The sequence below is a fragment of the Umezawaea beigongshangensis genome (genome assembly GCF_016464305.1).
Taxonomy (GTDB): domain Bacteria; phylum Actinomycetota; class Actinomycetes; order Mycobacteriales; family Pseudonocardiaceae; genus Umezawaea_A; species Umezawaea_A beigongshangensis.
Genome location: NZ_JAEIOJ010000005.1, coordinates 272964 through 330634, shown reverse-complemented (window position 1 = coordinate 330634; position 57671 = coordinate 272964). Strand labels below are relative to the sequence as shown.

At 73.2% G+C, this 57671-nt stretch carries 48 protein-coding genes and 1 tRNA gene (1 of these 49 only partly in view); 20 read left to right on the top strand and 29 right to left on the bottom strand.

What is annotated here, in order from left to right:
* On the bottom strand, nucleotides 1-5713 hold the start of the coding sequence (locus IMZ35_RS16050) for a hypothetical protein (RefSeq protein ID WP_199441870.1). The gene continues 8885 nt to the left of window position 1, outside the view; 5713 of the gene's 14598 nt are visible here — the first part of the coding sequence; its start codon is at nucleotides 5711-5713; its stop codon lies beyond the left edge, outside the window.
* Here IMZ35_RS16050 and IMZ35_RS16045 point away from each other — a divergent pair.
* Complete coding sequence (locus IMZ35_RS16045) at nucleotides 5619-8087, top strand: hypothetical protein (RefSeq protein WP_199441869.1); 2469 nt, start codon at nucleotides 5619-5621, stop codon at nucleotides 8085-8087. The two genes, IMZ35_RS16050 and IMZ35_RS16045, sit on opposite strands and share 95 nt — an antisense overlap.
* A gap of 347 nt (nucleotides 8088-8434) precedes the next feature.
* Here IMZ35_RS16045 and IMZ35_RS16040 read toward each other — a convergent pair whose 3' ends face one another.
* From IMZ35_RS16040 to IMZ35_RS16025, 4 genes are all read right to left on the bottom strand, one after another.
* Nucleotides 8435-9241: an exodeoxyribonuclease III gene (locus tag IMZ35_RS16040; RefSeq protein ID WP_199441868.1), complete on the bottom strand. Its 807-nt coding sequence runs from the start codon at nucleotides 9239-9241 to the stop codon at nucleotides 8435-8437.
* A 9-nt stretch (nucleotides 9242-9250) separates the two neighbouring features.
* Nucleotides 9251-9511: a hypothetical protein gene (locus tag IMZ35_RS16035; RefSeq protein ID WP_199441867.1), complete on the bottom strand. Its 261-nt coding sequence runs from the start codon at nucleotides 9509-9511 to the stop codon at nucleotides 9251-9253.
* A gap of 27 nt (nucleotides 9512-9538) precedes the next feature.
* A complete protein-coding gene (locus IMZ35_RS16030) occupies nucleotides 9539-9874 on the bottom strand; it encodes a hypothetical protein (protein WP_199441866.1) in 336 nt (111 codons plus the stop codon).
* Nucleotides 9875-10016: 142 nt separating this feature from the next.
* The gene (locus IMZ35_RS16025; protein ID WP_199441865.1) at nucleotides 10017-11237 is read right to left on the bottom strand and encodes an NADP-dependent isocitrate dehydrogenase; all 1221 of its coding nucleotides are present in this window, start codon (nucleotides 11235-11237) and stop codon (nucleotides 10017-10019) included.
* A 218-nt stretch (nucleotides 11238-11455) separates the two neighbouring features.
* Between IMZ35_RS16025 and IMZ35_RS16020 the strand changes: the two genes are divergently transcribed.
* Nucleotides 11456-12262 (top strand): metal-dependent hydrolase, encoded by an 807-nt coding sequence (locus tag IMZ35_RS16020; protein ID WP_199441864.1) that lies wholly within the window; start codon nucleotides 11456-11458, stop codon nucleotides 12260-12262.
* On the opposite strand, the gene IMZ35_RS16015 is transcribed toward IMZ35_RS16020, so the two are convergent.
* On the bottom strand, nucleotides 12259-12519 hold the full coding sequence (locus IMZ35_RS16015) for a metallothionein (protein ID WP_199441863.1): 261 nt from the start codon (nucleotides 12517-12519) through the stop codon (nucleotides 12259-12261). The two genes, IMZ35_RS16020 and IMZ35_RS16015, sit on opposite strands and share 4 nt — an antisense overlap.
* Nucleotides 12520-12650: 131 nt before the next feature.
* Nucleotides 12651-12723 (bottom strand) — tRNA-Trp (locus IMZ35_RS16010).
* A 95-nt stretch (nucleotides 12724-12818) separates the two neighbouring features.
* Here IMZ35_RS16010 and IMZ35_RS16005 point away from each other — a divergent pair.
* The 5 genes from IMZ35_RS16005 (at nucleotide 12819) to IMZ35_RS15985 (ending at nucleotide 17429) form a co-directional block, all read left to right on the top strand.
* Nucleotides 12819-13934: a J domain-containing protein gene (locus IMZ35_RS16005; protein ID WP_199441862.1), complete on the top strand. Its 1116-nt coding sequence runs from the start codon at nucleotides 12819-12821 to the stop codon at nucleotides 13932-13934.
* 104 nt (nucleotides 13935-14038) lie between these two features.
* On the top strand, nucleotides 14039-14650 hold the full coding sequence (locus tag IMZ35_RS16000) for a hypothetical protein (protein WP_199441861.1): 612 nt from the start codon (nucleotides 14039-14041) through the stop codon (nucleotides 14648-14650).
* A 541-nt stretch (nucleotides 14651-15191) separates the two neighbouring features.
* A complete protein-coding gene (locus tag IMZ35_RS15995) occupies nucleotides 15192-16553 on the top strand; it encodes a serine/threonine-protein kinase (protein WP_199441860.1) in 1362 nt (453 codons plus the stop codon).
* Between the two features lie 199 nt (nucleotides 16554-16752).
* Nucleotides 16753-17151: a bacteriophage spanin2 family protein gene (locus IMZ35_RS15990; protein ID WP_199441859.1), complete on the top strand. Its 399-nt coding sequence runs from the start codon at nucleotides 16753-16755 to the stop codon at nucleotides 17149-17151.
* Nucleotides 17152-17234: 83 nt separating this feature from the next.
* The gene (locus IMZ35_RS15985; RefSeq protein WP_199441858.1) at nucleotides 17235-17429 is read left to right on the top strand and encodes a DUF1918 domain-containing protein; all 195 of its coding nucleotides are present in this window, start codon (nucleotides 17235-17237) and stop codon (nucleotides 17427-17429) included.
* 56 nt (nucleotides 17430-17485) lie between these two features.
* On the opposite strand, the gene IMZ35_RS15980 is transcribed toward IMZ35_RS15985, so the two are convergent.
* Nucleotides 17486-18325, bottom strand: a complete 840-nt coding sequence (locus tag IMZ35_RS15980) for an inositol monophosphatase family protein (RefSeq protein ID WP_199441857.1) — start codon at nucleotides 18323-18325, stop codon at nucleotides 17486-17488.
* 98 nt (nucleotides 18326-18423) lie between these two features.
* Nucleotides 18424-19413, bottom strand: coding sequence for a malate dehydrogenase (locus IMZ35_RS15975; RefSeq protein ID WP_199441856.1), 990 nt, complete (start codon nucleotides 19411-19413; stop codon nucleotides 18424-18426).
* A gap of 203 nt (nucleotides 19414-19616) precedes the next feature.
* Between IMZ35_RS15975 and IMZ35_RS15970 the strand changes: the two genes are divergently transcribed.
* The gene (locus tag IMZ35_RS15970) at nucleotides 19617-20213 is read left to right on the top strand and encodes a pentapeptide repeat-containing protein (protein WP_199441855.1); all 597 of its coding nucleotides are present in this window, start codon (nucleotides 19617-19619) and stop codon (nucleotides 20211-20213) included.
* A 10-nt stretch (nucleotides 20214-20223) separates the two neighbouring features.
* Here the strand turns inward: IMZ35_RS15970 and IMZ35_RS15965 are convergent, their stop codons facing one another.
* From IMZ35_RS15965 to IMZ35_RS15950, 4 genes are all read right to left on the bottom strand, one after another.
* A complete protein-coding gene (locus IMZ35_RS15965; protein WP_199441854.1) occupies nucleotides 20224-22254 on the bottom strand; it encodes an AAA family ATPase in 2031 nt (676 codons plus the stop codon).
* Nucleotides 22255-22382: 128 nt separating this feature from the next.
* A complete protein-coding gene (locus tag IMZ35_RS31775) occupies nucleotides 22383-25622 on the bottom strand; it encodes a glycohydrolase toxin TNT-related protein (RefSeq protein ID WP_438816875.1) in 3240 nt (1079 codons plus the stop codon).
* A gap of 218 nt (nucleotides 25623-25840) precedes the next feature.
* Nucleotides 25841-27337: a TNT domain-containing protein gene (locus IMZ35_RS15955; RefSeq protein ID WP_199441852.1), complete on the bottom strand. Its 1497-nt coding sequence runs from the start codon at nucleotides 27335-27337 to the stop codon at nucleotides 25841-25843.
* Nucleotides 27334-27804, bottom strand: coding sequence for a hypothetical protein (locus IMZ35_RS15950; protein ID WP_199441851.1), 471 nt, complete (start codon nucleotides 27802-27804; stop codon nucleotides 27334-27336). Before IMZ35_RS15950 ends, IMZ35_RS15955 begins: the two co-directional genes overlap by 4 nt.
* Nucleotides 27805-27916: 112 nt before the next feature.
* Here IMZ35_RS15950 and IMZ35_RS15945 point away from each other — a divergent pair, with 112 nt between their 5' ends.
* Genes IMZ35_RS15945 through IMZ35_RS15930 form a run of 4 tightly spaced genes read left to right on the top strand, consistent with a single transcriptional unit; the run spans nucleotide 27917 to nucleotide 31281 of the window.
* Nucleotides 27917-29128 carry an MFS transporter gene (locus tag IMZ35_RS15945; RefSeq protein WP_307868205.1) on the top strand — a complete coding sequence of 404 codons (1212 nt, stop codon included), beginning with the start codon at nucleotides 27917-27919 and terminating at the stop codon, nucleotides 29126-29128.
* Complete coding sequence (locus IMZ35_RS15940; RefSeq protein WP_307868202.1) at nucleotides 29125-30093, top strand: DMT family transporter; 969 nt, start codon at nucleotides 29125-29127, stop codon at nucleotides 30091-30093. The genes IMZ35_RS15945 and IMZ35_RS15940 overlap by 4 nt, the downstream gene beginning before the upstream one ends.
* Before the next feature lie 13 nt (nucleotides 30094-30106).
* Nucleotides 30107-30964: a bifunctional methylenetetrahydrofolate dehydrogenase/methenyltetrahydrofolate cyclohydrolase gene (locus tag IMZ35_RS15935; protein WP_199441849.1), complete on the top strand. Its 858-nt coding sequence runs from the start codon at nucleotides 30107-30109 to the stop codon at nucleotides 30962-30964.
* Nucleotides 30965-30987: 23 nt separating this feature from the next.
* Nucleotides 30988-31281: a DUF3017 domain-containing protein gene (locus IMZ35_RS15930; protein ID WP_199441848.1), complete on the top strand. Its 294-nt coding sequence runs from the start codon at nucleotides 30988-30990 to the stop codon at nucleotides 31279-31281.
* A 58-nt stretch (nucleotides 31282-31339) separates the two neighbouring features.
* Here IMZ35_RS15930 and IMZ35_RS15925 read toward each other — a convergent pair whose 3' ends face one another.
* Entirely contained in the window at nucleotides 31340-31897 is a 558-nt protein-coding gene (locus tag IMZ35_RS15925) for a TetR/AcrR family transcriptional regulator (RefSeq protein ID WP_199441847.1), read from the bottom strand.
* Nucleotides 31898-31984: 87 nt separating this feature from the next.
* Between IMZ35_RS15925 and IMZ35_RS15920 the strand changes: the two genes are divergently transcribed.
* Entirely contained in the window at nucleotides 31985-32389 is a 405-nt protein-coding gene (locus tag IMZ35_RS15920) for a VOC family protein (protein ID WP_199441846.1), read from the top strand.
* 18 nt (nucleotides 32390-32407) lie between these two features.
* On the opposite strand, the gene IMZ35_RS15915 is transcribed toward IMZ35_RS15920, so the two are convergent.
* Nucleotides 32408-33232, bottom strand: a complete 825-nt coding sequence (locus IMZ35_RS15915) for an SDR family NAD(P)-dependent oxidoreductase (RefSeq protein WP_199441845.1) — start codon at nucleotides 33230-33232, stop codon at nucleotides 32408-32410.
* Between the two features lie 118 nt (nucleotides 33233-33350).
* Here IMZ35_RS15915 and IMZ35_RS15910 point away from each other — a divergent pair, with 118 nt between their 5' ends.
* From IMZ35_RS15910 to IMZ35_RS15900, 3 genes are all read left to right on the top strand, one after another.
* Entirely contained in the window at nucleotides 33351-33965 is a 615-nt protein-coding gene (locus tag IMZ35_RS15910; RefSeq protein WP_199441844.1) for a TetR/AcrR family transcriptional regulator, read from the top strand.
* Nucleotides 33966-34063: 98 nt separating this feature from the next.
* Nucleotides 34064-34900, top strand: coding sequence for an alpha/beta fold hydrolase (locus IMZ35_RS15905; RefSeq protein ID WP_199441843.1), 837 nt, complete (start codon nucleotides 34064-34066; stop codon nucleotides 34898-34900).
* On the top strand, nucleotides 34893-35456 hold the full coding sequence (locus tag IMZ35_RS15900) for a TetR/AcrR family transcriptional regulator (RefSeq protein WP_199441842.1): 564 nt from the start codon (nucleotides 34893-34895) through the stop codon (nucleotides 35454-35456). The genes IMZ35_RS15905 and IMZ35_RS15900 overlap by 8 nt, the downstream gene beginning before the upstream one ends.
* A gap of 15 nt (nucleotides 35457-35471) precedes the next feature.
* Here the strand turns inward: IMZ35_RS15900 and IMZ35_RS15895 are convergent, their stop codons facing one another.
* Genes IMZ35_RS15895 through imuA' form a run of 4 tightly spaced genes read right to left on the bottom strand, consistent with a single transcriptional unit; the run spans nucleotide 35472 to nucleotide 41096 of the window.
* Nucleotides 35472-38783, bottom strand: a complete 3312-nt coding sequence (locus tag IMZ35_RS15895) for an error-prone DNA polymerase (protein ID WP_199441841.1) — start codon at nucleotides 38781-38783, stop codon at nucleotides 35472-35474.
* Nucleotides 38783-38944: a hypothetical protein gene (locus tag IMZ35_RS15890; protein ID WP_199441840.1), complete on the bottom strand. Its 162-nt coding sequence runs from the start codon at nucleotides 38942-38944 to the stop codon at nucleotides 38783-38785. Before IMZ35_RS15890 ends, IMZ35_RS15895 begins: the two co-directional genes overlap by 1 nt.
* Complete coding sequence (locus IMZ35_RS15885) at nucleotides 38944-40530, bottom strand: DNA polymerase Y family protein (RefSeq protein ID WP_199441839.1); 1587 nt, start codon at nucleotides 40528-40530, stop codon at nucleotides 38944-38946. Before IMZ35_RS15885 ends, IMZ35_RS15890 begins: the two co-directional genes overlap by 1 nt.
* Nucleotides 40530-41096 carry a DnaE2-dependent mutagenesis accessory factor ImuA' gene (gene imuA' / locus IMZ35_RS15880; protein WP_307868196.1) on the bottom strand — a complete coding sequence of 189 codons (567 nt, stop codon included), beginning with the start codon at nucleotides 41094-41096 and terminating at the stop codon, nucleotides 40530-40532. Before imuA' ends, IMZ35_RS15885 begins: the two co-directional genes overlap by 1 nt.
* Before the next feature lie 330 nt (nucleotides 41097-41426).
* Between imuA' and IMZ35_RS15875 the strand changes: the two genes are divergently transcribed.
* Nucleotides 41427-42182 (top strand): hypothetical protein, encoded by a 756-nt coding sequence (locus tag IMZ35_RS15875; RefSeq protein WP_199441837.1) that lies wholly within the window; start codon nucleotides 41427-41429, stop codon nucleotides 42180-42182.
* A gap of 47 nt (nucleotides 42183-42229) precedes the next feature.
* On the opposite strand, the gene purH is transcribed toward IMZ35_RS15875, so the two are convergent.
* From purH to IMZ35_RS15835, 8 genes are all read right to left on the bottom strand, one after another.
* Nucleotides 42230-43813, bottom strand: a complete 1584-nt coding sequence (purH, locus tag IMZ35_RS15870; protein WP_199441836.1) for a bifunctional phosphoribosylaminoimidazolecarboxamide formyltransferase/IMP cyclohydrolase — start codon at nucleotides 43811-43813, stop codon at nucleotides 42230-42232.
* Nucleotides 43810-44397 (bottom strand): phosphoribosylglycinamide formyltransferase, encoded by a 588-nt coding sequence (gene purN, locus IMZ35_RS15865; RefSeq protein WP_307868193.1) that lies wholly within the window; start codon nucleotides 44395-44397, stop codon nucleotides 43810-43812. Before purN ends, purH begins: the two co-directional genes overlap by 4 nt.
* 116 nt (nucleotides 44398-44513) lie before the next feature.
* Nucleotides 44514-46169: a cell division protein PerM gene (locus tag IMZ35_RS15860; protein WP_199441835.1), complete on the bottom strand. Its 1656-nt coding sequence runs from the start codon at nucleotides 46167-46169 to the stop codon at nucleotides 44514-44516.
* 148 nt (nucleotides 46170-46317) lie between these two features.
* Nucleotides 46318-46998, bottom strand: a complete 681-nt coding sequence (locus IMZ35_RS15855) for a DUF5336 domain-containing protein (RefSeq protein ID WP_199441834.1) — start codon at nucleotides 46996-46998, stop codon at nucleotides 46318-46320.
* Nucleotides 46999-47175: 177 nt separating this feature from the next.
* A complete protein-coding gene (gene sucD / locus IMZ35_RS15850; protein ID WP_199441833.1) occupies nucleotides 47176-48066 on the bottom strand; it encodes a succinate--CoA ligase subunit alpha in 891 nt (296 codons plus the stop codon).
* 3 nt (nucleotides 48067-48069) lie between these two features.
* Nucleotides 48070-49239: an ADP-forming succinate--CoA ligase subunit beta gene (sucC, locus tag IMZ35_RS15845; RefSeq protein WP_199441915.1), complete on the bottom strand. Its 1170-nt coding sequence runs from the start codon at nucleotides 49237-49239 to the stop codon at nucleotides 48070-48072.
* A 253-nt stretch (nucleotides 49240-49492) separates the two neighbouring features.
* Nucleotides 49493-49903 carry a coenzyme B12-dependent isobutyryl CoA mutase small subunit gene (gene icmB / locus IMZ35_RS15840; RefSeq protein WP_199441832.1) on the bottom strand — a complete coding sequence of 137 codons (411 nt, stop codon included), beginning with the start codon at nucleotides 49901-49903 and terminating at the stop codon, nucleotides 49493-49495.
* 59 nt (nucleotides 49904-49962) lie between these two features.
* The gene (locus IMZ35_RS15835; protein ID WP_199441831.1) at nucleotides 49963-51720 is read right to left on the bottom strand and encodes a hypothetical protein; all 1758 of its coding nucleotides are present in this window, start codon (nucleotides 51718-51720) and stop codon (nucleotides 49963-49965) included.
* 85 nt (nucleotides 51721-51805) lie between these two features.
* Here IMZ35_RS15835 and IMZ35_RS15830 point away from each other — a divergent pair, with 85 nt between their 5' ends.
* Together IMZ35_RS15830 and IMZ35_RS30695 are read left to right on the top strand one after the other, a co-directional pair.
* Nucleotides 51806-52834: an esterase/lipase family protein gene (locus IMZ35_RS15830; protein WP_199441914.1), complete on the top strand. Its 1029-nt coding sequence runs from the start codon at nucleotides 51806-51808 to the stop codon at nucleotides 52832-52834.
* A gap of 223 nt (nucleotides 52835-53057) precedes the next feature.
* Nucleotides 53058-53804: a M23 family metallopeptidase gene (locus tag IMZ35_RS30695; protein WP_307868191.1), complete on the top strand. Its 747-nt coding sequence runs from the start codon at nucleotides 53058-53060 to the stop codon at nucleotides 53802-53804.
* Nucleotides 53805-54392: 588 nt separating this feature from the next.
* Here the strand turns inward: IMZ35_RS30695 and pcrA are convergent.
* On the bottom strand, nucleotides 54393-56762 hold the full coding sequence (gene pcrA, locus IMZ35_RS15820) for a DNA helicase PcrA (RefSeq protein ID WP_199441829.1): 2370 nt from the start codon (nucleotides 56760-56762) through the stop codon (nucleotides 54393-54395).
* Between the two features lie 263 nt (nucleotides 56763-57025).
* Here pcrA and IMZ35_RS15815 point away from each other — a divergent pair, with 263 nt between their 5' ends.
* Entirely contained in the window at nucleotides 57026-57286 is a 261-nt protein-coding gene (locus IMZ35_RS15815; RefSeq protein ID WP_199441828.1) for a chorismate mutase, read from the top strand.
* 25 nt (nucleotides 57287-57311) lie between these two features.
* Here the strand turns inward: IMZ35_RS15815 and IMZ35_RS15810 are convergent.
* Nucleotides 57312-57671, bottom strand: a 360-nt coding sequence (locus IMZ35_RS15810; RefSeq protein WP_199441827.1) for a helix-turn-helix domain-containing protein, incomplete at its 5' end; no start/stop codon positions are given.

Below are 57671 nucleotides of genomic sequence, written 5' to 3'. Positions count from 1 at the left end.
CCGCCCGAGACGCGTCGGTGGTCCCGGTCGCGGGCTCGGGCGGCGTGCTCGGCCCGGCCTGCCGCCGGGCGTTGTACTCGTCCACCCGCCCGTCGAGCGCGGCCTTCTCCCGCAGCCACTCCGCCTTCGCCACGTCCGCGTCGGCCCGCAGCCGTGCCGCCTCGGCCGTGCGCGCCTCCAGCTCCGCCGTCAACGCCCGGTGCTGCTCCCGCGCACGAGAGTGCTCGCGCGACGCGTCGCTCAACACCCGGTCCGCACCGTCCTGACGACGTTCGGCAGCCCGGAGCGCGTCCTCCGCGCGCGTCGCGGCGGCCTCCGCCTCCCGTGCCCCGCGCGTGGCCTCCTCGACCCGCGTGGCGGCGTCCCTCGCCTCGTCGGCCGCCATCCGGGCCTCTTCGCGCGCCTTCGGCAGTGCCGCCGCGGCCTCGTCACGAGCCGTCTCCGCCTCGGTCAGCTCACGCTCGATCCGCTTCAGCGTCCCGTCCAACGACGTGGTGTCCGTCGCACCACCCCCCACCGCCTCAGCACGCGCCTTCCGCACCTCCTTCCGGTCCTCGGTCAGACCCTCGACGAGCTTCCCCCGATCCGCCGCGGTCCTCGCCAGAGCGTCGGCCTCCTTGGCCGTCGTCTCCGCCCGCGCGTCGGCGAGTTCCGCCGCCCTCTCCAGTCGCGTCCGCTCCGCGACCAGCTGCTCGGCGTGCTCGCGCGCCTCCCGCGCCGGTCCGCGTGCCTGCTCCACACCGGAGTCGGCGGTCTCCGCGCGTTGCCCGGCCCGGTCCAGCGCGAACCGCCGCTCGCGCACCTCGGCCTCGGCCCGGTCGGCCCGCTCGTGGACGTCGCGCCACGTGTCGTCGACCTTCCGCTGCGCCGCGTCCAGGTCCTCCTCCGCCGTGCGCCACGCCGCGGCGGCGTCCTTCACCCTCTCCTGCGCCGCCAGCAGGTCCTGGTCCAGTGGCGCTCCGAGCAGCGTCTCCACCTCGGGCGCGGTCATCCTGACCTGCGTGGACGCGGGCACGGCCACGTCGACCACGGCGGTGCGGCCCTTGCCGAGGTCGGCGACGACCCGGTACTCGACGCCGAACCCGGCCAGTCCCGACTGCCCCCTGGGCTTCAGGGTGCTGACCTTGGAGTCGGTCGCACCGGTGGACGTGGCCGCGCTGTCCTCCCCGGCGCGGCGGACCTCGACACCGCCGGTGGAGAAGTTCGCGTCGGGCTGCTTGTGCGCGAGGCCACCGGAGGCGAGCCCGACACCCACGTCGCCGGTCTCGGTCTGCTTCGCCTCGGTGGACGTGCCGGACACGGAGCTCTCCGGCCGCTCCAGCTCGACGCCGTCGCTGATCCCGGCGAGTTCGGGGTCGACGAGCCGCGCGTAGACCTTCACGTCGGCGTGCTGGGACATCAGCAGCGCGGCCTCGTGCAGCTCGGGGAGGTCCAGCGGACCGTTCAGCATCGCGGGCAGCTTCGCTTCGAGCATCTCGGTGCCCAGACCGGACCACAGGGCGTTGCCCGCGCCGGTGTTCGGGTCGGTGAGGCCCTTCTTGGCGCCCGCCTCCTTCAGCGCGGTGACCGCGGCGTCGCGGACCGCGCCCGCGCCGTGCAGGCCCTCGACCGACGCGTTGTACGGCAGGGTGCCGTGACCGGCCGCCTGCCACGCCCGGACGCTCTCCGGGGTGCCCTCCGACCTGTCCCGCACCCGCGGCACCGGGGCTGCTGCTGGCGCGGGGGGTGCGGTGGTGTCGCCGGCGATCTTCTGGTTGTCGGCGAGGGTGCGCAGCAGCATGGTCTTCGGCGGCTCGCCGGGCTTGGCGGTGGAGGCGGTGGCGAGCACCTGGTCCCCCCTGCGCACGACGAGCTCGAACTCCACGGGCACGTCGAAGCGCGCCGCGGGACCGTTGGCCTTGCGCACGCGCCCCGACTGGTCGGCCGTGGAGTGCGAGTCGGTGATCGAGTTCGCCTGCCCGACGTTCGCGCTGACCAGCGCGCCCGCCGTGCCGGTGAGGTTCGGGTCGGACGTGGCGGGCACGACGGCCGTGCCGGGCGCGCGCACGCCCAGGCTCCACGACGACCCCTTGCCCCGGCTCTCCGACTCCTTGTCGACACCGGTGACGACGTGCTCGATCTCGACGCCGTCGTTGACGACGTCCTTGAACGTCGGCGTGCCGACCTTCGCGTGCAGGGTGACCTGGTAGGTGTCCGCGCCGAAGACACCGGGGTCGTGCAGCAGCAGCGGCACACCGCCGTCGAGGGCGCTGTCCAGCAGGCCCTTGCGGCTCTCCGGCGCGGTGAGGTCGAGCAACCTTCGCAGGTTGTTCATCGAGTCGTCGAGCACGGAGTCCGGCATGAGCTTCGTGCCGCGGTCGCCCAGCTGGGCGCGCAGGTCGGCGACGAGGCCCGCCGTGTCGGGCAGGTCCTCCACCAGGCCGAGGCCCAGCGAACCGGGGCCGTCCGGGCGCAGCGACGACGGCGGTGCGACGCTCACGCCCCCAGGGGTGGGCCGGTCGGGGAGCTGCGGCAGCAGCCCCATCTCGCGGGCCTGGTCCTCGTTGACCCGGACGAACACACCACCGGGCAGCGTCACCACCGCCCCCGCCCGCTTCGGCGACGAGTCGTGCAGCAGGTTCGTCTCCCGGCTCTCCGCCACGATCGACGCGTCGGCCGTCATCTGCACCAGGAACGTCCGGCCCTTCGGCGCGGTCTTGAAGTTGCGGTCGACGGAGGCGGCGATCTCGTCCTCGCGGACGGACGACTCCTGCCACGGCGTCCACTTCCCGGCGACGGCGGCGCCACCCGCCCCCGCGGCCGCGACCGAGGGCCGGACCGGGACGTTCAGGTTGGCGTTGATCTCGACGGCCTGCGCGTCGGTCGTGCTCGCCGACGACTTCGACCCGCCCGACGTGGCGTTCTCCACGACGCCGTCCTCCGCCACCGCGATGATCGTCGCGTCGCGCAGGGACAGGGACATGCCGATCTCGCCCACCCGGTCGGCCACGCGGCGGTCGTAGACCATGCCCCCCTCCTGGAGGCCCTGGTCCACGAGCTTGCGCAGGTTCGCGCGCAGCGCCTCCGGCTCGAACATCGCGTCGACGCGCCGCCGAGCGTCGCTGCCGGGCAACCCCAGGACCGAGTCGTTCCCCGCGGCCTCCTCCAGCTTCGCCACGGCCTCGTCGCGCAACGCCGTGGCGTTCACGACGGCCTCCACACCCAGCCACTTCGGCTTCGGCCCCACCTGCGCCGACTCGCGCGTCAGCAGGTCCTTGATCGTCGGCGTCTCGCCCGGCGGGAGGTCCCGCCGCGTCGGCTCCTTCGGCGCGAACTCCGACATGTCCTTCGTGGAGGTGACGCCGTCGGAGGTGTAGAGGTTCATCGAGCCGCTGATCGTCCTGCCGGGGTGACCGTCCGGCAGGTCCGGCGACGATGCGAACAGCGTCTGCACCCTCGGCGCGCGACGGACCGGCGAGTCCGGCGTGAGCCGCCGGACCCACGGGCGCGGACGGGTGTAGCGGGTGATCACCACCTCGAACTCGACGTCGTGGGCGAACACCTGACTGTCGGCGCTGCTGGCGTTCAGGGTCGTGCTGGCCGTGGTGGGGCCGGCGGAGTTCTTCGTCGTCTTCGTCGCGGAGAACTGCACGCCGACGTTCGGCGACGGCGCGAGCGTCGTCTTCGCCAGCGGCTTCGGGATGACCACGCGACCCTCGACGCCGATCCGGCCCGTCTTCTGCGTCGTCGTGGAACTGGTCAGCGACGGACTGCTCGACCCGCCGCTGCGCACGTTGCGCTTGTCGGCCCGGCCGAGGTGCGTGCCCGGTCCGGTCTTCGCCCGCACGGTGACGTTGACGAACTCGTCGGTGAACGCGCCCCGCTGCTTGAGCTGCACCTGCACACCCGGCCCCAGCAGGGTGTCCATCTTCCCCTTCAACGCCGACGGCGACAACGCCGCCGACAACGCACGCTGATTCGCCAGCCGCTCCGCCATCTCGGCCGAGTCCTTGCCGCTCTTGCGAGCAGGAGCGTCGGCGTCCGACCACTTCGGCAGCAGACCCTCCAGGCCCTCGGCGCTGCTCAGCGCGGTCTCGACCTGTCCCTGCACCTTCGCCGCGGCCTCGAACTCACCGACCTTCGCGTCACCAGCGGCCAACGACGCGGCCAGGTACGGCGGCTCATAACGCCTCGCCTCCGGCTGGAACAGGTCCGGCGTCCCCTCCGGAACACCCAGCCCCTGCTGCTTCGCCTCCGGCAGACCCACCCGCACGTAGGAGACGGCGTCGTAGGTCAGCGGCGTGCCGGTGGGAGTCGTGAACGTCAGCCGCGTCGTCGTCTTGTAGAGCCCGGCCTCGCCCTTGACCTGGACGCCCCGCCGCGAGGACGTGGTCGAACCGGCCTGCGACTGCTCCGTCTTGCGAGCCGAGTACCCACCGGTCAGCGCCGCGTACCCGCCCGTCGGTGCGCCGTCGGTACCGCTGAACGAACCGACCGCACCACCGCCGAACCCGGCGTTCAGGTCGAACCCGCTCTTCGTGGCCGCCGACTGGCCGGTGCTCGACGTGGCGGTGTCGTGCAACCGCAGCTCGGGGCCGCCCGGCACGCCCACCAGCTGCGCGTCGACCAGCTCCGCCGTCACCTGCACCGCGTTGCGGACGCTGCCGTGCGGACTGATCAGGTCGGGCGACAGGACCACGCCGCCGTCGATCAGCCGACCGAGCTCGTTGCGCAGGGTCGCGGGGTTGAGGAAGTTCTGCAGGTCGGTGCGGCCGGGAGCGCCGAGCTTCGTGGCCGAGTCGGGAAAGCGGGCCGCGATCTCCCGGAACGCCGTCTCGGCGTCGAAGTCGACCAGCGCCTCCGGCACCGGGTGCTCCAGCTTGCGCCCCCACGACGCGTCCCCCGGACGCACCACCGGCTGACCGTCGACCGGCGTCGCGTCGGCGAGGTCGTCGGGCACGTGCAGCGTCGCGCCGCCGTCCACGACCGCGCCGGTCGCCGACCGGCCGTCCTGGTCGGTGAGCGTGATCTGGAAGCGGATCGGCACGTCGACGTCGGTGGAGTTGCCGCTCGACCGGATCTGCCGCTGGTCGGTCACCGCCGTGGAACTGGAGTTCGAGACGGCCGGGGCCGCGAGCTGGACGCGGCCGTTCACGAACCCCATCGGGCCGACACCGGCGGTGGCGAGCGCACCCAGCCCGACGTCGTTCGCCTTGGTGATCGCGGTGTTGCTGCCCGCCGCGGTGCCGCTCTGCACGGTCCCGTCGATCCTGGTGCCCACGGGGGGCGCCTTCGGATCGGTGGTGGGCGTCTCCACGACCGCCTGCACGCGCGCCTCGAACCACTTGCCGCCCACCTTGACCGGGAACTTCCGCCCCTGGTCGAGGAACGATTCGACGTCACGGCCGATCGCGGACTCGATCCGGTCCAGTCCGACCGGTGTCGCTCCCCTGACCGTCGGCAGCAGGTTCCCGACGGCGGCGGCGACCTCGGGTCCGCCCCGCACGTCCGTCGCGACGATCGTGCCGAACGCCTTGTTCCGCTGGAAGAAGTCCGGCAGCGCGGGACGGCTCGGCAGCACGGGGCCGGGCGGCGGTGGCGGTCCGGTGCGCCGGGGCGGCGGCACGTCGGAGTCCGGCGTGGCCGCGGAGCTGGTGTTGGGGTTCGGCGCGGAGTTCGGGCCGGTCGGCGTCGCGGCGGTGTTCGGTGCCGGGCTGGTGCCCGTGCTCTGCACCGGGTTGACGCTGCTGGACGGCGCCGGACTGGTGCTCGACTTCGGACCGCCGGTCGGCGTCGGATCGGCGTTCGTCTTCGAACCGGCGGTCGGCACCGTGCTCGTACTGCTGGACGGTGCCGGACTGGTGCTCGACTTCGGACCGCCGGACGAGGGGGCCGGGTTGGTGTTCGCCTTCGAGCTGCTGGTCCGTGCCGGATCGGCGCTCGTGCTGACGCTGCCGGACGCAGGAGGCGTCGTGGTCGTGCGCGGCGGGAGCGCCTGCAGCGGAACGGACTCGCCACGGCCGACCGGCGCCTTTCCGATGATCCGACGCCACACCCTGGCCGGTGCCGACATGGCCGACGACCTGCTCGACTTCTCAGGAGTCTCCTTGGCCGCCGCGTCCGAGGGGGCCTTCCCCGTGCTCGTCCGCGTGGTCCTCACCTCGGGGCCGGGACTCGTCGAGCGCGTGCTGGGCGTGGGCCTGCCCCCACCGGTCGGGGAGGACTTCACGTCCGAACTGCTGCTCCCCCCGCGCGAGTGCCCCCCGATCGAGGTCTTCACCTCGGACTTGGGACCACCGGGGCGCTTGTCCGCGACGGGCGTCGTGCTCGACCTGTCGGTGCTGCTCCGGTTGGTGGAGACGGGCGACGGGCCCCTGCTGTCAGGAGTCGCCCCGACCACGCCCTTGCTGGTCGGCACGGCCGACGCCTTGGGCCCGCCGGTGGTGCTGCTGGGGCTCGCAGGCGTGGGCGGGGTACCCCTGCCGTCCGGCACCGACGACACCTTCGACCCACCAGCCGTGGCGTTCGGACTCGCGGGAGGGGGCGTCGTGCCCTTGCTGCTCGACGGCGACGGCGATGCCTTCGGCCCACCCTGCGCCGCGTTCAGGCTCGCGGGCGGAGGCGGGGTGCCCTTGCTGCCGGACGGCGACGGCGACGCCTTCGATCCACCCTGCATGGTGCTGGGGGTCGCGGGCGGCGGTGTCGTGCCCTTGCTGCCGGACGGCGGCGACGACGCCTTCGGACCACCCGGCGTCGTGTTGGGGCTCGCGGGCGGGGGCGTCGTGCCCCTGCTGCTCGACGGCGGCGGCGACGCCTTCGGTCCGCCGGTCGTGGTGCTGGGTCCGGCGTTGGCGGGCAGTGGCCCGGCCTTGGTCGAAGGCGGGGTGGCCTTCGGTCCGCTGCCCTGCGTGGTGCTGGGGCTGGCGGGCGGGGGTGTCGTGCCCCTGCTGCTCGACGGGGGCGGGGTGGTCTTGGGTCCGCCGGTCGTGGTGCTGGGGCTGGCGGGCGGGGGCGTGCTGCCCCTGCTGCTGGACGGGGGCGGCGATGCCTTCGGCCCGCCGGGCGTGGTGCTGGGGCTCGCGGGCGGAGGTGTCGTGCCCCTGCTGCCGGACGGCGGCGGCGACGCCTTCGGCCCACCCTGCGTCGCGTTGGGGCTCGCGGGCGGAGGTGTGCTGCCCCTGCTGCCGGACGGGGGCGGGGTGGTCTTCGGTCCGCCCGGCGTGGTGTTGGGGCTCGCAGGCGGGGGTGTGCTGCCCCTGCTGCTCGACGGCAGCGGCGACGCCTTCGGCCCGCCGGGCGTGGTGTTCGGACTCGCGGGCGGGGGCGTGCTGCCCTTGTTGCTGGACGGCGGCGGCGACGTCTTCGGCCCGCCCGGCGTGGTGCTGGGGCTCGCGGGCGGAGGTGTCGTGCCCCTGCTGCCGGACGGGGGCGGCGATGCCTTCGGCCCGCCCGGCGTGGTGCTGGGGCTCGCGGGCGGGGGCGTGCTGCCCTTACTGCTGGACGGCGGCGACGACGCCTTCGGCCCACCCGGCGTGGTGCTGGGGCTCGCGGGCGGGGGCGTGCTGCCCTTACTGCTGGACGGCGGCGACGACGCCTTCGGCCCACCCGGCGTGGTGTTCGGGCTCGCGGGCGGGGGCGTGCTGCCCTTGCTGCCGGACGGGGGTGGGGTGGTCTTGGGTCCGCCGGTCGTGGTGTTGGGGCTCGCGGGCGGGGGCGTGGTGCCTCTGCCGTCCGGTGCGGGACTGCTCTTCGGACCGCCGGTGTTGTTGCCGCCGCCGGTGTTCGGCGCGGGACGCGGACCGGGATTGGTGTTGATCTTCGGGCCGTCGTCCGCCTTGCCCCTGATGTTGCTGCGCGCGCCGTCGTCCTTCGCCCGCTGGGCGTTGTCCACCGCCTTGTTGATGCTGACCAGGTTCTTGTCGTACTTCGCCCGGTCGAACGTCTCCACGGTGTTCGCCTCGGTGCTGCGGATCTTCCCGCCCATCGCACCCGCACCCAGCGGACCGAAACCACCCAGATCGGTCGGAGTCTTCGCCCGCTGCGACAAGGCGGCGAACCGCGCCTCCAGATCACCCGCCTTGAGGGAGCGCACCCGTGCGGCGTCGTAGCTGTACCCCTGCGGAGAGTCACCCAAGCCGTACGGATCACCACCGCCACCGCTGTTCCCCGACGAACCGGGAGACGGCGACGGCGAGCCGTGCGACTTGGGGGGCACCTATCTGCGTCCCGTCGCCGGGAGGACCGGTGAGTCACGTCGTGCGCAACGCATCTGGGCCTGCTCCCGTTCGAGAAGACGCTCGGTCCTCAGAACGGTGGCAGCGCGGGGTTGAACAGCAGCGAAGTCGAGGTGTACGGAAGCCGAACGGCGCCGATCTGTCAGCTCAAATCAAGATCGTTCACACTCTTTCGGCGCAATCCGTTCACACAGAAGGACCCATTGCACGACAACGGGTCATCACGGCGTCGGGTAGTCGTACACGACAGTGAGCGGTGCGTGATCGGACCAGCGCTCGGCATAGGTGGCCGCGCGCTCCACCACGGCGCTCGTCGCGCGCCCCGCCAGACCGGGCGTGGCGGTCTGGAGATCGATGCGCCATCCGGAGTCGTTGTCGAACGCCTTGCCGCGGTAGGACCACCACGTGTAGGGCCCGTCGACGCCGGGGTGCAGCCGCCGCGCGACGTCGACGTAACCGGCCTCGTCGTAGACGCGGCTCAGCCAGGCGCGCTCCTCGGGCAGGAAACCCGCCGACTTCTGGTTCGTCTTCCAGTTCTTGAGGTCGGCCTGCGTGTGGGCGATGTTCCAGTCGCCGCACACCAGCACCTCGCGGTCGTCCGCGGCGGCCTTGGCCCTCAGTTCGACCAGGTGCGGCAGGAACGCGGCCGTGAAGCGCTCCTTCTCGTCCTGCCTGGGCGTGCCGACGTCACCGCTGGGCAGGTAGAGGCTGGCCACGACCAGACCGGGCAGCTCCACCTCGACGTAGCGTCCGCTGAGGTCGAACTCCGGCGCGCCGAAGCCGACGCGCACGGCCTCGGGGGCGGTGCGGGTGAGAACGGCGACGCCGCTGCGCCCCTTGATCTCGCAGGGGGCGTGCACGACGTGCCAGCCCTCCGGCTCACGCACCTCGGCGGTGAGCTGATCGGGTTCGGCGCGCACCTCCTGGAGGCACACCACGTCGGCCTCGGTCGCCGCGAGCCACTCGGAGTAGCCCTTCTTGGCCGCGGCGCGCAGGCCGTTGACGTTGACGGTGGAGACGGTCAGCACCTGGTCAGCCTAGACGCGGTCCGCGACCCGCCAGCCCGACGGGTAGCGGGCGGAGCACCCCGTGCAGTGCGCGACGAGGCCCAGCGTCAGGACCAGCACTCCGCTGCCCCCGGGGTCGGGCAGCGCCGGCATCCGGTGTCCGTCCAGTTCGGTGACGAGTCCGGGCCACTCGGGCTCGCACGCGCACGCGGTCGGCACGTGGACGCGCCTCCGCCACCACCGGAAGATCATCGTCGTCCGCTCCTCGTCGTCGTCCTCGGGGAGGACCACTCTGCCAGCAGCGGTCACCCGCGCCCGTCAGCAGTCGCTGTCCGAGGTCGGCTCGATCAGGTCCTCGTCGGCCCAGCGGTTCCGGTCGAGCATCCGGTAGCCGTTCTCCACGACCCGCTCGGCGTTCGTCACGGTGTCGCGGGTCATGGTGGTCACGACCGCCCTGGTGTCGGCCGGGCCGGAGCGGACGTTGAGGACGGGCGCGACCACGGTGATCCGGCAGGGCCGCTGCCCCACGCCGATCCCGTCGATCCCGTCGAGGGGCCTGCCGCCGTTCGCCGTCCACAGCGCGGCCACCACGGCGTAGACGCCGAGCACGATCAGCCAGCGGACCGGAATCCCGGCCGACCACCTGAACACCACCACGCACCTCCCGCTGCTCCCACCAGGTGTACCGCGCCCGGTGGGAGGGCGTGCGGCGAGCCGAGCGGTTCCACTCGGGAGGAGAACCGGAAGGGCCCCGCCACGACGCAGCGTGACGGGGCCCTTCCGGTGGAGACGACGATCAGGAGGCCATGGCCTTCTGGAGGTTCTCGTCCAGAGTCGCGAGGAAGTCCTCGGTGGTCTGCCACTCCTGGTCGGGCCCGACCAGCATCGCCAGGTCCTTGGTCATCTTGCCGCTCTCGACGGTCTCGACGACGACGCGCTCCAGGGTCTCCGCGAAGGCGGTGACCTCGGGGGTGCCGTCCAGCTTGCCGCGGTGCTTCAGGCCACCGGTCCACGCGTAGATCGACGCGATCGGGTTGGTGGAGGTCGGCTTGCCGGCCTGGTGCTGGCGGTAGTGCCTGGTCACGGTGCCGTGCGCGGCCTCGGCCTCGACGGTCTTGCCGTCCGGGGTCATGAGGACCGACGTCATCAGGCCCAGCGAGCCGAAGCCCTGCGCGACGGTGTCGGACTGCACGTCACCGTCGTAGTTCTTGCACGCCCAGACGTAGCCGCCCTCCCACTTCATGGCCGCCGCGACCATGTCGTCGATGAGGCGGTGCTCGTAGGTGAGGCCCTTGGCGTCGAACTCGGCCTTGAACTCCTCCTCGAAGACGCGCTGGAAGATGTCCTTGAAGGCACCGTCGTACGCCTTGAGGATGGTGTTCTTGGTCGACATGTAGACCGGGTAGTTCCGCTGGAGGCCGTAGGAGAAGGAGGCCCGCGCGAAGTCCTCGATCGACTTGTTGAAGTTGTACATGCCCATGACGACGCCGCCGTCCTCGGGCATCTTCACGACCTCGTGCACGATCGGCTCGGAGCCGTCGGTCGGGGTGTAGGTGATGGTGACGGTGCCCTCGCCGGGAACCTTGAAGTTCGTCGACTTGTACTGGTCACCGTGCGCGTGACGGCCGATGATGATCGGCTTGGTCCAGCCGGGCACCAGTCGCGGGATGTTGCTGATGATGATCGGCTCGCGGAAGACCACACCACCGAGGATGTTGCGGATCGTGCCGTTGGGCGAGACCCACATCTTCTTGAGGCCGAACTCCTCGACCCGCGCCTCGTCCGGGGTGATGGTCGCGCACTTCACGCCCACACCGTGCTTCTTGATGGCGTTGGCGGCGTCGATCGTGACCTGGTCGTCGGTCGCGTCCCGGTGCTCGATGCCCAGGTCGTAGTACTCGAGGTCGACGTCCAGGTACGGGTGGATCAGCTTGTCCTTGATGAACTGCCAGATGATCCGGGTCATCTCGTCGCCGTCGATCTCGACGACGGTGCCCTGAACCTTGATCTTGCCCATACGACGGGCACTCCTCTCGCGACGGTGCAAGCAAGACAAGCGTACTGCTATCTGCTCGCAACTGTTCCGCGGCCTGCGGAAAGGGGAGCACGGTCACACCCCGCGCACCCCCATCCTGGCAGCGGCGCGACGAGCACGCGCGCACGGGGTGTGCGGCCGCTTCGCTAATCTTCCACCCGGTCGAGCGATCTTGATCCACGTTCTCGGGGGGACGGCAGTTGTCGACGGGACCCACGCACGCCATGAGCGGCCTGCTCGCCTGGTCGGCGGTGACGGCGCTCGCGCCAGGTCACCCCATCGGGCAGCTCGCCCCGCAGAGCTGGGCGGTGGGCGCCGTCCTCGCCACCGGCGCCGCACTGCTGCCCGACCTCGACCACCCCGGCTCGACCATCTCCCGCACGTTCGGCGCGATCAGCCAGGGCCTGTCCACCGGCATCAACACGATCAGCGGCCTCGTCTACCGGGCGACCAGGGCCAAGCGCGACTCCAACCGCGACGGCGGGCACCGCGGCCTCACCCACACGCTGGTCTTCGCGCTGCTGGCGACCCTCGGCACCACGGCCGTCGTGCAGACCAGCCAGAAGTGGGCGCTGCCCGCGCTCATGTTCGTGTTCTGCGGACTGACCGTGCGCGGGATCATGAACGACTGGTGCCCCAAGCAGGACGCGCTGTGGATCACCGGTCTGTCCGCGGCGATGACGTGGGCGTGCGTCGTGTGGACCGCGCAGACCCCGGCCAGCGCCGCCGCGTGCGGCATCGCCGTGGGCATCGGCTGCGTCGCCCACTACGTCGGCGACGCCGTCACCGAGCAGGGCTGCCCGGTCCTGTGGCCGGTGCCGATCGCCGGCAAGCGGTGGTACCCGGTCGCCCCGCCCAAGAAGATGCGGATGCGCACCGGTGGCCGGGTGGAACTGGGCATCGTCGGCCCGATCGTGACCGGCCTGTCCGTCTGGCTGGCCGCGGCGGCCCTGCAGAACGCGGGCCTGATGCCGTTCCTGGGCGCTTTCGACCTCCTGCCGATCTAACCGGGGTGGGAGCCGATGGTGTCCCTGATCTCCGATCCGAGGTCCGACGCGCCGCTGCGCGCGCAGTGGGCGCAGCAGAAGAAGCGGCCCTCCACCTCGACGCCGTGGCCGAGGATGCGGCAGTCGCAGTGCTCGCAGCGCGGCGCGAGGCGCTGGATCGCGCACTCGAAGCTGTCGAACGTGTGCACGCCGCCGCCGACGGTGCGCACCTCGAAGGACATCCAGTAGTCGTTTCCGCAGACGTCGCAGGTCGCCATGGCCGGTAAGGGTGCGCGTGGCTCGGGAGCCCGGCAACCCGGGTTCACCCCGCGGTGCCGGGACGGCGGGCGGTGCGACGTGAAGCCCGCTCGAACGGGCGAACTCCGGTCGGGCGTCGCCGCTCGACACGCGGACCAGGCCGGACTCGAACCGGCGTGTTCCCCTTCTGGGAAGGGGTGCGACAACCACTGCGCTACAGGTCCCCGTCGCCACCCTAGTGGTGATCGGCCTGTGCCAGCACCGTCCCGGCAACCCAATAGGGTGCTCCGACAGCGGTGCTGACGAGACGGGCGGTGCGGTGCGCGGGGTCGACTACTACGAGATGCTCGGGGTGAGCCGGAGCGCGTCGGCAGCCGAGATCAAGTCGGCGTACCGGGCGCTGGCGAAGGTCATGCACCCCGACGCCGGTGGTACCGCGGGGACGTTCCGCGTGCTCCAGGAGGCGTACGAGACGCTCAAGGACCCGGCACGCCGCCGGGCCTACGACGGCGGCGTCGGCCGTCCGCAGACCCACGTGCGCCCCGCCGCGCCGCGCAACCGCCGCACCGGCCGCTCCGGACGGCTGCGGGACTTCGGCGACGACCCGGACTTCGTGCCGCCCAAGCCGCGCGTGGACCTCGGCGACATCGCGTGGTGGCACCTCGTGGACGTGCGGCGGCGCGTCCGCTACGTCCCCGCCAGCGGCCCGGGGCACGCCCCCGCGCTGGCGGCGCTGGCCGGGTGGACGCTGCTGCTGGTGCTGGCCGTGCCCATCGGCTTCTCGGCGCTGCTGTGGGCCGTGTGGCTGCCGCTGGTCGTCGCGGCGGCCGTGGGCGTGTTCCGGCTGATGCGGCGCTACCTGACCGCGCTGCGCGCCGACCGGGCGTTCGCCGCGGAGTTCGACCTCGGCGTGGTCTACGGCAGACCGGCCGAGCAGGGCGCGGAGCGGCTGACGGCCGACCTGCTCGGGCAGTACCTCACGCGGCTGCCCGGTGTGCGGATCTTCCACGGGCTCTCCTGGCCCGGTTCGGTGTTCGCCGACGTCGACCACGCCGTGCTGTGCGGGTCGCGGCTGGTGCTCGTCGAGTCCAAGACCTGGCTGCCCGGTCACTACAGCGGCGACGAGGACGGCGAGGTGTGGCGCAACGGCCACCCGTTCCGCGGCGGTTCGGTGCGGATCGCGGAGGGGGTCGAGGTGTTCGAGGAGCTGCTTCCGCACCTGGAGGTGCGGGGCGCGCTGCTGATCTACCCGAGCCGGGCGGGCGACGTGACCACGGACGGCGACGTCGACGGCCCGGCGCCGCCGATGACGCCCGAGCAGTTCGTGCGCGAGATCGGCGAGTGGCTCGCCGCCGACCCCGCGACCGTCGACCGCGAGGCGCTGCGGGTCCTGCTGCGCCAGGTCGTGTCCTCGGCACGGGCGGCGGGCGCCTGACAGCTCCGCCCGCGGTTCACCCGAACCCGCTGGTCGCATCAGGCGTGACCCGACCGCCTCCGGGTAGCCGAGCGGGACGCAACCCGATGAAGGGCAGGACCACGGTGTCTCAACGCAACACGGTCATCCGCTCACTGCACGACCTCGGTCTCAGCGCCTGGTTCGGCGGTTCGCTCATGGGGGTGGTCGGCCTGAACGCGGCCGCCGACGCCGTGGGCGACGAGCGCAGAACCGCGCAGATCGCCGGTACCGGCTGGAACAAGTGGGGTCCGGTCAACGCCGTGGCGATGACCGCCCACCTCGTCGGCGCCACGGCTCTCACCGTCCTGCACCGCGACCGCATCCTGCACCAGCAGGGCATGGGCTCGTCCTCGGTGGCCAAGGGCCTGCTGACCGGCGCGGCCGTCGCGGCCACGGTCTACGCGCGCGTGCTGGGCGCGCAGGCTCAGCAGGACCGGCCCGACACCGGCACCACCGCGCCGCTGCCGAGCGACACCGGCACCACCGCGCCGCTGCCGGGTGACACCGACACCACCGCACCGGTGCCGGGCGACCCCGAGAGCGCGCGGCGGAAGCTCCAGCTCGTGCAGTGGTCCGTGCCGGTCCTGACCGGCGCGTTGCAGGTGCTGAGCTCCCTGCACGGCGAGTTGCAGCGGCACGAGGAGCAGAGGCGCGGCTTCCGCGTCCGCGGCTTCTCCCCGAGCCGCGCCAACTGATCGGCCGCGCACGTCGACGAACACCACGGGCAGCGGGAGTTCGCCGACGGACGACCGCCTGCGCTCGGCGGCCGGGTGCGCCTCCGCCGGTCCGGAGCAGACCTGCTCGACCACCGCCACGTGACCGGCGGGGCCGACGCCGCTCAGCTCGGAGGCGCAGCTGACGCACGTGCCCACCAGTTCGACGCTCGACCAGCTACCCACGCGGACGGGCACGGCGCTCACCCTCCCCTCGTCGACTCCGACCCCGACGTCGAACTCCAGCGCGTCGCACTCCCGAGCGCAGTGGCGCGCTCCGACTCGTCCGGCGCGTCGGGCAGCCGGTTCCCGAGAGCGCGGAAAGCCCGGCGCGGCGCCGGGCTCGACGCGGTGCGCACCGAACCCGCGCGACACCGGGGCACGCCGGAGCGACGGGCGAAAGGCGGTCGTCCGACGATTCTGTTCGCGCACGACACCGGTGTCACCGCGAGCGTGTCCGCGAACTCGTCGCGAACTCCTCGACCGAGCGGTCCTGCCGGGCCTCCCCGGTAGGGTCCGAGCCGTGCTCGCGCCGCAGATCCCCGGCCTCGTCGACCTGCGACCGCTCGGCCGGGGCGGGTTCGCCACCGTGTACCGGGCCCGGCAGGTCCAGCTCGGGCGGGACGTGGCGGTGAAGATCGACAACCGGGTGCTGGTCTCCGAGCGGGACCAGCGGCGGTTCCTGCGCGAGGCGCACGCCGCCGCGCGGCTCTCCGGGCATCCCCACGTCGTCGGGGTGCACGACGCGAACATCACGCCGCAGGGCACGCCCTACCTCGTCATGGAGCTGTGCACGGGCGGGTCGCTGGCCGACGTGCTCGACGGCGAGGGGCCGCTGCCCGCCGAGCGGGTGCGGCAGCTGGGGCACCAGCTCGCGGACGCGCTGGCGGTGGCGCACGCGGGGGGCGTGCTGCACCGCGACGTCAAACCCGCGAACGTCCTCGTCGACCGCTACGGCACGGCGAAGCTCGCCGACTTCGGTCTCGCCGCGCTGCTCGACGCGGCGGGCGGCAGCACCGTCACGCGCGACGCGCTGAGTCCCAGTTACGCGCCGCCGGAGGCGTTCGCGATGGCGGCCCCCACGCCCGCCGGTGACGTCTACGCGCTGGCCGCGACCCTCTACGACCTGCTCGCGGGCAAGCCGCCGCGGCCGGTGCCGTGGCCGATCGAGTCGTTCGACCACCTCGGCGAGGTGCTGCGGTCGGCCGTTCCGCCGGTGCCCGGTGTTCCGGCCGACCTGCACGACGTGCTGGTCCGGGCGCTGCACCCGGACGCGGCGCGGCGCACGCCCAGCGCGGCCCAGCTGCGGGACGAGCTGCGCGGCACACCACCGCCACCACCGCGGTCGGCGTCGCGCCCGCACCGGGTGCTCGCGCTCGCCGGAGCCCTGGTGCTGCTCGCCGGTGTCGCCGCCGGCGTGTGGCTGCTGGGGGAGAACGACGCGGTCAGCGGCAGCGGCGGCCCCTCCCCGGCCTCCGCCCGGCAGGAGCAGGAGGACGCACCGCCGTTCCTCGCGGTGTGCGACACGGGCTTCTGCGTGGCCGAACCGACCTGCTACCTCGGGATCAACAACTTCGGCGGCTCTCCGGCCGCTGCCCGCCGCACGGCCGACTGCAGCACCGAGCACCGCTGGGAGGCGTTCGCCGGGGGCTGGTTGTCGGGTCCCGTCCCGGCGGTGCCCAGCGACGAGCTGCTCGTGTCGGCCGAGGTGGCGGGCGTGTGCACACCCGAGGCGATGCGGACGAACACCCGGCCAGCGGTGGACACGACCGGGTGGCAGCGGGAGGCCGTCGGGTTCACCGACGGCGACCGCTCCTACTTCCACTGCCTGGCCACGCGTCCCGAGGGCGGCGCGCTCACGACGAGCGCGTTCGGGTCGCGCTGACCCGGCCACGAGGCCGGGCTCCCGCGGTCGGCCGGTGGTGCTCGAACGGTCGACTCGCGCGTCCCGAGCGACGGTGCCGGTGGCCGAGGCGCACTGCCCGCCGGGTCGGCGACGTGGTGCGGCTGCCGCACACCCGCGGGAACGGTGCGCCGATCGGTAGAGTCGGACGAGAGGAACAGATCTGACGAACGGAGTCGCGATGCGTGCAGGGCGCCAGGTGGCGACGGTGCTGTTGGCCCTCGGTCTCGGGGGGACCGCGACCGCGTGCGGTGCGCTCCAGGAGGCGTCGGACACCGCCAACGCCGTCAACGACACGGTGAGCAAGACCCAGCTCTGCCTGGAGGCCGTGCAGATCATGGGCTTCAACCCGGACGTGAGCGATCCGCAGAAGGCCGTGGACGAGGCCCACGCGAAGGCCGCCCAGTTGGACGAGCTGGCCGCGAAGGCGGGTGACACCACGCTGAAGGACGCGTTCACGGACGCCTCCGCGAAGTTGCACGAAGTGAGCGTCAGCGACCTCGACCCCGCCAACGCCACCACTTGGTTGCAGGAGAAGGCCGATCGGCTGACCGCTTTGAACACGGCGTGTGGCGGCTGATTCACCCGTTCTCCATCACCCCCTCCTCCACTGTCGCGCCGGCCGGTCGCGTCCTACCCTGGGACGGACCGGAGGTGGTGCTCATGCACGCGACAGTGGGTGACCGGCTGCACGTCCTGGGCCGGATGATCGGCGCTGACGAGGGCCTCGGCGAGGTCTTGGAGGTGCGTGGCGACCAGGAGGGTGCGCCGCCGTACCTCGTGCGCTTCTCCGACGGGCACGAGGGAGTGGTCTTCCCCGGCCCGAACTGCATCGTCGAACAGCGCGAACACGAGTAGAAGCCCGGTGCTCGCAGCGCGGCGAGCACCGGACCGCCGCCGGGTCGCGGAGCTCCTCAGCCGAGGATCGTCGCGATCAGCTCGTCGGCGAGCTGGGGCGTCGCCGCCGCGACTCCGGACCAGCGCCTGGTCAGATCGGGGTCGAAGGACAGCGGGCGGCCGTGCAGGTCGAGCAGCACGCCACCCGCCGCCGGCACCGTCACGAGTGCCGCGGCGAGATCCATGATCCGGTGGGTGTCGGAGCCGCAGTCGGCGAAGGCGTCCACCGCTCCCTCGGCCACCAGAGCCGTCTCCAGGCAGGTCGTGCTCAGCGAGCGCGTGCGCTCCACGCGCTTCGACACGCGCAGCCAGGCCTCCTCCGTGCCCCGCTTCGGCCGCATCAGGTTGACCGACGCGCCGTCGAGCGCGGTCCGGCCGCTGGTGCGGTACGGCGTGGGCTCACCGGCCCGCGCGAACCACGTGCGGCCGGTGTCGAACCACAGCGTCAGCGCCTCGGTCGCGACCCCGTCCACCGCGACGACGCCCGCGAAGCACGACAGCGGCACGCCCAGCGCCGCGTTCGCCGAACCGTCCACCGGGTCGATCACCAGCGTCACGGCCGACCCGTGGTCGAGGAACCCGGCCTCTTCGGACAGCAGGTTCACGCCGTTGCGGTGCGCCGACTCGGCGATGGCGTCCTCCACCAGCGCGTCCACGCGCATGGTGGGCGTGCCGTCCGCGCCCTGCGCGACCTCCTCCCGCAGCTCGCGCCGCGAGTGGGTGTGCCGGGCGGCCCGGTAGGCCGTGGCCGCCGCCTGCGCCGCCTCGGCGAGCGCCACGTGCACGCCCTCGGGCAGTTCAGGCTCGGGAACGGGCCAGTTGATGCGGGAGGGATCGCTGACGTCGATCGGGATCATGACCGGAACGTACCCGGGCCGGGCCGGGTCGAACACCGGAAACGCCCGCGGCTCCCGTGCCGGAGCACGGGAGCCGCGGGCGGACGCGGGCGAGGAGGTCAGATCAGGCCCAGGGCGCGCACCGCGTCGCGCTCCTCGACCAGCTCGGCCACCGAGGCGTCGATGCGGGCGCGGGAGAACTCGTCGATCTCCAGGCCCTGCACGATCTCGTAGCGGCCGTCGCGGGCCGTCACGGGGAACGAGGAGATCAGGCCCTCCGGCACGCCGTAGGAGCCGTCGGACACGACCGCGGCGGAGGTCCAGTCGCCCTCGGCGGTGCCGTGCACCCAGGTGTGGACGTGGTCGATCGCCGCGTTGGCCGCGGAGGCCGCGGACGACGCGCCGCGCGCCTCGATGATCGCCGCGCCGCGCTTGGCGACGGTCGGGATGAAGGTGTTCTCCAGCCACTCCTGGTCGTCCACCAGCTCGGCGGCGACGCGGCCGTCGACCTTCGCGCGGAACAGGTCGGGGTACTGCGTGGCGGAGTGGTTGCCCCAGATGGTCAGGTTCGAGATCGTCGAGACCGGGACGCGGAGCTTGTTCGCGAGCTGCGACAGGGCGCGGTTGTGGTCCAGGCGCGTCATCGCGGTGAAGCGCTCGGCCGGGACGTCCGGCGCGTGCTGCTGCGCGATGAGGGCGTTGGTGTTGGCCGGGTTGCCGACCACCAGCACGCGGACGTCCTCGGCGGCACCGGCGTTGATGGCCTCGCCCTGGGGCTTGAAGATGCCGCCGTTGGCCTGCAGGAGGTCACCGCGCTCCATGCCCTTGCCGCGCGGACGGGCGCCGACGAGCAGGGCCACGTTCACGCCGTCGAACGCCGTCTTGGCGTCGTCGGTGATGTCGATGCGCGACAGCAGCGGGAAGGCGCAGTCCTCCAGCTCCATCGCGGTGCCCTCGGCGGCCCCGACGGCCTGCGGGATCTCCAGCAGGCTCAGGTGGACCGGGGTGTCCGGACCCAGCAGCTGCCCGGAGGCGATGCGGAACAGCAGTGCGTAGCCGATCTGGCCGGCGGCACCGGTGACTGTCACTTTCACGGGGGTGCGGGTCATGGGCCTTCCCGAATGACGTTGCGCTGGCGGAGCTCCCGAGCGCGACCACGCGGCAGGGGGCGTGAGACACCGGCCTGTCAGTGGCGGTCTCTACACCGGGACCGCAGACCGGACGGGTTGTCCGGCAGCGGCAGGTTACCAACCCGGCGCTGTCCGGCCACGCCGCGGTGAGCAGCCTCTCAGGGCGTGACAGGGTGAGGGACGTGGACGACGAGACGATCACCGGCGAGGACTTCTCCGACGCCGTGCTCACCGACGAGAAGTGGGAACGACGCTCCTTCGAGGGGTGCGACTTCACCGAGGCGGACCTGCGCGGGCTCGTCACCTCCGGTTGCACGTTCACCCGGTGCGACTTCACCCGGACGGATCTCGGCTCCTCCCGGCACACGGCGACGGCGTTCCGGTCCTGCACGTTCGACCGGACGATCCTCACCGGCAGCGAACTCGTCTCGTGCAGCCTCATGGGCTCGTCGTTCCAGCAGGCGGCGCTGCGCCGGATGACGATCACCGAGACCGACCTGACGCTGTCCGGGCTGAGCCGCGCGAACCTGCGCGGGGCCGGCCTGCGCGGGCTGCGGCTGCGCGAGTCGAACCTGACCGACGCCGACCTGCGCGACGCGGACCTGCGGGACGCCGACCTGCTCGGCGCGCGGCTGAGCGGGGCGACGTTCACCGGGGCGGACCTGCGGGGCGCGAAGCTCGACGCGAACTCGCTCGTGCAGGCCGGGCTCGCGGGTGCGCGGGTCGACCTGGCGACGGCGGTGGCGTTCGCGGCGGCGCACGGTCTCGTCGTGGACTAGGACCGTTCGGTCACAGGCCCAGTTCGCGGTGCCACAGCCACTCGCAGACCGCCTCCAGGCCGCGCGCGAGGTGCCGCCGGTAGGTGCTGAACGGCAGGCCCAGCCGCTCGGCCGCCGCCTCCTGCGTGGGCACGCCGTGGAAGAAGGTGGCCGCCACAGCCCGGTGCTGCTTCCCTCCGCGCGGCTCCTCCCGCAGCGCGTCCACGGCGTCGGTCAGGACCTCCCGCAGCGCGTCCGCGGGTTCGGCGCCCCGGTCGGCGGCGAGCCTGCTGCGCGTCAGCGGGTTGCCCGCGAGCTGCTCCGGGTGCCGCCAGGCCCGCAGCGCGTCGCGCACGGCGGCGTCGAACTCGGGCTTGGACAGGACGGTCAGCTCGGGGCGGTGCTTGGCCGGCCGCGTCACCTCCAGCGCACCGGTCGCGTCCAGCCGGTCCTGCAGACCCAACACGCGCCAGTCGTGCGCGAACAGCCCGCCCGGCCAGCCGCTGACGGCGACGTCGGCGGCGGCGGCGAGGGGCATCAGCGAGGACGTCAACCGCGGTTCCCAGAACGGCACGTCGTGCAGGGCGACGAACGTCCACGCCATGCGCTCGCCGCGGATCCACTCCACGGTCAGCCGGGTGACGATCGCGTCGGGCGCACGCCACGACGGCCCGGCGTCCGCCCGGTCCACCACGAACCGGGCCACGCCGATCCACTCGCCCGGCCGGACGACGCCCTCGACCCTGGTGTGCGCCCAGGCCGCGGCCACCACCGGGTCGATCGCCAGGTGCTCCTCGCTCGGCGCCTCCAGCCGCAGCCAGGTGACGAACGCGACGACCTCCCCCGTGTCCGGGGCGCGGTGGACGTGGAACGCCTCGGGCTGCTCGGCGAGCCAGAACCGCACGATCCGCGCCGACTCCTCGCCCTCCGCCCGCGCCACGAGCGCCACCACGACGTCCTCGTCGCCCGGCCGCAGGACGTCCTCGACGACCTCGTCGGAGTTCGCGAACGAGGTGAACGCCGACACAGGGTCGTCGTCGCGGTACAGGAAGATCAGCGCGGTGCCCGTGCTCATCAGGTCCTTGCCCTCGGCGACGCGGATGCGCTCGACGAGGTGGTCGCGGATGCCGCGGTGCATCTGCTCGTAGCCCCGCGGGTCGCGCCACCGCAGGTCGGTGTCGAGCACGTCGCGCACCACGTCGTGCGGGAAGACCCCGCAGGGCACCGACTCCACGAACGGCAACTGCCGCAGCCACGCGAACAGCTCGGCGGCGTTCTCCCCGCAGGTGGCCCGCAGCAGCTCCTCGGTGGTGGACAGCGCGTGCGCGCACACCTCCAGCGCCTGCCGGTGCTCCGGTGACGGCACGTCGCCCACCAGGTGCGTCAGCAGGGTCTCCAGCACGTCGCGCGTCGGCTGCCACTGCACCTGGCCGCCGTCGTCGTGCACGGCGACCTCGGCGGCCAGCCGCAGCGCGAACGGGTGACCACCGGCGAAGGACAGCAGCGACGCCTGGAGCCGCTCCGGCACGCCGCGGGCGTCCAGCAGCGCCAGCGCGTCCTCCGGCGGCAGGTTGCGCAGCGCGACGACCCGCAGCAGGTCGTCCCAGCTCAGGTCGGCACGCCAGCGCGGGTCCGGCGGCTCCCGCGCGGCCACGACCACGAGCACACCGGCGGGCAGGCGCGGCAGGAACTGGTCGCGCAGCCAGTTCTCCAGTCCCCGGCAGCGCTCGAAGGTGTCGATCAGCAGCACCGCGTCGTCACGCGCGAGCGCCTCAGCGGCCTCGGCCTCGAACTCCGCCGGCGACAGCCCCACGGTCCTGCCGTCGATCCTGACGACCGTGCGCCCGTGCAGGTGGGCCTCGTCGGCGAAGCGTTCGAGCAGGGTCGACTTCCCGATGCCGCCCGGCCCGTGGACGTACAGGACCGCGAACGCGCCGGGATCACCGTCCAGGGCCGCCCGGAACAGCCCGAGTTCAGCGGCTCTGCCGACGAAGTTGCGGCTGCGTGCCGCCCGCAGGCGCTCCGCGAGCGGGTAAGCCGTCTGGTCGTCACCGTTGGCCACCAAACGACCCTAACGGGTGAGAGCCAACACGCGTTGACTGACGTGCCGTTGACCGACGAACTTCCCCTTCGCACACGGCGAGGGCCGTCGGCCACGTGCGCGGCGGGCGGCCCTCGCCGGTGTCGCGTTCAGCCGGAGGCGTTCGCGTCCTCGGTCACCTCGACCAGGCTGCCCTCGGCCAGCATGTCCTCGATCGTGCGCGGGAACAGGTACGCCGTGCCGCCGCCGGGCTGCTCGAACCACGGCACGGCCACACCCGTCAGCACCTCGACCGGCCTGCGCAGCCGGTACACGCGGTACGCGCGGTTGATCCACGACGGGACGAGCGAGCGCTCCTCGAACGGGGTGCCCGCCACGTAGGCGAGGTTGCCGTCCGGGTCGCCGAAGCGGTCGACCTCGGTGCCCGGCGCGAGCTCCACCATCTGCTTCTGGCGGAACAGCGTCAGCGGCGGCTCGCCGTTCATCGGCTGGATCGGCCAGGAGCGGTTCGAGTTCTTGCTCGAGTCGGCGCCCTGCGCCTGTTCGGGACGCTGCTGCTCGGTGCGCGCCGGTTCCGGTCGCACCGGCTCCGGTCGCGTCGGCTCCGGTCGCGGCGGCTCCACCGGACGCGGCGGCATGGCCGGTCGGCGAGCGTCGTCGCGGAAGCCGTTGACCCCGTTCAGACCGTTGACGTGCTCGGCGGGCATCGGCGGACGCGGTCCGCGCGGTTGTCCCTGGTTCTGGGGTCCCTGGTTCTGGGGTCCCTGGTTCTGGAGTCCCTGGCCCTGGGGCCCCTGCGGCGGGAGCGGCGACCCCTGCGGCGGGCTCGCCGGCGACATCCCCTGGGGCGGCAGCACCGGACGCGGCTTGCGGCGACCGGTCAGCACGAGCTTGCCCACCAGGAACGCGGACGCGTCGTCGAGCCGGTCGAAGCGCACCGGGTTGTGCACCCCGCGGTCGATCCAGGCGACCTCCCAGCCCTCACCGGCCGTGCGCAGGCACCAGGTCCGGTCCACCTGCTCGCCGAAGCGGTAGGCGACGGGCGGCACGTCGAGGTCGTCCAGCGCTCGACGCAGTCCGCCGAGTTCGCGCTCCTCGTCGGGCGTGGGCTGACGCGGACGCTCCGGCTCGGGCGCGCGCTCCTCCTGGACGAACCCCTCCTGCGCGAACACCTCCTGGGCGAGTCCCTCCTGCGCGAACACCTCCTGCCGGACGTCGAACGTCGCCGTCTCGTCCGGGCGGCTGATCGCGACGAGCGGGACCTCCGGCTGGACCAGCTCCTCGTCGTCGGACTCCACCACGCGGCGGCGACGACCGGCCTCCGGTTCGGTGACCACGTCGTGGGCGACCGTGGCGTCGGGGTCGACGTTCCCCCGCCCACCGGCCACCTCGTGCTCCGCCACGACGGGCGCGTCGTGGACGGAGTCGTCCGCGAACGGCGTCCACTGCTGGGTGTCCTGCGCCCGGTCGACGTCGTGCGGCGCGAACAGGTCCATGCCGTCGACGTAGGAGTCCCGCTGGTAGCGGTCGTCGCGGGTCCTGGTGGCGACCGTCGTCTCGACGTCGGACTCGGTGTCGAACCGCACCCGGTAGGGCGGGCCGTCCTGTCCCTGGTCGAACTGCGACTGGTCGAACGGGGCCTGCTCGAAGTGCTCGATCAGCTCACCGGACTCGGTCTGCCCGGAGCGGTCGTCGGGCTGGTGCTCGTCGAGCGCCGGTTGCAGGTCGACGAGGTTGGCCGTCTCCTCCACCGCCTCCGGCGCCCCCTCGGCGAGCAGGTGCTCGTCGTGGAGGTCGTGGTGCTCGTTCTCCCGGCCGTGGGTCAGCAGGGGCAGCGACTCGACGATCTCCTCGCCGCGGGCCGGGGGGATGTCGTCGCCGATCTCGTTGCCCAGCTCGTCGTGCCGCACCCCGTCCCGGTGCTCGTCGAACTCGTCGTGCGCGAGGTGGTGCTGGTCCAGGTCGTGCCGGTCGCGATCGTCCCGGTGCAGATCGTCCCGGTGCAGGTCCTGGCGCAGGTCGTCCCGGTGCAGGTCCTGGTGCAGATCGTCCCGGTGCAGGTCGTCCTCGCGCAGGTCGGCCAGGCGCAGCTCGGTCGGGTGCAGGTCCTGGTGCAGGTCGTCCTCGCGCACGCCGTCCTCGCGCAGATCGGCCCGGTGCGGGTCGTCCCCGCTCAGGTCGTCGCGGTGCAGGTCGTCCCGGTGCAGGTCGTCCCGGTGCAGGTCGTCCGGATGGTCGACCTCGCCGCGCGGGTCGTCGGCGTGCAGCGGGCCGAGGTCGTCGCGGTGGTCGACCGGGACCTCGTGGGAGTGGTCACCGGGCACGTGGTCACCGCGGGAGTGCTCGCGGTGCTGCTCCTCGGCGTGGTGCGCGACCTCGCCCGGCAGCTCGTCCTGCGGGTCGTAGCGCAGGTCCGTGGCGGTGTCCTGCGCGGCGATCGGCTCCGGCACCTCCTCCACCCGTGCCGGGGGCAGCGGCAGCGGTGTGCCGCGCGGCGCGGGCGGAGCGCCCAGGTTCGCCGCGGCGGCGACCCTCGCCTCCTCGGCGACCTCGGGCAGCCGGTGGCCGACGGACCTGATCCGCTCCACCAGGTCGTTCTCCGGTGGGATGCCGTAGGTGCGCAGGTAGTAGCCGACGGCGGCGGGCCAGATCCAGTGCCCGTCGGTCTGGAACGCCACCGGGACGACCAGCGGCACGGCGTGGTCGAGCACGTCGGCGTCGAAGCCGCGACCGGCCACGACGACCGGTGCGTGGTCGAGGTAGTCGAGCAGCGCGTCGCGCTCCTGCTCCGGCACCGGCGGGCGGTTCACCGACGGGCGGCCGTCGGGGCCGGCGCCGTCGAAGACCCTGGCCGTGCGGAAGCCGCGCTGCGGAACCGGCGGCGGGGGCGGGAGCGGCGCCGGGGGCACGGGTGGCGGCGGCTGCACGGGTGGCGGCTGCACGGGAAGCGGCGGCTGCGCGGGAGGCGGCGGCAGCTGCACGGGAGGTGCGGCCGGCACGCCCACCGGGGGCACCGCGGGCGGGACCTGCTGTCCCAGCCTGCGACGCAGCCAGTCCGGCACGTTCTCCTCCGAGCGCGGGAAGAACCGCATCTCGTCGAAGTACGCCTGCTGGGGCGGCGGCGTCTGCCACTGCGGCTCGGCGCGGTCGAAGTCCAGGTTGTAGCTGGACGGGTGGTCGAGCTGGTAGCGGGCGTTGGACCAGCTGCCGCGGCCCTCGCGGTGCATCCCCGCACGCAGTCGCGCGAAGAGCGTGGCGACGTCCTGGGGCGGAGCCCAGCCGTGGACGGAGCCGTCGGCCGCGTGCACCTCCGCTGCCAGTTCGAAGTACCGGCCGGTCGCGCGGTACTCGGCGCTCACCTGGCGCCACCCCTCGGGAGCGGCGCGCATGAGGGTCAGGCCGATCTGCTTGACCAGGGCGTCCTGCTCGGTCGGGTTCAACGGCTTCGGCTCGGACACACCCACATCTTTCCCTGCGACGACCTGTACCGGCACGTCCACCCGATGGGCCGAACGGCCCAAACGACCGGGTGAACTCGACCATAACCCGCGCAAGCCGACCGCAAAACTCGACGTCAGTAACCCTACGCACCGGTAGGGCAACTCGATCAGACCTGCGGAGGCAACTCCACGAGGGTTCCGTCGGCGAGCAGCTCGGCGATCGAGCGGACGAGGAAGAAGCCCGTCCCCCCGCCCACCTGCCCGAACCACGGCACCGCGACGCCGCGCAACACCGGGACGGGCTTGGCCACCCGGTACAGGTGGTACCTCCGATTAGCCCATTCCGGTGGTAGTGACCGATTCCCCTGTGTAGTGCGCGCCACGTACACGAGGTTGCCGTCCTCGTCCCCGAAGCGGTCGACCTCGGTCCCCACCGGGAGCGTCACGTGCTCCAGGTCCCGGAACAGCGACAGCGGCGCCTCGCCGGGCAGGGCCTCGATCACCGGGGTCGCCAGCCGCGCCGTCCGCTCCACGTCCAGGTCGGCGTCGAACAGCAGCATCCCGAGCAGGCTCTGCGCGGCCGGGCGCAGCGACGGGTGCACCGAGGGCGTCCTGCTGGAGCTGCGGCCGTCCACGTACAGGGCGATCTGCCAGCCCTCTCCGTCCGGCACCGGTTCGAGCACGGGCACACCGGACCGGAACTCGGCGAGGCCGTAGCGGCGCGGTGGCACGCCGAACAGCTCCAGCCGCTCGCGCAGCTTCTCCAGCAGCGCGCGGTCCTCCGGCGTCACCGCGAGCGGCGAGCGCTCGGGCAGGGGCAGCGGCCGGGTGCGGCCGGTGGCCACCGCCTCGGCCGCGCGCAGAGCGGCGGCGTCGACCTCGGGCACGCGGAAGTCGCGGGCGCGGACGTGCTCGACGAGCTGCGGCGCGGGCGGCACGTCCCGCTTGAGCCAGTAGTACGGCGTCGCGGCCGACCACACCCAGGTGCCGTCGGTGTGGAACCGCACCGGCACGTCGGGATCGGCCTGCTGGTCGAACGCGTCCTGACCGAACGCCTTCGCGTCGAGCACGACCGGCGCGGACGTCAGGTAGGCGTGCACCCGTTCCCACTCGCGCGGGTGCACCTGCGGCCGGTCGACGCGGGGCCTGCCACCGGGGTGGGCTCCGTCGAACACCGGCGCGAGGTGCAGGTCGACCCGCGTCTCGGCCTCGGGGACGTCGTCGGCGCTGAGCCCGGCGCGGTCGCGCAGCCACGTCTGCACGTCGTCCTCCGGCCGGGGGTGGGACGCCAGTTCCTCCAGGAAGTACCGCTGGGGCGGCCGGTGGGTCCAGTCGGGCTCGCGCACCCACTCGTAGTCCACCGACCGCTGCTGCGGGTGCTTCAACCGGAAGCGCGCGCTGGTCCAGGTGCCCGTGCCGGGCCGGTACGCGCCGGAGCGGAGCTGCTGGAAGAACGGCAGCGCCTCCTCCGGCAGCTTCCACTCGGTCGTGTCGCCGAAGACGTCGAGCACCGACGCGGGCGACTCGACGTAACCGCCGACGCAGCGCAGGTCGAGGTAGAGCTCCTCCCAGTCACCGGGCAGCCGGTGCACCAGCAGCGTGGTGACCGAGTCGAGCAGCGCGTTCTGCTCCGCGGAGCTGAGCTGCTGCTGGGGCGGCGTCATGCGTCCTGCTCCTCCGGGGTCGCGTCGTCGAGCTTCTCGCGCAGCCAGTACGGGACGAACGCCTCGTCCCTGGGGTGGGCGGCCAGGTCCGCGGCCCAGACGGCCGCGGGGAGGGCCGACGGCCACAGCGGGTCGTGGTCGAGGTTGTAGCTGACGTCGATGCGGTCGGGGGCGTCGACGGTGCAGCGCGCCGAGAACCACGTCCCGCGGCCGGGCACGTGCACGATCTCCCGCAGCTCCGCGAAGGCGGCCAGCACCACGTCGGGCACCTCGCGCCGCTCGGTGGTGCGGTCCTCGGAGTAGATCGTGAGCGCGCTGTCGCGCTCGCCGGCCGCCATCCGGACGACCAGGTCGGCCCGTCGCCAGTGCTCGGGCACGAGGTCGAGCACCGAGCCGCCGATCACCTGGAGGAGTTCCTGGTGCCGCTCCTCGGCGTCGTCGGGCGAGGACGGCTCCGCAGTGGTCATGTCGCACAGCTCCCGTGGGCGTCGCACGCGTGGTCGTCCCCGACCGTACCCGGCGGGGGCTATCACCGGATCGGGTGCACGGCCGTCGGTCCGGTCGTGCAGAGTTGCGGGAGTGTTGCGTCCCTACCGCCAGCTCGCCGGCGTCCCCCACCTCCCCCTGCTGCTCGTGTGGACCCTCCTGGGACGCCTGCACGCTCCCGGCACCCTGCTCGCCCTGTCGTTCCTCGTGGCCGGGTGGACCGGGTCCTACGCCATCGCGGGTCTCGTCGGCGGCGCCCTGGTCGTCGGCCTGGGCATCGCCGGGCCGCTGCGCGGCCGGGTGGCCGACCGCAGCCCCGCGTCGAGGCTGCTCGCGATCACGGCGGTGCTGTACGCGGCGGGACTCGCGACGGTGGCCGTGCTGCCGTCGCTGCTGCCGTCGGGGGCGTGGCCGGTGGCCGTGGCGGTGGGGTTCGCGACGGGCCTGGTGACACCGCCGGTGGCGCAGATCGGGCGTGCGGCGTTCCCCCGGCTGGCGACCGGCGACGCCCGCGAGGCGGCCTTCACCGTCGAGGCGTCGCTCCAGGAGCTGCTCTACGTCGTGGGGCCCGCGCTGACCGCGGCGGCCGTGGCGTTCGCCGACGCCCGCGTCGCGGTCTGGCTGTGCGCCGCGCTGGCACTGCTGGGCACGGCCGGGTTCCTCGTGGCGCTGCGGCGCAGCGGGACGGATCAGCCCGTGGCGCGTCCGGAGCACGAACCGCGGCACCGCTCGCTGGTGCGCGACCCCGCGCTCGTCGCGGCGCTGATCGTGTCGTCCTGCCTGGTCGCGTCGCTGATCGCGGTGGACGTGGTGCTGATCGCCTGGGCCCGCGACCAGGGCAGACCGGGGCTCGCCGGCGTGCTGGCCGGGGTCTGGGCCGTCGGTTCGGTGGTCGGTGGCCTCGTGGCGGGCGGCTTCACCGGCACGCCGAACCTCACACGCCGGGTGCTGCTCACCGCGATCGGGGTGGCGGCGCTCGTCCCGGTGCTGCCCCCGGTGCTCGAACCGTCGCCGTGGCTCGTCGGCGCGGTGCTGCTCGTCAGCGGGGCGACGATCGCACCGGCGATCGCCACCACGACCTCCCGCATCGGCGGCCTGGCTCCCGACGGCCGCGCGGCGGAGGCGTTCGGCTGGATGGTCACCGCGACCACGGCGGGCTCCGCCCTCGCACAACCGCTGTCCGGAGCGCTCCTGGACTCCGTCGGTCCCGCGGCCGCCGCCGGTGCGGCGGCCCTCGCGGGCGTCGGCGCGACGCTGGTCGCCCTGCGGGTGCCGCCCGCGCGCACGGGCGTCGTGACCCCGTGAGCGCCGGTTCTCCGATCGGCGCCGCGCGGTCCGGCGCGGCGTGGTCCAGGGCGGCTGGCGCCGCCGTCGCCGGGATCGGCGGTGTCGCCCTCGCCGTGCAGGGCCGGATCAACGGCGAACTCGGGCGCGTCCTGGGTGACGGCGTCCTCGCCGCACTGATCTCCCTCGGCGGTGGCCTGGTCCTGCTGCTCGCCGTCGTGCCGGTCTCCCCCGCCGGGCGGCGCGGCCTGATCCGGTTGCGCGCCGCGCTGCGCGCCCGCCGCATCCACTGGTGGCAGTGCCTCGGCGGGACGTGCGGCGCGTTCCTCGTGTCCACCCAGGGACTGACGGTGGCGGCGCTGGGCGTCGCCGTGTTCACGGTCGCCGTGGTGGCCGGCCAGGTCGCGAGCGGCCTGCTCGTCGACCGCGCCGGGATCGGGCCGGGAGGCCGCCAGCCGCTGACCCGGCAGCGCGGCCTCGGTGCCGCGCTCGCCGTGCTCGCGGTGGGCGTGGCCGTGTCCGACGAGTTCAGCAGCCCGCAGGCGCTGTGGCTCGCCGTGCTGCCCGCCCTCGCCGGTCTCGGCTTCGGCTGGCAGCAGGCGGTGAACGGACTCGTCCGCGAGGCCGCGCGGAGCACGGCCGTCACGGCCCTGGTCAACTTCGCCACCGGCTCCGCCGTCCTGCTCGTCGTCTCCGCGGCCGACGTGGCGGTGCGCGGCCTGCCCGACCACGCGCCCGCGCAGTGGTGGCTCTACCTCGGCGGTCTGCTGGGCGTCGTGTCCGTGGGCACCTCCGTGGTGTCGGTGAGGTTCATCGGTGTGCTGCTCGTCGGGCTGTGCGTCGTGGCGGGGCAACTGCTCGGCGCGGTGCTGGTGGACCTCGTGGCCCCCGCGGCCGGTGAGCGACTGGCCGTCGTCACCGTGGCGGGCGCGGTGCTGACCCTGCTCGCCGTGGTGGTCGCCGCGCTGCCCACCCGTGCGCGATGAGAGGATGAGCGTCGTGACGGCGACGATCCTCAACGGCAGGGAAACCCGCGACGCGATCTTCGACGACCTGCGTCAGCGGGTCGCGGCACTGGCCGAACGGGGGGTGACCCCCGGTCTGGCCACGGTGCTCGTGGGTGACGACCCCGGCTCGCACTCCTACGTCAGGGGCAAGCACGCGGCGTGCGCCAAGGTCGGCATCACGTCGATCCGGCGCGACCTGCCCGCGGAGACCACCCAGGCCGAGCTGGAAGCCGTGATCGACGAGCTGAACGCCGACCCCGCGGTCACCGCCTACATCGTGCAGCTCCCGCTGCCGAAGCACCTGAAGTCGGGTCCGGTCCTGGAGCGGATCGACCCCGCGAAGGACGGCGACGGCCTGCACCCGGTCAACCTGGGCCGACTCGTCCTGGGCGAGCCCTCGCCGCTGCCCGCCACCCCGCGCGGCGTCGTGGAGCTGCTGCGCCGCTACGAGGTGCCGATCTCCGGCGCGCACGTGACCGTCGTCGGCCGCGGTGTGACCGTCGGCCGCCCGATCGGCCTGCTGCTGACCCGCCGCAGCGAGAACGCGACCGTCACCCTCTGCCACACCGGCACGAAGGACCTGGCCGCCGAGGTGCGCCGGGCCGACATCGTGGTCGCGGGAGCGGGCAGCCCCGGCCTCATCACCGCTGACATGATCAAGCCGGGCGCGGCCGTGGTCGACGTGGGCATCACCCGCACCGAGCAGGGCCTCGTCGGTGACGTCGCCCCCGAGGTCGCCGAGGTCGCCGGGTTCCTCGCCCCCATTCCGGGTGGCGCGGGACCGATGACCATCGCCATGCTCCTCACCAACACCGTCGAGGCCGCCGAGCGCGCGCTCGGTCTCGGCTGAGACGGGGAGGTCCGGTGGAGCTGATGACGGAACACCGCTGGCGCTCGGCGGCGGGACAGCACCTGCCGTTCGCACTGGTGCTGGCGGTGACCGGACTGGGCGTCCTGCGACTCGTGCAGTACCACTGGCGGCAGGGCGCCGTGCTGATCGGCGTGGCGCTGCTGCTGGCGGCGCTGCTGCGGGTGCTCGTGTCCGACGAGCAGGCCGGGCTCCTCACCATCCGGGGCCGCAGCATCGACGCCCTGCTCTACGGCGGCCTCGGCTTCGCCGTGATCGTGGTGGCGATGACCATCACCGGCGGCCCGTTCAGCCGCTGACGCGCCACGTCGCCGGAGCCCCGGTCCCGCCGGGGCCGCGCGTCCCCTCCCGGCCCCCTCACGTGACACGACCGACGATCGTGGTGATCAGCGCGTCCAGGTCGTGATCCCCCAGGACGCCGGGCAGGGTCAGGTGCTCCAGCAGGAGCCCCGTCACGGCCAGTTGGAGGACGACCACGCCGTCGCGGCCGCCCGGCAACCCGGCGTCGACGTGGAAGGCCACGTTCGCCTCGAACTGCGCGCGCAGCGCCGCGGTCAGGTCGGCCATCAGCTCCGGCCGCCTGGTCGCCTCCAGGCGCAGTTCCAGCATCGCCAGGTGTCCCGTCCGGTTCGCGCTCACGCGCCGGACGATCCCCCGCACGAACTCCACCACCTGGTCGGTGGTGCGCTCGTGGACGACCAGGTCGGCCGCCTCGGGGAGGACGTGGGCGGTGATGCGCCGGCACACGCCCATCAGCAGGTCCTCCCGGCTGGCGAAGTAGTTCGACGCCGTGCCCACCGGTGTGCCGGCCCGCTGGTCCACGGCGCGGAAGGTCAGACCGCGCGCACCGTCCCCGGCCAGGACCTCGATCGCGGCGTCGAGCAGCGCAGCCCGCCGCTCCGGGTTTCGCGTCACGGTTCCTCCTCACTCCGCGCAGGGGTTGCAACCACTACATTCAAAGTACTACGAATGAAGTAGTTGGATGAACGAACGGAGAACAGCGTGCAGTTCACGAAGATGGCCACCTGGTTGCTGGCCGACGACCCGACGGCGGCGGCGAACTTCTACGCCGAGCACTTCGGCTTCACCGTCGCGGCCGACATCGGCTGGTACGTCAGCCTCACCCACCCCTCCGGGAGCACGATCGACTTCGTCCAGCGCGACCACGAGTCGGTGCAGACCCGCTTCCGCCGCCCCACCGGCGGCGTCGGCCTGGCGTTCCTCGTCGAGGACGCCGCCGCCGAGGAGGAGCGGCTGCGCGCCGCGGGCGTGCCGATCGCGCTCCCCCTGGTCGACGAACCGTGGGGACAGCGGCGCTTCCAGGTGGAGGCCCCGGCCGGAGAGATGGTCGAGGTGCTCCAGGTCGTCGCACCCGATCCGGAGTGGATGGCGGCGAACGGCTTCTGACCTCGCCCCGGCAGCACCTCAGCCACCCCGGCGGCTGAGGTCCTCCCACCGCCCGTACTCCGCGACGCGGTGCTGGAGCTGCTCGCGCACCTGGTCGTAGGACGCGCTGCCGACGATCAGCCGCCGGGGCGGGTCGGGCAGGTCGACCAGCTCCAGCAGGACCCGCGCGGCCAGCTCGGGCGACGGGTCCTTCGCCCCACCGCCCCACAGCTCGTCGAGCTCCGCGCGCAGCGGCGCGTAGACCTCGTCCGGTTCCGTCGCCGTCGTGCCCGTGGTGAACAGCTCGGTGTCGTAACTGCCGGGTTGCAGGATCGTCACCCGGACGCCGAAGCGCTCGACCTCCATCGCCAGCGCCTCGGTCATGGCGTCGAGCGCGGACTTGCCCGCCGCGTAGAGGCCCACCGCGGAGAAACCGCCACCCGACCCCGTCGACGACACCTGCACGAGGTGGCCGGACCCCTGACGGCGCAGGTGGGGCACGACCGCCTGCCCCAGCCACAGGGCGCCGAAGAAGTTGACGTCGAGGTGGGCGCGCGCCTGCTCCTCGGTGATCTCCTCGACCATCCCGAACAGCATCGACCCGGCGTTGCCGACCACCACGTCCAGCCGCCCGAAGGTCTCGACCGCCCGGTCGACGCCCGCGAACACGGCGGCCCGGTCGGTGACGTCGAGCGGAAACACGACGAGGTTCCCGTCGTGCTCCGCGACGAGGTCGGCCAGCGGCCCGACGTCACGCGCCACTCCGACCACCCGGTCCCCGGCCGACAGCGCGGCCTCCACGAAGGCTCGGCCCAGCCCGCGCGAAGCACCCGTGACGAACCAGACGCGATCTTCGACGTTCATGCTCGCTCCCCTCTCCCGACAAGACGGACCGTCTCGTCTCGACGGGGACCAGCATGGAGGCCGACCCGCTCGCTGTCAAGACGGTGCGTCTCGTCTCGTCGTGGCATAGGGTGGACGGGTGAGCACAGACCGGAAGCCCGACCCGTCCAGGCGGCGGCAGCAGTCGCGGGACTCGATCCTGGAGGCCGCGCTCGCCCTGGTCCTGGAGGTCGGCTACTCGAAGACCTCGATCGAGTCGATCGCGTCGCGCGCGGGCGTGGGCAAGCAGACGATCTACCGCTGGTGGCCCTCGAAGGGCGCCGTCGTGTTCGACTCCGTCCTGGCGCACGCCGGAGTGGAGGACGGTGTGCAGCTTCCCGACACCGGCGACGTCGAGGCCGACCTGAAGCAGGTGCTGCGGGCAACCGTGGCCGAGTTCGCCGATCCCGCGTTCGAGGCGCCGATCCGCGCGCTCAACTCGGAGATCATCTTCGACGCGGACCTGGCCGCCGCCTACCGCGAGCGGATGGCCGCGCCCGTCGAGGAGGCGAAGAAGGTCAGGCTGCGCAGCGCCCAGGCCGCGGGTCAGCTCGACCCGGACGCCGACCTCGACCTGCTGCTGGAACTCCTCTACGCGCCGGTCTACCAGCGGTGGCTGCTGCGCACGGCGCCGCTGACCCAGGAGTACGCCGACCAGCTGGTCGAGACCGTGCTGCGCACCTTCGCACCCGCCCGGACGCCGACGAGCCCGTGATCGACGCGCCGGACGGGGCGGCCTCGGCGACCGCTTGACAGATTTGGCTAATGGGATTAGCTTTTGGGCTACAACCAATAGCTACTCGGGGGAAGAACATGACGGAGTTCCTGGAACTCGACGGCGGACGGCTCGCCTACGACGTGATCGGCGAAGGGCCGCTGATCGTGCTGGCCCACGGCATGGGCGACAACCGGGCCGCCTACCGCGAGGTGGCCGTCCGCCTGGCCGACGCCGGGTACCGGGTCGCCACCGTGGACCAGCGCGGTCACGGCGAGTCCAGCACCGGCTGGGCCTCCTACACCCGCACCGACTCGGCGGCCGACCTGCTCGCCGTGGTGCGGCACCTGGGCGGCCCGGCCGTGCTCGTGGGCCACTCGTTCACCGGCGGCTCCGTCACCATCGCCGCCGCTCAGGAGCCCGAGTCGGTCAGCGCCCTCGTGGAGATCAGCCCGTTCACCCGTGCGCAGAAGGTCGACTTCGGCGGTCTGCTCTCCAACGCCCGCTACCGCAAGGGCGTGACGCTGCTCCTGGGCGCGGGGACGTTCCGCAGCGTCGGGCTGTGGAAGCGCTACCTCGAACACGCCTGCCCCGGCACCAGGTCGGCGGACGTCACCGAGCACCTCGCCGCGCTCGACACCGACCTGCGCAGGCCCGGCCGCATGGCGGTGGTGAGCAAGATGGGCATGTCCGCGCCCACCGACGCGGGCGCCAGGCTCGGCGACGTCCGGTGCCCCCTGCTGGTCGTCGAGGGCTCGCTCGACCCCGACTGGCCCGATGCCCGCGCCGAGGGCGAGGGCGTCGTGGCGGCCGTGCCCGACGGGCTGGGCCGGGTCGAGGTGATCGAGGGAGCGGGGCACTACCCGCACGTGCAGTTCCCGGCCGAGGTGGCGGGGGCGATCCTGACCTTCCTCGGGGCGGAGACCCGTGGCTAGGGCGGCGCTGTCCGCGGACGCGGTGGTCGACGTCGCGCTGCGCCTGATCGACGAGGAGGGCGCCTCCGCGCTGACCCTGGCGGCGGTGGCCTCCCGCGCGGGCGTCGCCACGCCGTCGCTCTACAAGCACGTGCGCAGCCTGGCCGAGCTGCGCGGACTCGTGTCGGCGCGGATCATGGACGCACTGGCGACGCGGATCGGCGCAGCGGTGCTCGGCCGCTCCGCCGACGAGGCGGTCCGCGCGCTCATGACGGCCTGGCACGGCTACGTCGCCGAGCACCCGCACCGCTACTCCGCGCTCGTCCAGGCACCAGGACCGATGGTGGAGCAGGCCGGGGAGAGGCTGATCGGCATCATGCTGGCCGCCCTGCGCGCCTACGACCTGAACGACACCGACGCCGTCCACGCGGTCCGCTGCCTGCGCGCGGCCGTGCACGGCTTCTCGGTGCTGGTGGCGGAGAACGCCTTCCAGCTGGACCAGAAGCTGGACGAGACCTACGAGCTGCTGATCCACATGGTGATCAGCGGGCTGCGGACGCCTCCTCCCCGCGGGTGAAGCCCGGCACGCGGGTCAGCGGAAGTCGCGGGACCGGGAGGGGATGCGCAGGTCCAGGTGCTGAAGACGGTCGGCCACGACGCTGATCACCCCCTCGTGCGACTCCAGGGTGCCGCGCACCAGCAGCGCGGGGCTCGTGCGCGCCACCCGCCGGTAGCGCGCCCACAGCCCCGGCGAGCAGATCACGTTCAGCGCGCCCGTCTCGTCCTCGACGCCGAGGAACGTGACGCCGCCCGCCGTCGCCGGGCGCTGCCGGTGGGTCACCGCGCCGCCGACCAGCACGCGGGTCCCCGACGCGGTCTCCCGCAGCGACGACACGCGCAGCGCGCCCAGGCCGTCGAGCCGGTCGCGGACGAACTGCGTGGGGAAGCTGTCCGGCGACAGCCCGGTGGCCCACACGTCGGCCACCGCAACCTCCACCTCGTCCATGCCCGGCAGCGCGGGCGCCTGCGTGCCGACGTGGGTGCCGGGCAGCCGGTCGGGACGCATCCGGGCGACCGGACCCGCGGCCCACAGCGCCTCCCGCCGCCGCACCCCCAGCGAACCGAACGCGCCGGCCGTGGCCAGCGCCTCCAGCGCGGCGGTGCCCAGCCGCAGCCGCTCGCCCACGTCGGCCAGGTCGCGGAACGGCCCGCCGCGCTCCCGCTCGGCGACCAGCTCCTCGGCGACACCCCGCCCCACGGACCGCACGGTCGCCAGACCGATCCGCACGGCGTTCTCGCGGGTCCCCCGGCCGAGGGGTTCCAGCGTGGCGTGCGGCAGGCTCGCGTTCACGTCGGGCCCGCGCACCACGACGCCGTGCCTGCGCGCGTCGGCCACGAGGGACTGCGGCGAGTAGAACCCCATCGGCTGCGCCCGCAGCAGAGCCGCGCAGAACGCGGCCGGGTAGTACAGCTTGAACCAGGCGCTGACGAACACCAGGTGCGCGAAGCTCAGCGCGTGGCTCTCCGGGAAGCCGTAGTTCGCGAACGCCAGCAGCTTCGCGTAGATCTCCCCCGCCAGCTCCTCGCCGACGCCGTTGGCGGCGGCACCGGCGCAGAACCTCCCGCGCAGCCGCTCCATCCGGTGCGTCGAGCGCTTCGCGCCCATCGCGCGCCGCAACTCGTCGGCCTCGGCCGGGGTGAAGTTCGCGACGTCGACCGCGATCTGCATCAGCTGCTCCTGGAACAGCGGCACCCCCAGCGTCTTGTGCAGCGCGCGGGCGAGCAGCGGGTGGTCGTGCTCCCACTCCTCCTCCCCGTTGCGACGGCGGAGGTAGGGGTGCACGGAGCCGCCCTGGACGGGACCGGGACGGATCAGCGCGACCTCCACCACCAGGTCGTAGAACGTGCGCGGCTTCAGCCTCGGCAGCGTCGCCGTCTGCGCGCGGCTCTCCACCTGGAAGACGCCCACGGAGTCGGCGCGCCGCAGCATCGCGTAGACGCCCTCGTCGGCCAGGTTCAGCGCGCTGATGTCGACCCGCACGAGGTGGTGCTCGCGCACCAGGTCGACGGCGTGGTGCAGCGCGGACAGCATTCCGAGGCCGAGCAGGTCGAACTTGACCAGGCCGACCGAGGCGCAGTCGTCCTTGTCCCACTGGAGGATCGTGCGGCCGGGCGCGCGCGCCTTCTCCACCGGGCACACCTCGCTCACCGGCCGGTCGCAGATCACCACGCCGCCGGAGTGGACGCCCAGGTGACGCGGGTGGCCCTCCAGCTGCGCGGCGAGGGCCAGCACGGCCGGGGGGACGTCGCAGTCGTCGGGGGAGGCGGGTGGTCCCCCGTGCTCGACCTGCCTGCTCCAGGCGTCCTGCTGCCCGGTGGAGTGCCCGAGGGCGCGCGCCACGTCCCGCACCGCCGAGCGCGGCCGGTAGGTGACGACGTTCGCGACCTGGGCCGCGTGCCGACGACCGTACCTGCGGTAGACGTGCTGGATCACCTCCTCGCGCCGCCCGGACTCGACGTCCAGGTCGATGTCGGGGGGACCGTCGCGAGCGGGGGCGAGGAAGCGCTCGAAGAGCAGGCCGAAGCGGACCGCGTCGACGTTCGTGATGCCGAGCGCGAAGCACACGGCGGAGTTCGCCGCCGAGCCCCTGCCCTGGCAGAGGATGTCGTTGTCGCGGCAGAAGCGCACGACGTCCTCGACGACGAGGAAGTAGCCGGGGAACCCCAGCTCCTCGACGACGCCCAGCTCGTGCTCGATCTGGTGGTGCGCCTCCGGGTTCTCCGCGTACGAGCCGAACCGCGCCGCGGCGCGCTCGCGGGTGAGCTGCCGCAGGTGGCTGTCCTCGGTGTGGCCGGGCGGCACGTCGAACGGCGGCAGCTCCGGCGCGACGAGCCGCAGGTCGAACTCGCACTCCCAGCCCAGCACGGCCGCGCGCTGCACGGCGCCGGGGAAGCGGGCGAACCGCGCCGCCATCTCCTCCCCCGAGCGCAGCACCGCGGCCGACGCGGGCGGCAGCCGACCGGCCATCTCGTCGAGGCTTCGGCGGGCCCGCACCGCCGCCATCACGGCGGCGAGCCTGCCCTGCCCGCCCGTGGCGTGGTGCACGGCGTTCGTGGCCACGGTCGGCAGTCGCAGCTCGGCCGCCATCCGCGCGAGCAGGTCGTTGCGGGTGCTGTCCAGCGGCGTGCCGTGGTCGGTCAGCTCCACGTGCACCCGGTCCCGGCCGAACAGGCCGATCAGCCGCCGGAGCTGCGCGAACGCCGCCTCCGGCCCCGCGCGCTCCAGCGCGCGCCGCACCGCGCCCTTGCGGCAGCCGGTGAGCACGACGACGTGGTCCCGCACGTCGGAGACCACCTCGTCGAGGTCGTAGACCGGCTTGCCCTTCTCGGCTCCGTCGGCGAGCTGAGCGGTGGTGATCGTGCGGCACAGCCGGTGGTAGCCCTCCTGCTTCGTCGCGAGCAGCAGCAGGTGCTCGCCCTCCGGATCGGCGATCCCGTTCTGCGGCGCGGTCAGGCCGAGGCTCAGCTCAGCGCCGAACACCGTGCGCATCCCCAGCTCCCGCGCGGCCTCGGCGAAGCGCACCACGCCGTGCAGACCGTCGTGGTCGGTCAGCGCGATGGCGTCCAGACCGAGCCGCGACGCCGTCTCCACCAGCTCCTCCGGGTGGCTCGCGCCGTCGAGGAAGCTGAAGTCGGAGTGGCAGTGCAGCTCCGCGTAGGGGACGCGGCGACGCGCCCCCGTCCAGTCGGAGATCTTCAGCTCCAGCTCGGGCGGCGCCGTGTAGCGCTCCCGGCGCCTGGTCCACGCCGGACCGTCGCCGCCGTCCCCGGACAGCTTCCCCGGCTGTCCGGACAGGGCGCGCTCCAGCTCGGACCACGTGACGGGCGGGTTGTTCCACCCCATCAGGACCTCTGGTCGTCCAGCGGGCGGCGCGGCAGCGGGATCACGTTCTCCAGCACCGGCAGCCAGCCGAACTCCGTGGACCAGGCCGGTTCCACCGGGGTCTCCGGCAGGTGCCGGGCCACCTCGCGCAGCCACTCCCGTGCGCCGAATTCGTCGTTCATTAGTCGTACACCCCTTCCACTGCCCACCTGCCGCCTCGTCTGACGAGCAGGTACGCGATCTGTTCGAGCTCTCCCGGCCCGCCGGCGGCGAGCACCTGCACCCGCGCCGCGCGGTGCGCGTGCTCCGGGTCCCACCACCGCTCGTCCACCGGCCACGGACCGGCCCACGCGAGGACGTCCCGTCTCCTGGCGCCCACGACGAGCGCGACGGGGACGGCGGTGAGGTCGTGGCGCCCGGTCACGCCGACGTCCGCGCCGGTGGCGTCGAGGACGGCCGCCGGTTCGGGCGCCGGGGGGACCGTGGCGGGGGACGGGGCCGGCAGCTGGCCCGGCCACGGCTGGCCGGGGTCCGCCGCGGGTGCGCGCTCGTCGCCCCACGGCACCAGGCGCACGCGCTCGGCCGGGCCGCGCCCGCCACCGAGCACGGGCGTGACCACTCCTCGCGGACCGAGCAGGCCCTGGACGTGCACGAGAGCGCGGGCGGCCCGCTCGGCGGCCTCCCGCGAGTCCTGTCCCGCTCCCGTCCACAGCGGGAGCTGGAGCGCGTCGGAGCCGACGACCTCCTCCGGCACCAGGCGCACCCGGTCGATCCCGGCCGTGGGAGTGGCGCCGCCGAGCCAGCCGTCGAGCTGCCAGCGCACCCGGTCCGCGATGCCGCGCGGCGTCAGGGGTTCCGCGCACCGCCACACCCGGTGCAGCTCCTCGCCGTTCGCGGTGCGCGCGTGCACCCCGAGCCGCGTGCACGCCAGCCCGCGTTCGGCCAGGACGGCGTGCAGCCGTTCCGCCGCGCCGCGCGAGGCGAACGCCGCGGCGTCCACGCGCTCCACCGGCGGGTCGAACTCCCGCGTCACGACCAGGTCGGCGGGAACTTCCCGCCGCACCGGCGGGCGCTGCTCCAGGCCGCCGGCGAGGCGGTGCGCCACGACGGCCGCCGCCCCGAACCGGGTCGCCACGTCCCGCTCGGGCACGGCGGCGAAGTCGCCCAGCGAGCGCAGGCCGAGACGGCGCAGCAGGTCGACCAGCTCGGTGCGGCCGCGCACCCCGGCACGGCGCTCCGCTGGCTGGTCCAGCTCGCGCACGTCCAGCGGCGCGAGCCAGGCCGCGCTGCCGCCGGGTTCCACGACGAGACCGCGGTGCGCGGCCAGGGTGGCGGTGAACAGGCCGTCGGCGACGCCCACCTGCGCCTCCACCCCCGCACGCGCCGCCACGTGGTCGACCAGCTCCTCCGCGGCCGCCGCAGCGCCGCCGAAGTACCCCACCGGTCCCCGCGCCGGAACGGCCACCAGACCGGGACGCACCACCTCGATGCCCGGCGCCAGCTCCTCCACGGCGGCGGCGACCGGCTCGAACAGCCGGGCGTCGCGCTCCGGGTCGTCGTCGAACACCGCGAGTTCCGGGCAGCAGGCCTGCGCCGACCTCGTGCGCGTGCCGGCGCGCACCCCCGCGGCACGGGCCGTCGCCGAGCAGGCCACGACCTCGCCGGAGGCCACGACGGCGGCCGGGACGTGCGGTGGCAGTTCGGCCGCGGCGGACGCGGCGACCACCGGCCAGTCCCGGCACCACAGCACCAGCGTGCGCACGGCCATCAGACGGCCTCGACCGCGGCGGGCGCGTGGTGCGCGATGCGGACCGAGCCGCCCGGCGCGGGCAGCAGCAGGTCGGCACCGCGCACGCGAGCGGCCGCCCCACGACCGCTCGCGTGCACGGACACCCGGCGTTCGCGCAGCACTCCGGCACCCTCGCCGACACCGCTCCACGTTCCGCGTTCCAGCCTCAGCTCGACGTCCGAACCGGGCCAGGACGCGGAGGACAGCAGCACGGCACGGCGCTGACGCGCGCGTGCGGTGAGCCGCCGTGCGGTGTTCGGCGCCACCGGAGAACCGACGACCACCAGATCGACGCCGTCGAGCAGGGCGGCCACCGTTCGCTCCACGGTGGCCGGATCGGTACCGGGACGCGGCACCAGCGCGAGCCGGTGCACCGCGACGCCGAGTTCAGCCGCGGCCAGCACCCCGATCTGCGGCATTCCGACCACGGCGGCCCAGCACCCCTCCGCCGTCGCCGAGGCCAGCAGCGCGAGCAGCAACGACGTCGATCCGCGCACCGACACCGTGCTGCCACGCCGCAGCCCGCCCCACGGGAGCAGGTCCACCAGTTCCCCTCGAACCGGCAGGACCCCGCCCGTGACCCGATCGGCCGATGTCGTGGCCAACTCGCTCGCCGTGCGCACCCCGTGAAGCGCGACGAGCTTCGCCGAAGCCGACCCGGACAACGGCCCTCCCCTCCCACTCGGACCCGCGCGCACCCCTGTGCGCGGGACCGCCGTGGGAAGTCGGCGGCTCGGGTGGCCCGCCCCCGCGAGCGGCCACCCGGTGTTCGAACATCTGTTCGAACACCGGCATGATCGTATCCCGCTGCCGACCCCACCGCAATCCCGCGCTCTCGGTCACGGCGCGTGCACGGTGCTGCGACACTGGCCGTCATGAGCACGCCACCGGGCTGGGGGAATCAGCCACCTCAGCAGCAGTTCCACCAGGGGTACGGACCGCCGCCGCCGGGGAACGGACCTCCCCCGCCCGGCCAGCGGCAGCCCGGCCCCCAGCAGTGGGGCCCCGGTCAGCAGCAGTGGGGACCCGGTCGTGGGCCGGGCTGGAACCCGCAGCAGCCGCCCCGCAAGAACCGCGCGGGCGTGGTGGTGCTGGTGGTCGTGCTGGCCCTGCTCGGCGTGGGCGGACTGGCCACGGTCGGCGGCTTCTTCTGGGCCAGCACCCGCGACCGGGGCACGCCCCAGGTCGGAGCGACCATGCCCGAGCAGTGCGCGCTCGGCGACGACGTGCTGGCGGCCGCGAAGACCACGAACCGCAGGAGCAGCCAGGAGATGAGCGAGAACTGGCACGTCTGCGTCTACGGCCAGACGCTCGGCCAGGACGGCAGCGACGCCCGCGACCTCGTCGCGGAGACGGCGGTCCTGGACGACGAGGAGATGGCGAGGGGGAACTTCCGGACGGCGCAGGCCGGGCAGGTGCGCCCGATCGACGGGCTCGGCGACGAGGCGGTGTGGGTGCTGTCGCAGTCGGGCACCTCGTCGACCACCAAGGCGATCGTGCGCGAGGGGGCCACGATCCACCAGGTCACCTACAGCGGTTTCGACCGCGGCGTCTTCAGCAACAGCCCCGTTCCGCAGGACGAGGCGGAGTCGATCACCCGCAGGGGCGTCGAGAGCCTGCTCGGCCGCTGACCCGCGCTGGTCCCCTCCGCGACGACGCGGAGGGGACCAGCGACGGACTAGTGCGCGAAGTGGCGGGTGCCCGTCAGGTACAGGGTCGCGCCCGCGGCCTCCGCGGCCGCGATCACCTCGGCGTCGCGCACCGAACCACCGGGCTGCACGACCGCGCGCACACCGGCGTCGAGCAGCACCTCCAGGCCGTCCGGGAACGGGAAGAAGGCGTCGGACGCGGCCACCGAGCCCCGCGCGCGGTCACCGGCTCTGGTCACCGCGAGCCGCGCGGCGTCCACCCGGTTGACCTGCCCCATGCCCGCGCCGACGGTCGCGCCGTCGGAGGCGAGCAGGATCGCGTTGGACTTCACCGCGCGCACCGCGCGCCAGGCGAACGCCAGGTCCGTCAGCGTCGCCTCGTCGGCGGGCGTGCCGCAGGCGAGCTGCCAGGTGGCCGGGTCGTCGCCCTCGGCCTCGATCGTGTCCACGGTCTGGAGCAGCAGGCCGCCGGACACCGCGCGCAGCTCCGCACCGCCGCGCGTCGGCGGCTGCGCCACCAGGATGCGGACGTTCTTCTTGCGCGCCAGCACGTCCACGGCCCCGTCGGCGTAGGACGGGGCGATGATCACCTCGGTGAAGATGTCCGCGACCTGCTCGGCCATCTCCACGGTGACCTCGCGGTTCGCCGCGATCACCCCGCCGAAGGCGCTCACCGGGTCGCACGCGTGCGCCTTGCGGTGCGCCTCCGCGATGGCGGCGGCACCGTCCAGGACGGACACCGCGATGCCGCACGGGTTGGCGTGCTTGATGATCGCCACGGTCGGCAGCTCGTGGTCCCACGCGGCACGCCACGCGGCGTCGGAGTCGACGTAGTTGTTGTACGACATCTCCTTGCCGTGCAGCTGCTGCGCCGTCGCCAGGCCCTCGCTGCCGTCGCCCCGCACGTACAGGGCGGCCCTCTGGTGCGGGTTCTCGCCGTAGCGCAGCACGTTCGAGCGCTGCCACGTGGCGCCGGTCCAGCCGGGGAAGCCGGAGCCGTCGTCGTCCGGGCTCAGGACGGAGCCCATCCAGGAGGCCACGGCCACGTCGTAGGACGCGGTGTGCCGGAAGGCGTTCACGGCGAGCTGCCGCCGCTCGGCGAGGGTGAAACCGCCGGCGCGCACCTGCTCCAGGACCCACTCGTAGCTGGCCGGGTCGACCACGACGGCGACGCTGGCGTGGTTCTTGGCCGACGCGCGCACCATGGCCGGGCCGCCGATGTCGATCTGCTCGACGCAGTCCTCGGGGTCGGCGCCGGAGGCGACCGTGCGGGCGAACGGGTAGAGGTTCACCACGAGCAGGTCGAACGGACGGATCTCCATCTCGTCCAGCTGCGCCAGGTGCTCGGGCCGCCGGGTGTCGGCCAGCAGACCGGCGTGCACCCGCGGGTGCAGCGTCTTCACCCGGCCGTCGAGGCACTCGGGGAAGCCGGTCAGCTCCTCGACCGGCGTCACCGGCACACCCGCGTCCGCGAGCGCCTTCGCGGTGCCGCCGGTCGACACGATCTCGACTCCGGCCGCGTGCAGGCCTGCGGCGAGTTCCAGCAGCCCCGACTTGTCGGAGACCCCGATCAGGGCCCGACGAACCGGTCGCCTCTCGGCAGGAGTGGTCACGGAATGCTCACCTTTCGTCCGTTCACGGTGCAGCCCTGCTCGGCGAGCGCCGCGACCACGTCGACCAGCAGCCGCCGCTCCACCACCTTGATGCGCTCGTGCAGGCTGTCGGCGTCGTCACCGGGTTCGACCGGGACGGCTTCCTGGGCCAGGATCGGCCCGGTGTCCACGCCGCCGTCCACCAGGTGCACGGTCGCCCCGGTCACGCGCACGCCGTAGTCGACGGCGTCGCGGACGGGGTGCGCGCCGGGGAAGGCGGGCAGCAGCGCGGGATGCGTGTTGATCATGCGTCCGCCGAAGCGGGCGAGGAACGCCGGTCCGATGATCTTCATGAAACCGGCGGAGACCACGAGGTCGGGTTCGTGCTCGGCCACCGCGGCGGCGAGCGCGGTGTCCCACGCGGCGCGGTCGGCGTGGTCGCGCAGCTTCACCGCGAAGGCGGGGATTCCGGCGCGCTCGGCGCGGGCGAGTCCCTCGATGCCGTCGCGGTCCGCGCCCACGGCCACGACGTCGACCGGGTAGGCGGAGTCGGCGGCGGCGTCCAGCAGCGCCTGCAGGAGGGTGCCGGACCCGGAGACCAGCACGACCACCCTCGCAGGTGCCGGAAGACGGAGTTCACTGCGGATGTCTGCGGTGCTCAGCGTGTTCTCCTGGCGGGGCGGTGCAGGGGGACTGACCTGTTCAGCCTAGGTGCACCCGGTCAGCGCCCGCGCTTCAGGTCCGTCTCGGAGCCGGGTTCGTCCTCGTCCAGGTCCTCGTCGTCCAGGTCCTCGGCGTCGTCCCCGTCGAGGGCGTCGTCGATCCCGAGGCCGATCAGCGCGTCGTCGTCCAGCTCGTCGACCGCCAGCTCGTCGAACTCGTCGTCGAACTCGGCGGCGACGTCCTCGTCGACCGGCTCCTCACCGTCGTCCTCAGCACCGTCGTCCTCAGCACCGTCGTCCTCAACACCGTCGTCCTCAACACCGTCGTCCTCAACATCCTCGTCCTCAGCACCGTCGTCCTCAGCACCGTCGTCCTCAGCACCGTCGTCCTCAGCACCGTCCGCGAAGTCGACGTCGTCCTCGGCGGAGTCGGGCTCGTCGTCGGCGAACTCCTCGGCGTCGTCCTCGGAGTCGGGGTCCTCGGGGTCGTCAGCGGCGTCGGCGTGCACGGGGGCCGCGGCGGCGGGCGGGGTGACGGTCCGGGCGCGTCGCACTCGCGTGCGCTTCAGCCGCTCGGGACGCGGGCCGGCGAACCAGGTCACGAGGGCGCCGGGCAGCACGATCCACACCGCCACGAGCACGGCCAGCAGACCGGCGGGCACCGTCACCGGGTCGAACGATCCCAGGCCGAGCCGCCCGCCCGCGACGGCGGCGAGCACGAGGCCACCCGCTCCCGCGGTCACGGCGGCCACGAGCACGGCGCGCACCCGGCTGCCCGGACGCGGCGCGACGCGACGGCAGTACCAGCCGACGGCGCAGCCGATCAGCAGCGGCAGCACGAGCACGGCCGGCAGGAACGCGATCTGCCGCTCGGGCAGCGCGGCGAGCAGCGGCACCGCGGGCAGGTCGCCGCCGGTGAACCGGGTGGGGCTGATCGTGACCTCGCCGAGGGAGAACCCGGCTCCGGCGACGAAGGACAGCCCGCCGACGATCGCGTTGGGCAGGTACCCCAGGCACAGCAGCCACATCCCGAGCTGCACGCCGACGGTCGTGCCCGTCTGGTCGAACAGCACGGCCGCGGTGGAGAAGGAGGCGGCCAGCGACGCGGCGAACACGGCCGCGCCCGCCGCCACCAGTGCGAACAGGGCGATCAACCCGGCGCGCACACCGCGCAGGGCGACCGGGTCCAGCCGTTCCAGGACGACCTCGACGAGACCGCACCGGCGGGCGACGCCGAGGGTGGCCGCGACCCCGGACACGGCGGCGCAGCCGAAGAACGCGACGGCGGGGGTCGCCAGCACCGGACCGTCGCTCAGGAGCAGCGCGATGCCGCCGCCGACCGCGGCGTGGGCGCCGGAGATGCTGAGGACGACGGCGCGGGCCTGCAACGGCTCGTACAGCCCGAGCCGGTCGGCGGTGCTGGCCGCTGTCCGCGCGATCAGCAGGACCAGCAGGAACGTCGGCAGCAGCGGCAGCACCGCGAGCTGACCGCCGGAGAACCTCAGGGGGACGTGGTGCGCGGTCAGCCAGCCCGGCGCCGCGGCGCCGAGGACACCGGCGGTGGAGAAGTCGGCGTGGGTCGCGGTGGACGCGACGAGCGCGAACAGCGCGGCGACGGCGGCGTAGCTGACCACCACGGAACCGCTGGCGGACATCACCAGCACCCGGACGCGTTCGGCGCGGGAGAACTCGGGCGGGCGCACGGAGTCGGTCATCCCGTGCGCGGTTGATTGCAGCACCGGCACCGTCCCACTGTGTCAGTCGTGCTCGGCCAATCGAGTGAGGCACGCCGCGCACGGATCAGAGGGGTGGCGCCGGACGTGCGGCGCCACCCCTCTGATCAGACACGTGCGGTGACGAGCATCAGCCCTGCGTGGGACCGCCGAATCCGCCGGGAGGCGTGCCGAGCTGCTGCCCCTGCTGGGGCTGACCCTGCTGGGGCTGGCCGAACTGGCCCGGCTGCGGCATGAAGCTCGTGGGCTGCGCGGCGGGCGGGGCCTGGGGCGGCTGCTGCGCGCCGAACTGACCCGACGGCGGCTGCTGCTGGCCGAACTGGCCCTGCTGCGGGTGCTGACCGGTCTGCGGGAAGGAACCGGACTGCGGGTTCCAGCCACCGGGCTGGCCGTAGACGTTCACCGGCTTCGGCTCGAACTTCAGGATGCCCACCTGCATCAGGAGAGCGACGACGATCGCGGCCGCCTCCAGCAGGGCGACGATCAGGAGGACGATCTGCATGCCCTCCACGTCGGCGTCCGTCTTGATGATCGACTGCAGGATGAGCAGCGCGGGGATCACCGAGAGCACGGCGGCGGCGGGCAGCAGGTTGGGAACCCGCGGCAGCACCACGAGACCCGCGAGCAGACCCGCGGCGAGCAGGTACTGGACGTCACCGGACGAGATCTCGTCGGTGAAGGCCAGCAGGTAGGCGATGAGAGCGAGACCCGCCGCGACGAGCGGCAGGATCAACTGCAGGTTCAGGCCCACGGACTGCTGCTGCGCCGGTCCCTGCGGCTGCTGCTGAGGTGCGCCGTACGGCACGGACATGTGAGGTTCCTCCTCCGAGGGCTTACAACTGGTCAGCAGCGAAACGCTAGCCGATACGACGACTCCGACGACGACCGGATCTCACCGGTTCCACCAACGGGTCATCTCGTCCGTATGAATGCAGACGGGCCGGGCGCCGGAACGTGTCCGACACCCGGCCCGAACGCCGTACGGCCATCAGCCGATCGAGCGCATGATCTCCTGCATCAGAGCAGCGGTCTCGCTCGGCGTCTTGCCGACCTTGACGCCCGCCGCCTCCAGGGCCTCCTTCTTCGCCTGCGCGGTGCCGGCGGAGCCGGACACGATCGCACCGGCGTGGCCCATGGTCTTGCCCTCGGGGGCGGTGAAGCCCGCGACGTAGCCGACGACCGGCTTGGTGATGTGCTCCGCGATGTACGCCGCCGCACGCTCCTCGGCGTCGCCGCCGATCTCGCCGATCATCACGATCGCGGCGGTCTCGTCGTCGTCCTGGAACGCCTGGAGGGCGTCGATGTGCGTGGTGCCGATGATCGGGTCGCCACCGATGCCGACCGCGGTGGAGAAGCCGAACTCCCGCAGCTCGTACATCATCTGGTAGGTCAGGGTGCCCGACTTGGACACCAGACCGATCTTGCCGGGGCCGGAGATGTTGGCCGGGATGATGCCCGCGTTGGACTTGCCGGGGCTGATCACACCGGGGCAGTTCGGGCCGATGATCCGGGTCTTGTTGCCGGTCGCGACCGCGTGCGCCCAGAAGGCGGCGGTGTCGTGCACCGGGATGCCCTCGGTGATGACGACGGCCAGGCCGATGCCCGAGTCGATCGCCTCGATCACGGCCGCCTTGGCGAACGCCGGCGGCACGAAGATCACGGTGACGTCGGCGCCGGTGGCCTCGATGGCCTCGGACACGGTGCCGAACACCGGGAGCACGTTGCCGTCGAAGTCGACCTTCTCGCCGGCCTTGCGCGGGTTCACGCCACCGACGATGTTCGTGCCGGACGCGAGCATGCGCTTGGTGTGCTTGGTGCCCTCGGCACCGGTCATGCCCTGAACGATGACCTTGCTGTTCTCGGTGATGAAGATAGCCATCGGTCAGACCCCCGCAGCCGCGAGCTCGGCAGCCTTGTCGGCCGCGTTGTCCATCGTGTCGACAACGGTCACCAGCGGGTGAGCGGCGTCGGCGAGGATCTGCCGGCCCTCCTCCACGTTGTTGCCGTCCAAGCGGACGACCAGCGGCTTGGTGGCCTGGTCGCCGAGCATCTCCAGCGCCTGCACGATGCCGTTGGCCACGGCGTCGCAGGAGGTGATGCCACCGAAGACGTTGACGAAGACGCTGCGCACGTCCTCGTCGTTGAGGATGATGTCGAGGCCGTTCGCCATGACCTCGGCGGACGCGCCGCCGCCGATGTCGAGGAAGTTGGCGGGCTTCACGCCGGAGTGCTTCTCACCCGCGTAGGCCACGACGTCGAGGGTGGACATCACGAGACCGGCGCCGTTGCCGATGATGCCGACCTGACCGTCGAGCTTGACGTAGTTGAGGCCCTTCTCCTTGGCCTTCTGCTCCAGCGGGTCCTCGGCCTGCTTGTCCACCAGGTCGGCGTGCGCCGGGTGGCGGAAGGAGGCGTTCTCGTCCAGCGTGACCTTGCCGTCGAGGGCGACGATCTTGCCCTGCGGGTCGCGGACCAGCGGGTTGACCTCGACCAGCGTCGCGTCCTCGGAGACGAAGGTGTCCCACAGCTTCACGATGACGTCGGCGACCTGGTCGGCCACCTCGGCCGGGAACTTCGCCAGGGCCACGATCTCCTGCGCCTTGGCCAGGTCGACACCGGTGATGGCGTCGACGGGCACCTTGGCGAGGGCCTCGGGCTTGGTGGCGGCGACCTCTTCGATGTCCATGCCGCCCTCGACGGACGCCATGGCGAGGAAGGTGCGGTTCGCGCGGTCCAGCAGGAAGGAGAAGTAGTACTCCTCCGCGATGTCGGACGCGGGGGTCACCAGCACGCGGTGAACGATGTGACCCTTGATGTCCAGACCGAGGATCGCCTCGGCCCTGCTCTGGGTCTCCTCGGGGGTCTCGGCGAGCTTGACGCCGCCGGCCTTGCCGCGACCGCCCGTCTTGACCTGGGCCTTCACGACCACGGTCGAGCCGATCTGCTCGGCGATCGCCTTGGCCTCGGCGGGCGTGCTCGCCACGTCTCCCGGAAGTACCGGGACGTCGTGGGCGGCGAAGAGGTCCTTCGCCTGGTACTCGTACAGGTCCACTCGGGTCTCCTGCGACATCGGTGTCGGACTCCGCGTCCCCGGCTGGCCCCCGGTGTCCGGCGCTCCTGGCGAAACCCGGGAACGCGCTAACGGCACTGACGCGCACCAGGCATCACCTGGAACGCCGGCTGAGCCGGACAGCGAGACCAGCCGGACGCGGCTGTGCAGACACTATCGACCGGCGCGGAAGCCTCGCACCCCGTACTCGGTGAGGTCCCCCACAGGCACGGTGAGGTCGATCACGAACGGCGGTTCAGACGCGCTCGGGCTGCTGGCCGACGTGCTCCGTCACCCAGTCGACGATCTCCGTCGTGGTGGCTCCCGGCGTGAAGATCTTCGCGACGCCCATCTCGGCGAGGGCGGGCAGGTCCTCGTCCGGCACGATCCCGCCGCCGAAGAGGACGACGTCCTCCGCACCCCGCTCCGCGAGCAGTTGCACGACGCGGGCGAACAGCGTCATGTGCGCGCCGGAGAGGACCGACAGGCCCACGGCGTCGGCGTCCTCCTGGAGGGCCGTCTCGACGATCTGCTCGGGCGTCTGGTGCAGTCCGGTGTAGACGACCTCCATGCCCGCGTCGCGCAGGGCGCGCGCCACCACCTTGGCGCCGCGGTCGTGACCGTCCAGCCCCGGCTTGGCCACCACCACGCGGATGCGTCCAGCCATGTCCGTCTCCCGTTCTGCCGTTCGCGCGGGATCTTCCGCTCCACCGCAGGGTAGGACAACTAGCGCCGGGAGAGGGACGTCGTGGCCGCGACGACCAGCGCGACGACCGACGCCGCCGCGAGCCAGGTGCCGGGACCGGGCACCGCGCCGGCGACCCGCGCGCCGGTGAGGGGGAGTTCGAGCGCCTTCACGCCGACGACCAGCGCGGCGCCGAGGAGGAGCGCGGCCGCGCGCGGCGGCCGGGAGACGAGGGCGAACCCGACCGCGGCGAGCACGGTCAGCAGGGCGACGAGCAGCCCCCAGGACGCGGTGCCGAGGTCCGAGACGGCGGGCGCGACGAAGTCGTCGGCGCGCAGGGCGGGGAGGGTGAACGCGCCGATCGCCAGCAGCGCGGCGACGCCGCCGGTGGCGATCAGGGGCAGCGTCGACCGCTGTCGTCCACCGCCGGTCTCCTCGCGCTCGACGGCTCCGGCGAGCGTGCCGAAGGCCGCGGCGAGGACGCCGAGGACCAGCGCGGCGACGGTGAGCCAGGCGCCCGTGCCCGGCCGGAGCGCGTCCGGCTCGCTCCACGCGGAGTTCAGCTGCGACGGGACGACCGACGTCGCGGCGAGCACGGCGTCCAGCGCGCTGGACGCGGCGAGCGGGAGCGCGGCGAGGGCGACGACGAACGCGGGCCGCGCGGCGGAGGCGCTCGCGCGCACCAGCAGGGCCAGTCCCAGCAGGCCGACGACGACCCCTGCGGGCAGCAGCGGGCGACCGGCGAAGTGCTCCGGCGCCGGCACGCCCTCCGGCACGACGATCTGCGAGGTGAGCCCACCGGCGACGGCGAGGACTCCGGCGAGCAGGCCCAGCGCGCCCGCCGCGGTCTGCAACCGCTGCTGACCCGCCAGCTCGACGGTCAGCGGAGCGCCGGCGGCGAGCGCGGTCCGGTCCTGCGGGGACTCCTCGCGACCCTGCGCGACGGCCAGCGCGGCGAACCCGGCGGCGGCGAGGAGCACGACGACCGGTCCCCACGTCACACCGAGGTCGGCGGCGACGAGTCCGGCGACCAGCGGCGGCAGCGCGACCGCGGCGAGCGCGAGCGCCGTGCCGGCGAGTCCCCACCTGCGGTGCGAGGGGGACGACGACAGGGCCGCCAGCGCACCGGCGACGGGCGCGGCCAGCGCGATCAGCAGGCCACCCGCCACCGCGAGGCCGGGCGAGTCGAGCGGGCCGCGCGCCAGGAGGAAGGGGTCGGTGGAGGAGAAGGGCGTGGTGAGCAGGGCGACGAGCGCGACGACGCCGACCGCGGCGGCCCGGCCGAAGCGACCGCGCTGCCCCGACTGCTCGTCCGGGTCGTCCTGCTCGACCAGCACGCCGCCCGCGGTCGCGGCGAGCGCGCCGGCGACGAGGACGAGGACGTGTCCCGCGACGAGCACCCACGCGCCGGACGCGGCGGAGATCGGCTCCAGGCTCGTCGGCCGCAGCAGCTCGGGACGGGACGCGGCGAACGCGTCCGCGGCGGTCTGGAGGTCGAGCAGCAGGCGTCCCGGCGCGAACACGGCCGAGGCGATCAGGACGGCGGCCGCCGCGGAGGAGAGGCCGCGTGCCAGGAGGACCGCGGCGACGGCGACGGGCAGCACGGCCAGCAGGGTCAGCAGCGGCCAGGAGGTGAAGGCGGCCGGGACGTCCGCGACACCGACCAGGGGGCCGGCGACCAGCAGCAGCGCGCCGCACGCGGCGGCACCGAGCGCGATCCGCGAAGTGGTGCCGTCCCGGCCGTCGGGAACCTCCGGCTCCGACGGGGTCGGGGTGTCGTCAGACGCGGTTCTGGTCATCGGCTCGACGCTAGCAAGTCCGGGGAGCGGCCCCCCGGTCCCCTGGGGCGTGCGGCGGAGCGTCCGGGGGTACCCGTGTCCGGTGATGCGATCACCGGACGTCCTCGGCACCGGCGCCGCGGCGCTGTCGAACCTGGCGGGAGCGGTGCGGGACCGCGTCCACTCCGCCGCGCGCACCGCGGCCGGTGTCGCGGCGGAGGTGTCGGAGCAGGCGCTGGTGGCCCTGGGCGCCGCGGTGAGCCCCGGCGGACTGCGCGGGATGGCGGTGGAGACCGCCTGGCTCGCGGCCCACACGGTCCTCTACCCCTGGGGCGCGGTGGCGGAGCAGCTGCGTCCGGCCGGCCCGTACCGGCACTACCGGACCGACGACCTGCCGCCGAGACAACGCGGTCTGGTGGTTTCGTCCATCGAGGCCGCGGGCACCCCGATAGTGCTGGTGCACGGGATCGGGGACAACAGATCGGCTTTCGCAGTGCTGTCGGGGGCGTTGCGCAGGCGGGGTTTCGGGGCCGTTCACGCTGTGAACTACAGCGTGCTGACCGCACTGACCGGGGACGTGCGCCGGTCGGCCGCTCTGCTGGGCGCGCACGTCGAGCGCATCTGCGAGCAGACCGGTTCCGACCGCGTGCACGTCGTCGGGCACTCACTCGGCGGGCTGATCGCCCGCTACTACGTCCAGCGGCTCGGTGGAGACTCCAGGGTCAGCACGCTGGTGACGCTGGGGACGCCCCACGCGGGCACGCTGTCCGCCTACCTGCTGCCCACACCGCTGACCCGCCAGCTCAGGCCGGGGTCGGAACTGCTGGAGGAACTGGCCGCGCCCGCGCCGGGGTGCGCCACCCGGTTCGTCGTGGTGTGGAGCGAGATGGACCAGGTCATCGTCCCGCAGCGCAACGCACGCCTGGATCACCCGACGTTGCGGGTCGAGGAGCACCAAATACGTGATTCAGGTCACCTTTCTCTGCCCGTCGACCCCAGGACTCTTCACGTGATCGTGACAGCCGTCACCCGATCGCATGAAACTTCCGTCACCCCCATCTTGCCTGGACGCACCAGGTTTACCCGTCTTCTCGCTACCGGGGGTCACGAAGCACAGCACCAGCCTTCGTGCTGACCGCCGTGGGAGACGCATCTATCGGGGGGATTGCCTTCCGAGCTTCCGCGCCGTTACTGTCCCCCGGTCCGAAGTCACGGTCCGATCACGAGCAGGACATCGAGTCGATTACCCCGATCGACTCACCGGGATCCCCCGCCCGGGTCTTGGTCGGACTCCCCGAAAGACGGAAGGCGCAGTCTTGTCTCAACACCGCTCCCCCGGCGGCAGTGAAGGTTCTGCAGTGCTCGACCAGCCGACCGAGCGCGTCCAGCGTTCGACCGGCTCCCACCGGCTCCCCCCGCCGCCGTCCGCCCTGCGCGGACGCATCGTCGTGGCCGCTGTCGCGGTCGGCGCGTTCGCGGCAGCCGGCGCGGGTCAGACCCTGCAGGCAGCCGCCAACTCCTCTTCCTCGGACGAGGTGACGCCACTGGCCAGTGCCAGTGAGGGCGCGGCCGCGTTCGGCGTCGGAGGCACCGCCCCCGCCGCACCCCAGATCCTCCCCGTCGCCCGGACCGTGGACTCCGCGTCCGAGGTCGACAAGCTCGCCAAGAGCCAGCAGTACACCGCCGAGCGCGAGGCCGAGCAGGCCGAGGCCAGCCGGCCCAAGTACGTCCGCCCCGCAGCGGGCGCCTTCACCTCGGGCTACGGCGGCCGCTGGGGCACCATGCACCTCGGCGTCGACATCGCCGGCCCGATCGGCACGCCGATCCTGGCCGCCGCGGACGGCGTGATCATCGAAGCGGGTCCCGCCAGCGGTTTCGGCCTGTGGGTCCGCGTGGAGCACACCGACGGCACGATCACCGTCTACGGCCACGTCGACGCCTACAGCGTGTCGGTCGGTCAGCAGGTCCAGGCCGGCGAGCAGATCGCCACCATGGGCAACCGCGGCTTCTCCACCGGCCCGCACCTGCACTTCGAGGTCTGGGAGCCGGGCGGCATGAAGATCAACCCGCTGTCGTGGCTCAACGCCAACGGCATCAGCCTCTGACCTTCCCGTCGTACCCCGCACAGAACGATCAGATCAGACACCACCGACAGTTCCGCACGACCACGCGCTGAACGGCGTCGACACGCCTCAGCTCGTCCGGCTGTGTCCCCCTCCGGCCGGACCCCGCGTCGTCGTGCCGCACCCGTGGTGACAGAGGTCGGCCGGGCCGCGCGAACGCGACCCGGCCTGTTCCCCCCGGTGTTCATCTCCTCGCGAAGAACCGCCCCCGACTGCGACGCTCCGCCCCCCGTGCCGCTCGCGCCCCCCGGCCGATCCACCCCGAACGAACCGGCCTCACCGCTTGCGACACCCTTGAAGACGCCCAGTCGGAACCGAGGTTGCTCCCGAGTTCGGACTACCTCGTTCAGGTGATGAACACCTGCGACACGTACGAGCTTCCTCCCCGGTTCAACCGATTTTCGGAACCACTCGAACGGCGCAACGCGGCCAGAGGTCAACGCCCCGCGCGCAGCGCCGCCCCCACGACGAGCCGCACGTCGTCGCACGCCTCGGCGACGTGCGTCGGGCTGCGCGACGACGGGGCCGGTTGCGACGAGCGTCGCAACCGGCCCCGTGAGGGTGCGCCCGTCAGAGCTTCTGGAGGGGAACTCCGCCGATCAGCATGAGGCGGACCTTGCCCGCGCTGCCGAAGTCGATCGTGGCCGTCGCGCGGGCTCCGACGCCCTCGGTGGCCACGACGGTGCCCAGCCCGTACTTGTCGTGGCTCACGCGGTCGCCGACCTCCAGCGACAGCGCCGGGGTCTCCTGCCAGCCCCTGAACGACGTGGTCCGCATCCCGCGCGACGCCAGGCCCGCCTGGGCCGAGTCGCCGCCGGTGCGTCGCCACGTGGTCGCGGTCGACGGGGCCGAGCGGGTGGGCTCGACGCGCCGCCACTCGACGAGTTCGGCCGGGACCTCGTCGAGGAAGCGCGACGCGGGGTTCGTCGTCGGCGAGCCCCACGCGGAGCGCACGAGGGCCCGCGACAGGTACAGGCGCTGCTGGGCCCTGGTGATGCCCACGTAGGCCAGCCGCCGCTCCTCCGACAGCTCGGCCGGGTCGCCGAGCGCCCGCATGTGCGGGAACACGCCGTCCTCCCAGCCGGTGCTGAACACCACCGGGTACTCCAGGCCCTTGGCCGTGTGGAGCGTCATCAGGGTGACCACGCCGTCGGAGTCCGCGTCCGGGATGGAGTCGGCGTCGGCGACGAGCGAGACGCGCTCCAGGAAGGCCCCCAGCGACCCCGCGTCCGGCACGCCGGGGTCGCTGGTGTCGACGGGCTCGGGCTCGGTGCCGGCCGTCGGCTCCGGGGCGCCGACCGCCAGCTCGCCGAACTCGCGCGCCACGGTCACCAGCTCGTTGAGGTTCTCCACCCGCGTGTGGTCCTGCGGGTCGTCGCTCGCCTCCAGCTCCGCCCGGTAGGAGGTCTTCACGAGGACCTCCTCCAGGATCGTCGCCACGTCCGCGCCGCTCTCCACGACGTCGTTCAGCTCGTCGAGCAGCTCGACGAACCCGGCGACGGCGTTGCGGGAGCGCGGGTTCAGCAGCGGCACCCGGCCCTCGACGGCCGCGCGCAGCGCCGTGGCGAAGCTGACGCGCTCGCGCTCGGCGTAGGTCGAGACGCACGCCTCGGCGCGCTCGCCGATGCCGCGCTTGGGGACGTTGAGGACGCGGCGCAGGCTCACCGTGTCGTCCGGGTTCGCCAGCACCCTCAGGTAGGCCAGGGCGTCGCGGACCTCGCGGCGCTCGTAGAAGCGGACGCCGCCGACCACCTTGTAGGGCAGGCCGAGGCGGATGAAGATCTCCTCGAACACGCGGGACTGGTTGTTCGTCCGGTAGAACACGGCGATCTCGTTGTTGGTCGCGTCGCCGCTGTCGATCAGCCGGTCGATCTCGGCCGCCACGAACGCGGCCTCGTCATGCTCGTTGTCCGCGACGTAGCCGACGATCTTCTCGCCCTCGCCGAGGTCGCTCCACAGGCGCTTGTCGCGGCGGTCGGGGTTGCGGGAGATCACCGCGTTGGCGGCCGACAGGATGTTCTGCGTGGAGCGGTAGTTCTGCTCCAGCAGGATCGTCGTGGCCTGCGGGTAGTCGCGCTCGAACTCGACGATGTTGCGGATCGTCGCGCCGCGGAAGGCGTAGATCGACTGGTCCGCGTCGCCCACGACGCACAGCTCGGCCGGCTCCACGCCGCCCTCCCCGGTGCCGACCAGCTCGCGGACCAGCGTGTACTGCGCGTGGTTGGTGTCCTGGTACTCGTCGACGAGCACGTGCCGGAAGCGGCGGCGGTAGTGCTCGGCCACGTCCGGGAAGCCCTGGAGCATCTCGACCGACCGCATGATCAGGTCGTCGAAGTCCATCGAGTTCGACTCGTTCAGCCGCCGCTGGTACGAGGAGTACACCTCGGCGACGCGGCGCTCCAGGTCGGTGGTGGCCCGCTCGGCGGCCGTCTCTGGGTCCACCAGCTCGTTCTTGAGGTTCGACACGTGCACGGCGAGCGTGCGCGCCGGGTAGCGCTTCGGGTCGAGGTCGAGGTCGCGGGCCACGAGCGTGATGAGCCGACGCGTGTCGTCCGAGTCGTAGATGGAGAAGTTGGACGACAGGCCGATGGTCTTGGCCTCGTTGCGCAGCAGCCGCACGCACATCGAGTGGAACGTCGACACCCACATGGAGCGGGCGCGCGGGCCCACGACGTCGGCGACGCGCTCCTTCATCTCCGCGGCGGCCCGGTTGGTGAACGTGATCGCCATGATCTGACCGGGGTGCACGTCGCGCTCGGCCAGCAGGTAGGCGATGCGCCGGGTGAGGACGCGGGTCTTGCCCGACCCCGCACCCGCGACGACCAGCAGCGGCGATCCGGAGTGCTGGACCGCGCGGCGCTGGGCGGGGTTGAGGTCGTCCAGGAGGTGGGCGGACCGGGCGGAAGGGGGACTCGCGGGCAAGTCGAACAAGGCGCTCATCGTCCGACAACGGTACTCGCCCGCACCGACGACTCCGCGTTCCCGCACGATTCCGCGGAGCGGGACGAGATCGACGCGCGAACGGGAGCTGTGCGACACTCGTGGTGTGCGCGCGACGTTCTTCGTCTTCTTCTACGGGATCCGGACTCCGGTTCCCGTGGTCGCGTAGCACGCAGCAGCCACCACGAAGCCCCGGAGTCCTCGGACCCCGGGGCTTCGTCGCTTCCGGGTCAGGACTCGCCGAACGCGTCGAGAGGTCAGTCATGAGCACCACCGAAGAGGCCGTGGACATCGCCGAACTGCGCCAGGAGATCGACCACCTGGACGCCGAGATCCTGCGCATGGTCAAGCGACGGGTCGAGATCTCCAGGATCATCGGCGCGGCGCGGATGGCCGCCGGTGGCACGAAGATCGTGCACAACCGGGAGATCGACGTGCTCAACCGCTACCGGGAGCTCGGCCCCGAGGGCCACGAGCTGGCGCTGATCCTGCTGAAGCTGGGACGCGGCCCGCTGGGGCGCTGATCCGCTGGGGGCTGACCCGCGGCGGTCAGCTCCGGAGCAGCTCGCGGTAGCGGGCCACGACGTGCTCGTCGTCGATCAGCAGGGTCGTGAAGTCGTGCTCCACCCGCACCACCGGCGCGCGGCCGGGACGCTCCTCCAGGGAGGTCGTGCCGCTCCGCTCGTTGCGGTCGGCGCGGGGCACGACGACGAAGCCGGACTCCGGCTGGCGCGCGAGGGCCAGCACGTCGTCCAGCTCGGGGCGCGGACAGCCCAGCACCACCACCCACTGCACGACGTCGACCTCGCTCGCGTTCTGCTTGCCGCTCTCGACCCTGCACACCTTGCTCTCGTGCCAGCCGAGCCGGCGTGCCAGTTCCCGCACGCTCAGGCCGGACCGGGTGCGCAG

What these genes read in the sequence shown, in the direction of transcription:
- IMZ35_RS15980 (WP_199441857.1), bottom strand. Translation starts at nt 18,325, where the DNA reads ATGATCCCGATCGACGTCAGCGATCCCTCCCGCATCAACTGGCCCGTT.
- IMZ35_RS15930 (WP_199441848.1), top strand. Translation starts at nt 30,988, where the DNA reads ATGACGGAACACCGCTGGCGCTCGGCGGCGGGACAGCACCTGCCGTTC.
- IMZ35_RS15890 (WP_199441840.1), bottom strand. Translation starts at nt 38,944, where the DNA reads ATGAACGACGAATTCGGCGCACGGGAGTGGCTGCGCGAGGTGGCCCGG.
- IMZ35_RS15815 (WP_199441828.1), top strand. Translation starts at nt 57,026, where the DNA reads ATGAGCACCACCGAAGAGGCCGTGGACATCGCCGAACTGCGCCAGGAG.
- IMZ35_RS15855 (WP_199441834.1), bottom strand. Translation starts at nt 46,998, where the DNA reads ATGTCCGTGCCGTACGGCGCACCTCAGCAGCAGCCGCAGGGACCGGCG.
- IMZ35_RS15905 (WP_199441843.1), top strand. Translation starts at nt 34,064, where the DNA reads ATGACGGAGTTCCTGGAACTCGACGGCGGACGGCTCGCCTACGACGTG.
- IMZ35_RS15950 (WP_199441851.1), bottom strand. Translation starts at nt 27,804, where the DNA reads ATGACCACTGCGGAGCCGTCCTCGCCCGACGACGCCGAGGAGCGGCAC.
- IMZ35_RS15895 (WP_199441841.1), bottom strand. Translation starts at nt 38,783, where the DNA reads ATGGGGTGGAACAACCCGCCCGTCACGTGGTCCGAGCTGGAGCGCGCC.
- IMZ35_RS16025 (WP_199441865.1), bottom strand. Translation starts at nt 11,237, where the DNA reads ATGGGCAAGATCAAGGTTCAGGGCACCGTCGTCGAGATCGACGGCGAC.
- IMZ35_RS15975 (WP_199441856.1), bottom strand. Translation starts at nt 19,413, where the DNA reads ATGACCCGCACCCCCGTGAAAGTGACAGTCACCGGTGCCGCCGGCCAG.
- sucD (WP_199441833.1), bottom strand. Translation starts at nt 48,066, where the DNA reads ATGGCTATCTTCATCACCGAGAACAGCAAGGTCATCGTTCAGGGCATG.
- IMZ35_RS15915 (WP_199441845.1), bottom strand. Translation starts at nt 33,232, where the DNA reads ATGAACGTCGAAGATCGCGTCTGGTTCGTCACGGGTGCTTCGCGCGGG.
- IMZ35_RS15830 (WP_199441914.1), top strand. Translation starts at nt 51,806, where the DNA reads ATGCGATCACCGGACGTCCTCGGCACCGGCGCCGCGGCGCTGTCGAAC.
- IMZ35_RS15955 (WP_199441852.1), bottom strand. Translation starts at nt 27,337, where the DNA reads ATGACGCCGCCCCAGCAGCAGCTCAGCTCCGCGGAGCAGAACGCGCTG.
- IMZ35_RS15875 (WP_199441837.1), top strand. Translation starts at nt 41,427, where the DNA reads ATGAGCACGCCACCGGGCTGGGGGAATCAGCCACCTCAGCAGCAGTTC.
- IMZ35_RS15885 (WP_199441839.1), bottom strand. Translation starts at nt 40,530, where the DNA reads ATGGCCGTGCGCACGCTGGTGCTGTGGTGCCGGGACTGGCCGGTGGTC.
- IMZ35_RS31775 (WP_438816875.1), bottom strand. Translation starts at nt 25,622, where the DNA reads ATGCGCGCCGCTCCCGAGGGGTGGCGCCAGGTGAGCGCCGAGTACCGC.
- pcrA (WP_199441829.1), bottom strand. Translation starts at nt 56,762, where the DNA reads ATGAGCGCCTTGTTCGACTTGCCCGCGAGTCCCCCTTCCGCCCGGTCC.
- IMZ35_RS15985 (WP_199441858.1), top strand. Translation starts at nt 17,235, where the DNA reads ATGCACGCGACAGTGGGTGACCGGCTGCACGTCCTGGGCCGGATGATC.
- icmB (WP_199441832.1), bottom strand. Translation starts at nt 49,903, where the DNA reads ATGGCTGGACGCATCCGCGTGGTGGTGGCCAAGCCGGGGCTGGACGGT.
- IMZ35_RS15860 (WP_199441835.1), bottom strand. Translation starts at nt 46,169, where the DNA reads ATGACCGACTCCGTGCGCCCGCCCGAGTTCTCCCGCGCCGAACGCGTC.
- IMZ35_RS16015 (WP_199441863.1), bottom strand. Translation starts at nt 12,519, where the DNA reads ATGGCGACCTGCGACGTCTGCGGAAACGACTACTGGATGTCCTTCGAG.
- IMZ35_RS15990 (WP_199441859.1), top strand. Translation starts at nt 16,753, where the DNA reads ATGCGTGCAGGGCGCCAGGTGGCGACGGTGCTGTTGGCCCTCGGTCTC.
- IMZ35_RS15835 (WP_199441831.1), bottom strand. Translation starts at nt 51,720, where the DNA reads ATGACCAGAACCGCGTCTGACGACACCCCGACCCCGTCGGAGCCGGAG.